Source organism: Bacillus sp. GC_Bacil_1 (genome assembly GCF_026540675.1).
GTDB lineage: Bacteria > Bacillota > Bacilli > Bacillales > Bacillaceae_G > Bacillus_A > Bacillus_A cereus.
Genome location: NZ_JALNUG010000011.1, coordinates 115,344 through 173,014 on the forward strand (window position 1 = coordinate 115,344; position 57,671 = coordinate 173,014).

Sequence of the window (57,671 nt, forward strand, 5' to 3'; positions counted from 1 at the left end):
GTGCGTCACTCGTTAGCGCCATTAAAAGATTTACGAGAAGGGTTACGTAAAATTGGTGAAGGTGACTTGAGTATTAAATTAAAAGAAAGACCAGATGATATTGGAATTATTAATGTTTATTTCAATAACACGATTGAAAAGTTTAAAGGGATTATAGATAAAGTAAGGCAAACTGCTGAGCAAGTTTCTTCTTCTTCACAAGAATTGTCTGCGAGTACAGAGGAAAACAGCATGGCAGTTCAAGAGATTGCAAGTTCTATTGAAGGTTTAAGAGTAGGGGCACAGTCTCAAAAAACTTCAGTACAACAATGTTTAGGGATTGTACATGGAATGGAAGATAAGGTAGAAGAGATAACTGGGGCTGCGAAACAAGTTGCGGTTGCTTCTGAAGGTATGGAGCAACATTCAATTGAAGGTAATGAAGTGATTGGACAAATTATTAATCAAATGAGTTTAATTCAAAATGCAGTACAAGATTTATCTTCCATCATTTATTCGTTAGAAACAAGGTCAAAAGAAATTAGTGATATCGTAACTGTAATTACAGGTATTTCAAATCAAACAAATTTATTAGCTTTAAATGCTTCTATTGAGGCTTCACGTGCTGGAGCAGCTGGGAGAGGGTTTGCAGTTGTTGCTGATGAAGTACGAAAATTAGCAGAACAAACGGAAGCGTCTGCTAAAGATATAGCGAAATTAATTGGTGAAACACAAGCTGAGACAGAAGATGCTGTAGTTTCAATGCAAAAAGGTTCAAAAGAAGTAGAAACTGGAATTTCACTTGTTCAAAGTAGTGGAGATTTCTTCGAAAAAATCTCCAAATCAGCGCAATCTGTTACAGATCAAGTAAAAGCTGTTTCGGGTAATTCGAGTGACATTTTACAAAATAGCCAGAATATCGTTCAAGTCGTAAATGAATTATCACATATTGCAAATACTTATGCCAACAGCAGTAGTAATGTTGAAGAAAGCATGAAAGAGCAAGAAATATCAGTACAAGATATTGCAGAATTAGCGACTTCTTTAAGTTGGCTTTCTCAGGAATTACAAGAGCTTATCGGTGAGTTTAAAAGCGAATAAGGAGAAAGTTCAATTCTAATCAAAGGGGATATCTCCGCTACTGATTATGAATTGAACGAATCTGCCCGTTAATAAGGGATGAAAAAGGTGTGAATTTTCACACCTTTATTATATTTAAGAGAGGAATTTACATAAATATGAAATTAGCAATTTCTTATAATGAGATGGTAAAAGAATTTTTAGGGAAAGTAGAAGGAAGTATTAAAATACCTAAAGATGTGCAAGGAACGGAACTTAGGATAAAAAGGAAAACTGAACTATTTCCAAATTTGACTCACATTGTAGATTTAATAGGAGCGACTGCAACGTGGTTATATCATATTTCTAAAGAAAAACATATTGTCGTGCTTTATCATGTAAGAGGAAGTTTATTTCCGATTACTATTGAAGTTTCTAATTTTCTCTCCTATGAAAGTTTGGATTTACAGATTGAAGAGCAACTGGAACAAATTAAAGAAATGAATGAGGAAGAAATAGAAGAGTTTCAAAACGGTAATACATTATATGAAATGTCACCTATTATTATTGGTGAAACATATTATGAGCTACAAGACACGAATACATTACAATTTGTATTTAGTAAAAATATGCAAAGTGTAGAAATAATATTTAATAGTGTTAATTGGAAGGAAACAACGATTACTCGTTATGCACAACAAATACAAGGTGTTTTAATTGGTACATCACAAAATAAGAATAATTATATAAAAAATTTTAATATTATTACAGAGGCCGAGATGGCACTTTATAGTCAAGTGAATGATACGACAGCAGTATATCCTGAGAAAAGTATCGTCGATATGTTCTATAATACTGTTACTCAATTTCCAAATCGTATAGCTTTATCTTCAAGGGAAGGTACTTTAACTTATGAGGAGCTAAATAAAAAAAGTAATCAAATAGCTCATATATTAATTAAAAATGGCGTCCAATTAGGAGACTATGTTGGAATATTTATGAAACGTAGCATAGACACAGTAGTAAGTATGGTAGCTATATTAAAAGCTGGTGCAGCGTATGTTCCGATTGATCCAGATTATCCAGAAAGTAGAATACAGTACATTATTCAAGATAGCCAAGCGAAAGTTATATTGATGAAAGAGACGCCTATAACATGTGATGGGGTTCAAACAGTTTCAATGTATGATAGTGAAACTTGTGAAGATATAGATGTAAAGTTGTCTATTCATTGTGATGATGTAGCTTATATGATTTATACATCTGGTTCAACAGGGAATCCAAAGGGAACGATGTTAGCACATAGAGGCGTTGTTAATCTGTACACTTGGATGCAAAAGCAATATGAATTGACAGAAGAGGATGTATTTGCCCAATTTCCTTCCTTTAGTTTCGATGCTTCTGTATGGGAGTCATTTGCTTCTTTATTCTGCGGAGGAAATTTGTATGTATTATTAGAGGAAGAGCGATTGTCTGTAGAAGCATTTGCAAATGCAATCTATAAAGTGAAAGCAACTTCGATCTTGGCATTAGCAACAATTTTTGTTCGACAAGTAGCAACTTATTTAGCAGAAGAAGATATATATAAGCTAGCTTCCCTAAAAAGAATTGCGATTGGCGGTGAAATGTTGCCTGTAGAGGTTATTAAATTGTGGAGAGAAAGAATAGGTACAAATGTTGAAATTCATAATGTATACGGACCGACAGAATGTACTGTAGTGACGACAACCTATAAAATACCTAGTCAGTTAAATGAGGATGTTGCGAGTATTCCCATTGGTAAACCATGTGCTAATTATCAAGTTATGATTTTGGATGAGAATATGAATCTTTGTCCAATTGGTGTACCTGGTGAATTATATATAGATTCAGTAGGATTAGCAAAAGGGTATTTTAATAAGCCTAATAAAACAATTGAAGCTTTTATTCAGAACCCTTTCAATCCTATAGTTAATATATATAAAACAGGTGATATTGTTAAGTTGTTAGAGGATGGAAATATAGAATTTTTACATCGGAAAGATGATCAAGTAAAGATTAGAGGACATCGTATTGAACTAGGAGAAATCCAAAGTAAAATTTCTCAAAATCATAATATAAAAGAAAATGCTGTGTTTGCTAAGAAGAGTAAGGAAGGTAGCCAATATTTAATCGCGTTCTATACAACTTTAAATAAAAAAGAAATACCAGAATTAGTTTATCAGTTACAAGAGCAATTACCAGATTATATGGTGCCATCTAAACTAATTTATATTAATGAATTACCACTTACACCTAATAAAAAGATTGATGTTAAGAAGTTAGCTCAGTTAGAAGAAAAGTATGAACCGGTTCGTCTACAAGAATATGTTGCACCTTCTAATAAAGCAGAGAAACAAATAGCGCGCGCTTGGGCGGAAGTATTAGGAATTTCAAAAGTTGGAGTGCATGATGATTTCTTTACAATTGGTGGACATTCATTAAAAGTATTACGAGTCTTAACATTGTTAAAAGAAGATTTTTCACATTTAACAATTCAAGATTTCTTTAAAGAAAGAACGATATATGGATTAGCTCGAATTGAGCGAGAAGTAAAAGTAGAGAAAGAAGAAGTATTTCGTGAATATAAAGTGATTCACGAACCAGATACTATTACGTATGCAAACGTTTTGGAAGAAACCCAGATTTCAAATGTCTTTTTAACAGGAGCTACTGGTTATTTAGGATCACACATATTATATGAATTGTTGAGAGATACATCTGCTACTATTTATTGTTTAGTAAGACCAACCAAAGATGTGCAACAAAGAATTATAGATACATTAACAGGCTACTTTAGTGATATATGTGAAGAATGGTTACAGCGTATACAGGCCGTAGCTGGTGATCTGGGGGAAGAGTATCTTGGGATGAGCGAAGAAGAATTTATGTTCATCAGTTCTAAGATGGATACGATAATTCATTGCGGTGCAGATGTAAGACATTTTGGAGATGTAAAACAATTTGAAAATATAAATGTCCAAGGAACTAGCCGTATGCTAGCATTAGCGGAGAAAGGTGCTACATTCCATTTTATTTCTACAATTGGTATCCCGTTAGAATTAGCGGTAGATCAATGGGATACATACATGAAAACTGGTGATTTTAATTACAGTGTAGACTTAGAGAATGTATATTCAAATAGTAAACTACAAGCGGAAAACATTGTTCGTGAAGCAATGAAAAATGGTTTGCGCGGAAATATTTATCGTGCAGGTAATTTAGCATGTCATTCAGAAACAGGTTCGTTCCAACAAAATATTGAAGGAAACGCATTTTATCGTCTTATTAAAACAATGCTATTAATTGGGAAAGCACCAAATGTGAAGTGGAAAGTTGATTTCACACCAATTGATTTTGCTAGTAAATCAATTGTATTGTATTTAAAAGATTCGCAAATTGTAGGAGAGACGTTACATATTTGTCATCCACATCAAATTGAGTTTGAACAATTTATACAGTTAATTGGAGAGTGTGGATACAATCTTGAAATGGTTCCACTTTCAGAATATGTAAATACCGGACTTGAATTAGCGAAGGAAAATGAAGTAATAGCAGAGTTAATTGCTTCTCAAGTTGCAGGAGATGGAGCGCAGCAATCTGAAATTGTAATGGGTACGCGTAGAACGAATGAATGGATTAAGAAAAAAGAATTGATAGTACCAGCAATCAATAAAGAATTTATACAGCAGTTATTAGCTCATGGTGAAAAAGTTGGATATTTTCCAAAAATAATGAAATGATTATGCATGCTTTTGTTTGTTCAATAAAATAAATCATGCTACAATGAAAACGAATTAAGGACCGGGGAGCCAATTGGCTGAGAGGATGTAAGTAAACATCGACCCTCAACCTGATCTGGATAATGCCAGCGTAGGGAGTTACTTAAAGTGATGTAGCATATGTTATTCTATAATAACTTGCATACAAGGCTTTCCTACGCAGTAGGAAAGCCTTTTCTTATTTTTGAAATCTAATTTTATAAGGGGGATTTTATTATGTCACAACAAGTTACAATGTCATTTTCAGTAGTACCACAAGCGAAAACGAAAGATGTATATTCTGTTGTCGATAAAGCAATTGAAGTTGTGCAACAATCGGGAGTTCGTTATGAAGTAGGGGCAATGGAAACAACTTTGGAAGGAGAATTAGATGTACTTCTTGATGTCGTTAAACGTGCGCAACAAGCTTGCGTCGATGCTGGAGCAGAAGAAGTGATTACTTCTATTAAAATCCATTATCGTCCAAGCACTGGTGTAACGATAGATGAAAAGGTTTGGAAGTACCGTGATGAATATGCAAAACCAGAAGCAATCTAAACTTATTACAACTATTTGGCTTATCCTTCTCATTGCGATATGGGAAGGATCTGTTTCATTATTTAAAATCGAACCGTGGATTTTACCAAAGCCTTCTGCCATTGTTCAAGAATTAATTGGGATGAAAGATTTACTATTACCAAATACGATGCAAACACTGCAGGAAGTTATAATTGGACTATTCTTTGCAATTTTATTGGGGACGAGCATCGCAATTATTATGGACGTTATACCGTTATTTCGTATTTTAATAAATCCATTGCTCGTTATTTCGCAAACAATTCCAATTGTTGTACTTGCACCGCTATTTATTATTTGGTTTGGATATGGGATGTTGCCGAAAGTAATGGTCGTAATACTCGTTTGTTTCTTCCCAATTGCGCTTAGTATTTTAGAAGGTTTTCAAACAGTAGATAAAAACATGTTGAAGCTTTTACAAACAATGAAGGCGACAAAATGGCAAGTTTACCAGAAAGTAAAATTTCCAGCAGTGCTTCCATACTTTTTCTCCGGTTTAAAAATTGCAGTTACATATAGCGTAATGGGGGCAATTATCGGAGAATGGCTCGGTGCAAGTGAAGGATTAGGCGTTATGCTTACGAGGGCTACAAAATCCTTTTTGACTGCCCGAGTATTTGGTGTTGCAGCAATCATCGTTATAGTGACATTATGCCTGTATTTTATCGTAGAGTTTATGGCAAGAATAACAGCACCATGGATATATAGAAAGGACGGCAGAAAATGAAAAAAGGTTTGAAAGTTATGTTAGCTGCCTTAGTAGCGGTAGGTGTGGCTGGATGTAATCCGGCGAAGAAAGAAGAAAGTGCAAGTAAAGATCAAAAAGTAAAAGTAGTATTAGATTGGTTTCCAAATACGAATCATACTGGCTTGTATGTAGCGCAAACGAAAGATTATTACAAAAAGCAAGGATTAGATGTAGAAATTATTCAACCAGGTGACAATGTAACAGTAGAGCAAATGATAGCATCAGGAAAAGCAGACTTCGCAATAAGCGCACAAGAAAATGTAACATTAGCTCGTGTGGAAGGAATTCCTGTTGTATCTGTAGGAGCGATTATTCAGCATAACACTTCAGCGTTTGCATCGCTTAAGAAAGATAATATGACGTCACCGAAAGATTTTGAAGGTAAACGTTATGGCGGCTGGGGAGGACCAGCGGAAGAAGCGACATTAAAGACGATTATGGATAAGCATCAAGCTGATTTTAATAAAGTTGAAAAAATCAGCTTAGGACAAACAGATTTCTTTAAATCAATCGGCCGTGATGCAGATTTCGAATGGATTTATTACGGTTGGGATGGTATTGAAGCGAAGCGCCAAGGAAAAGAGTTAAATACGATTATGGTGAAAGACTTAGATCCAGCGCTTGATTTCTATAGTCCTGTTATTATTACGAGTGAAAAACATACGAAGCAAGATAAAGACTTTGTGAAAAAGTTTATGAGTGCAACAACAGAAGGTTATAATTTTGCAATTAAGGAACGGAAAGAAGCTGCTGATATTCTAATTAAAGCTGTTCCAGATGTAAATAAAGATTTAGTTCAAGAAAGCCAGAAATGGTTAAGTACGAAGTATCAAGATGATGCGAAAGCATGGGGAGTACAGAAGGAAGAAATTTGGACGAATTACATGAATTTCTTATATGACAACAAAGTTATTAAAAAGAAAATCGATGTAAAAGATGCTTTTACAAATGAATTCCTTCCAAGTGAAAAATGAGCGGATTACAAATAAAAAATATAGTGAAATCTTTCGACGGAAAGAATGTATTAGAGAATATTAGTGCCTCTATACAAGAGGGAGAGTTTGTTTCTTTTGTAGGACCGAGTGGTTGCGGGAAAAGCACATTATTAAACATGATTGCAAATGTTGAAAAACCAACAAGCGGGAACGTAATGTATAAAGATAAGCAAGTACAAGAGCAAGATGTTGTTAGTTATATGCCACAACAAGATTTATTACTACCGTGGCGATCAGCTTTGCAAAATATCGTTCTTCCGTTAGAAATTGAAGGAAAGCCGAAAAAACAAAGGCTGACAGAAGGAATGGAAGCATTAAAGCAGTTCGAACTAGATGAATATGCAGACCATTATCCAGATGAATTGTCTGGTGGTATGCGTCAAAGAATTAGTTTTCTGCGCACATATTTATGTGAAAAGCCAATTATGCTGCTTGATGAGCCTTTTGGAAAGTTAGATGCATTTACAAAAATGGAAGTACATAGCTGGCTTTTAAACTCTTGGCATCAAGAGAAGCAAACAATCGTTATGGTTACACATGACTTAGATGAGGCAATCTTGCTTTCAGATCGCGTATTTATTTTATCTCAAAGACCAGCGTCAATTGTTGGCGAGGTACAAGTGAAATTACCTAGACCGAGAACGATGGATATGTTAACATCACTCGAATTAAAAAAGGATAAAGAAGAGATTTTAAGTGTGTTAGCTCCTTATATGAAAAAATAGAAAAAGCCTTTTAACAGTTGTTAGTATAATTACTGTTAAGAGGCTTTTTTTAGAATATGAAAAGATGGAGAAGGAACAAAAGGGAAAATAGAGAATAGAATATAACAGAGTAGTTTATACTCTTAATATAACAAATGTTAAAGGAGTGAAAGGATAAAATGACTTTATCAACTGTTCTTCAAATGGTTTTAGCTTGATATGGGAGAAGTCTGCCCATTTTTTAAGATTAAGCTAAATTGAAGACAGCAGGTAAAGAACCTTAATCCTTTTTTACGATAATATGTAATGGGTAAGGTGTATTCACCTTACCCATTTTTATATGCATAATTAAATAAGGATTCATACTGTTGGTCTCTCTATTTAGCTTATGGACGATAAGTAAAGGAGAGAAAAAAATGAGTATATTAACAGTAGAAAATTTAAGTCATTCGTATGGTGAGAAAACCATCTTATATAATGCATGCTTTCGATTATTAAAGGGGGAGCATGTTGGGTTAGTAGGGAAAAATGGGATTGGAAAATCAACACTGCTAAGAATTTTAACAGGAGAACTTATACATGATGATGGGAACATTGAATGGTTTCCACATGTGAAGGTTGGATTTTTGCAGCAGCATATAGATTTACAAGAAGGAATAACAATTGCAGGATACTTGCAAAGTGCATTTTCTAACTTGTATGCGATTGAATACGAAATGTTAAAAATTGCAGAAGAGATGGCTGAAGCAGTAGAAGTAGAAAAATTGTTAGTAAGGTATGGAGAGTTACAAACTATATTGGAAAACTCTAATTTCTATCAAATTCATACAGAAATTGAAGAAGTGGCAATTGGTTTAGGGCTGTTTGAAATAGGATTGGAAAAGGATGTTTCAAAGTTAAGTGGAGGACAGCGGACAAAGTTATTACTAGGAAAGCTTCTTCTAGAAAAAGCTGATGTTTTATTGCTAGATGAACCAACGAACTATTTAGATACAGCACATATAGAATGGTTGCAATCGTACTTGAAACTGTACGAAAAAGCTTATATTATCATTTCGCATGATGAAGTATTTTTGAACAATATTACGAATGTCATTTACCATCTAGAAGAACGAAAAGTTAAGCGATATGTAGGGGATTATGAAAAGTTTTTACAAAGTTACCAAGTACAAAGGAAACAATTACAATCGGCGTATGTGAAACAACAAAAAGAAATTGCTCAGTTAGAAACATTTATTCAAAAAAATAAGATTCGAAAAGCAAAACAGGCAAAAAGTCGAGAGAAAGTATTGGAGAAAATGCAAAGGGTTGAAAAGGTTAATAATATACCTCGGTCCCGTTTTGCTTTTACTGTTTATAATGAACCAGTAAGTCGTATATTACAGGCTGAGAAACTAAGAGTGGGTTATAGTGAGCCGTTATTTCCAGACTTGAATTTACAAGTGAAAAAAGGAGAAAAGATAGCTGTTGTTGGTCATAATGGTATTGGAAAAACGACAATGTTAAAGACGTTATTAGGTCAAATAAAGCCGCTAAGCGGTTCAATTTTTGTTGGGGAACGAGTAAATCCTGCTTATTTTGCACAGGAAGAGTTTGCTTCAGAAATAACACCGTTAGAGAAAGTTTGGACAGAACGACCAGATATGACAAAGAAAGAAGTGCGCCAAGCATTAGCGAAGTGTGGATTGAAAGAAGAACACGTATTAAAACCTATTCGTTTATTAAGCGGTGGAGAGCAAACGAAAGTGCGTTTATGTGAACTTATCGTAACAAAAAGCAATGTTTTAATTTTAGACGAACCGACTAATCATTTGGATGTAGAAACTAAGATGGCTTTACAGGAAGCGTTACAACAATACAAAGGAACAGTTTTAATTGTCTCGCATGAACCTTCTTTCTATGAATCGTGGATAACAAAAGTATGGAATATAGAAGATTGGAATGCTGAACAATATGAATAAAGAAAAGGCATTAGCTTTTATGAGCTAATGCCTTTTCTTTGTGATTAACATGATTTTCGAGAACTCTTACATGAGAATTGTATGAAGAAGCACTCTTATGGTGCGCTTATAAGCGTGCTTTTTCTTTTGTTATATTTATAATAATACGAAAGCCTTTCCCTAACAGGTGACTATCTTTCTTTATATATATAGATAGTTCAAAATGGAATGAAAATAATTCCTATATGTAAAGGATAATGTGGATATTATAGGAAGACAATAGAAATTAAAGGAAATTCATGTAAAATTCAAATGAACTTCATATAAACTTCATATTAGAAACTAAATATAATTATAATAAGTTATTGTAATGTTTTTTATTTTTCGTAAAATTAAAAGTTTGAATTTAGGAGGTATTGCTCGAACCTAAATTCAAACTTTAGTGAAATAATTAATGGATATTACGTCTAGTTTTCGCTAATGACGGCATTTAAAAGTTCGGCAGGATTACCTGTTCCTGCACCACCAATTGTAATAGATCCGCCAGGAGGAATTTCGCCATTCCATCCTGCGTTCGTAATTACATAATGATTATTTGTTTTACTATTAATTTTAGAATCCCAAACTTGTGTTAAATTGCCGCTATAATCAAATTCTAATTTCCAATTTTTAATAGGGGTCGTTCCATTATTTTTGATTATAATCGAGAAGTTATAACCGCTGCCCCAATTCGAAGTGACTGAAAATGTAGCAGTGCCATTTCCATCAGGAGGTGTCGTATTAGCTTCATCTGTTTTGAAAGTAAGAGCGGTAGGTTGTGATTTATTTCCAGCAGCATCTTTGGCAATTACTGAAAATGTGTATTCCGTATTAGGTTTTAAGTTTTTAATTGTAATGCTATTTGTTGTTGCACTCCATTTTTCTTCTCCGGCAGTAATTTCGTATTCAGTAACGCCTACGTTATCAGTGGATGCAGTCCAACTTAATTGAACTGAGCTTGAATTTTTATTCGTAACTACAATATTTTTAACATTTGTTGGTGGCTCAGTATCTTTTTGACTAATAGGTCCACCAAGTAATTCTTTTACTAGCGTATCAAGTAATTTTGGACCACTACAACTATATTTTGGACTTGTACGGCAATCCCCGCTTAGTTCCCAAAACATTGCTCCACTTAAACCCTTCGTCTTTATATAGTCTGTTTTATATTTCATAGATTCATTGTCATCGTAGCTAATAAATGTGCCTGTAGTCGCATTATATAAGTAAGGTACTTTAGCTGTGTCATTCCAGTAGCGTACAAAACCATTTTTATTAACGTAATTGGCTGCTAAATCACCGTAATCATACACACCTGTGTCACCGGTAGAATAATCATCCCAAGTACCTTTAGAAGCAAGTTTCCCATCACTACCTGGTTTGCAAGGTTGATATTGTCCGTTATTTTCTTTTCCACAACTTTTCCAGCCACGTCCATAAAAAGGTACGCCTAATACTAGTTTATCCACTGGAACACCTTCATTGGTATAAACGTCTATAGCACCATCTACGTAAAAATTCGTATTTGCTGCTGGGTCATTTGGATCCTTGTATAGAGCTGCATTATGATTAGAAGTAGCTTCCCATCCACCGTGGAAATCATATGTCATAATATTAATCCAATCGAGTATTTGAGAAATTTTCTTTAGCTCTGTATGATCAGCGTAGCGTTGACTTGCACCTGACGCGATTGTTAGTAAATATTGTTTGCCATCTTCAGCACCTGCTTTATTCAAAGCATTTCGGACGTCTTGAAGAAGAAGAGTGAAATTTTGTTTATCTTCAGGACGATAACTACCACCAGGAATCGTTTCAACGCCCGGATATTCCCAGTCTAAATCTACGCCATCAAATCCATATGCGCGAAGAAAAGCTACTGTAGATTCGGCAAATACTTTTCTTGTCTTTTCATCAGCGGCCATATCAGAAAAGCGGTTAGACCAAGTCCAGCCACCAACGGAAATTATTGTTTTTAAATGAGGATATTTAGCTTTTAATCGTTTTAGTTCTCCGAAATTTCCGCAACGGGCATATTTATCGCAATCTTCCCAAGTTGTACCTGAGCCAGGATACGATTTGGTAACATCAGCCCATGGTTCACCGAGTACGAGAGTACCATTAGGAACCTCTTTATTTTGCAATGGTACACCAGATTCTTTACAGTTCCACGTTTGTTTATTTGGATTATCCGGATGGGTAGAAGGATTTCCATGTTTTCCATTCCAACAAATATCCGCGAAAGCATAGTTAAGGTGAGTAAGTTTTGATGCATCAATGTCAGCAACTTGATAATTACGTCCGTAAACGCCCCACGAAGGAAAGTACCCAACAATTTTTTGACTTTGCTTTGGTGAATCTGCTAATGCGAGATTAGGAGTAATAAAATTTGTGAGAAAAAGAGGTAAGAAAAGTAGTAGAGATAGTAATAGCAGTGTGAATTTTTGAGACCTCATAGCCATTTCTCCTTTCAAAATAAAAGATATATTTAAAGGCATACGCCAATAAATCAAAATGAATCTAGACGTATGAAACGTCTAGATAAAATGATCAGACATCACGAAGTCTATACAAGGGAGCTGGGGGTGATTAAATCGTAACAAATGTAAGATTTAGTGTAAACGCTTTATTAAGTTGAAAAAGACTTTCTCAATACAAAAAGGCTTGAATACAAACTATATATGAAAACGAAAGGTCGGTATGGGAGGAAATAGCTCATTATAAATAAATTTGAGAAAAAATTGTATGGAGCCAATTATTAAAGACGTAGAAAGATAAGGAAATATCATGTAAAATAATAGTAAAAATATGTAAAGGAGGGAATAGTGTGGATGTGTTTTTGAACATTGCTGAAGAAAAAATTCGACAAGCAATACGGAATGGTGATCTTGATTATCTTCCGGGAAAAGGAAAACCACTACAATTAGAAGATTTTTCAATGGTACCTCCAGAACTTAGAATGAGTTATAAAATTTTAAAAAATGCGGGAATGATTCCACCAGAGATGGAACTACAAAAAGATATATTAAAAATAGAGGATCTAATTGCCTGCTGTTATGATGAAGAAGAGAGAAAGAAATTACGAGAAGAGTTAACAATAAAAACGTTACGTTTTCAGCAGGTAATGGAAAAGAGAAAGATTAAAGATAGTTCAGCTTTTCGTATGTATCAAGACAAAGTATTTCGTAAATTACGCTAAGAGGGATAAGATGACTACATTTAAAACGATAGAAGAAATAGCGACCTATATCGAAGAACAACAATTGGTACTTCTGTTTATTAAAACGGAAAATTGTGGTGTTTGTGATGTTATGCTAAGAAAAGTAAATTGCGTATTAGAGAATTATGATTACGTAGAGAAAATAGAGATATTACTACAAGACATGCAAGAGATTGCGGGGCGATATGCCGTATTTACAGGACCGACAATTTTATTATTTTATAATGGAAAAGAGATCCTTCGAGAATCGCGCTTCATTTCACTTGAAAATCTAGAGAGAACCATTCAATTATTCGAGGAATAAGGGAGGCTTTTATATGGAATTTATTATTGTCATACTATTATTTGTTGTAGTTGGAATAATCGTAACAGCAGTTCGATCGAACAAAAAGAAGGTAAATCTTACAAAACAAAATAACATTCATAATTCATCTAACAGCTCATCACCATTATTTTTCTTTGCTGGATCTGATAATGATAGCTCGCATGATGGCGGCTCACATGATTGTGGAGGGTCTTTTGGGGGAGATAGCGGTGGAAGCTGCGGTGGTGGCGGTGATTGATGAAAATGCGCCTTATATAGGCGTATTTCTTTTTAAACAAACGTTTGATTAGTTGGCTTACATATTGCATAAACACAGTTAAACAAACGTTTGATTAATATTTTTAATATACTAAGGGGAATGGAAATGAAAAGGGAACCGAAAGTGAAAAATAAGGAGAAAGTAGTGTTATTTTTATTAGCTGCGGGAGGCGTATTTCTTGTTAAATTAGCATTTAAATTTGGAACGATACATATGATTCGAACTTGGTTTGAAAGTACGTTTTCTTAAATAAGGAATATATCCTCTTGCGATAGAGGTTTTTGATTTGTTATCATTAGACTGAACGGTCGGTTTAAAGAGGTGTGAATATGAGAAGAAGCGCAGAAGAGATAAAGAAAGAAATTGCATATAAAGCAGAAAGTCTATTTTCACAGAAGGGCTATGCAGCTACATCTATGGAAGAGATTTGTGAAATTACAGAGCGAAGTAAAGGAAGTATTTATTATCACTTTAAAAGTAAAGAAGAATTATTTTTATTTGTAGTGAAACAGCATACGTATGATTGGGTTGAAAAATGGAATGAAAAAGAGAAGTTGTATAGTACTAGTACTGAAAAACTATATGGTCTCGCGGAATATCATGTAGAGGACATACAGCAACCAATTTCAAATGCAATAGAGGAATTCTCTATGAGCCAAGTTGTAAGTAAAGAGATTCTGGATGAATTGTTAGCTTTAACTAGAGAATCATATGTTATGTTTGAGAAATTAATTGAAGCAGGTATACAGTCTGGAGAGTTCCGTGAAGATAATGCTCGTGATCTTATGTATATTGTGAACGGATTATTATCAGGGCTTGGAGTACTTTACTACGAGTTAGATTATAAAGAGCTGAAACGTATTTATAAAAAGGCAATAGATGTATTGTTAAAAGGAATGGCAGCTGAATAATAAGTCAGTTGCTTTTCTTACAAAACAAATTAGACCGAACGGTCGGTTTATGGAAGGGGAATGAAAGTGAAAGCTTTATTTAAAAACCGAGCATTTATGCTCGTTATGGCATCTGATATTTTACAACAATTTGCAATTTGGATCAGAAATATGGCTCTTTTATATTTCATAATGGAGCGGACAAATAATGATCCAGTTTCAGTGTCTCTATTATCTGTCATGGAGTATGCACCTATCTTTATTTTCTCGTTCATTGGTGGTGCATTAGCAGATCGTTGGAATCCGAAAAGAACAATGGTCGCTGGAGATGTGTTAAGTGTACTGTCTATTATAGGAATTGTCTTATTATTAAAATTTGATTATTGGCAGGCTATATTTTTTGCAACACTCATTTCCGCGATTGTAGGTCAGTTTTCTCAGCCCTCATCGTCGCGTATATTTAAGCGCTATGTAAAAGAAGAAGAGGTAGCAAATGCGATTGCATTTAACCAAACATTACAGTCATTATTTATGATTTTTGGACCAGTTGTAGGATCAATTGTGTATACACAACTTGGCTTATTTACATCACTATATAGTTTAATCATTTTATTTTTGTTATCTGCTATCGCCCTTTCATTTTTACCAAAATGGGTTGAAAAAGAGCAAGTGGCAAGAGATTCATTAAAAAATGATATAAAAGAAGGATGGAAATACGTTCTTCACACGAAAAATTTACGTATGATTACGATCACTTTTACAATTATGGGTTTAGCTGTTGGATTAACGAATCCATTAGAAGTATTCCTTGTAATTGAACGTTTAGGCATGGAAAAAGAAGCTGTTCAATATTTAGCAGCAGCTGATGGAATAGGTATGTTAATCGGTGGTATTGTTGCTGCAATTTTCGCTTCAAAAGTGAATCCGAAAAAGATGTTTGTATTCGGTATGGGCATATTAGCGATATCATTTTTAGTAGAAGGGCTATCTACATCATTTTGGATTACTAGTTTCATGAGATTTGGAACAGGTATTTGTTTAGCTTGTGTTAATATCGTTGTCGGTACGCTTATGATTCAACTTGTACCAGAAAATATGGTTGGAAGAGTAAATGGGACGATTTTACCACTGTTTATGGGAGCAATGTTAATTGGAACTTCACTAGCTGGAGGATTAAAGGAACTAACTTCACTAGTTACTGTGTTTTGTATAGCGATGGCACTTATTTTATTAGCGATAGGGCCAGTTCTACGTATGCAAATAAAGAAAGAAGCTGTCGCTAATAAAGAGGAACTAACAAATTCTTTAGCTTCGAAATAACTATTGTAAGGGAGCAAAATTGCTCCCTTTTTCTTTGAGGAACTTTTGACAACTATATGAGCCAATTATATACTGATGTTGTAAAAACGATTTTACAGGTTAGGAGCAATGGTGTGAAAAATCAAATCTATGAATTACGCACTGAAAATAATATTTCACAAGGCGCATTAGCTGATAAATGCAAGGTTTCTAGACAGACGATAAATGCAATTGAGAATAATAAATATGATCCAAGCTTAGCGTTAGCATTCCGTTTAGCTGAAGTATTAGGAACAACTGTTGATAAATTATTTTTGTACAAGCAGTAGAGTCGTTCATTATAAGGCGCACCTTTAAAAATAAAAAAGATCCTCTTCTTATGAGAAGAGGATCTTTTCTTATAGCGTTTTAGTCTTTGGACTAGGTGGTGTAACGGATGTATTATTTTCTGGAACTCTAGTTAGTAAGAATCCTCCGATAATAAACAGAACAATAATACTAAGAACACCAGCGTTTGTTTTTCCTGTTAATTGCGTTGTAACACCGACTAATACCGGACCCATAATTGCGGCAAACTTCCCAAATATATTATAAAATCCGAAGAATTCATTAGCAGATTCTTTTGGTACTAGTTTTGCAAAGTATGAACGACTTAGTGCTTGAATACCACCTTGAGATGTAGCAACTAACATTGCTAAAATCCAAAAATCAAGTGTCGTTTTTAAGAAATAAGCATATGTGCAAATGATGATATAAATAATGATACCGACATATAACATTTTTTTACCAGTAAATGTTTCAGATAGTTTTCCGTATAGTAACGCAAATGGACAAGCGACAATTTGTGTTACAAATAATATGATTAATAGATTCGTTGCACTGATACCGAGGTCGGTTCCGTAAGCTGTAGACATAGTAATAATTGTATCGACTCCGTCAATATAGAAAAAGTAAGCAATTAGAAACATAAATACAGTTTTATATTCTTTAATATTTTTAAAAGTATCAGCAAGACGTTTGAAGCTCATTTTAATAGGTCTTGGATGACGCTCAATATAGTGTGTTTGCTCTACGTTTTTAAGCATTGGAATTGTAAATAACCCCCACCAAAGAGCAGTTATCGCAAATGAAATTTGACTAGCAATGCCAACTGATAAAGGGATAGTTCCTTTTTGAGCAAGAATAATAAGAGCGATACAACCGATAAAAGGAATAGTACTCCCAATATAGCCTAAAGCGAAACCTCTTGTAGAAATTCGATCCATTCTATCTTCAGAAGTGACATCTACTAAAAATGCATCATAGAAAATATTGGCTCCAGCAAAACCAACTAAGGCGAGCATATAGCATCCTAATAATAAGTACCACTGAGATGTTGGAACGACTGCTAACATACTTGTAAATACGATACCAAGTCCAAAGAAGAATGTGAAAAATCGTTTTTTAAATCCTTTATAATCAGCAACTGTGCCGAGAATAGGAGCAAGTATAGAAATTAAAAGTGTAGCGAACGAGTTTGCATATCCCCAATATGCTGTTGAAGTTGCACCAGATAGCCCGGCTTCTTTTGCAGCTGCTTTAAAGTAAATTGGAAATAATGCAGTTGTAATGACGAGCGAATATACCGAGTTCGCCCAATCGTATAATATCCAGCTTTTTTCTTGTCTGGACATTTTTTTCATATAGTGTTCCCCCTTAAATTTGTTCTACTAACAGTGTACAAAAATAAAAATTATAAAAAGAGAAACAGTGATGATTTTTACAGAACTTTTACATATATACACAGTTCTTTACAATTGGAGTAAATCCTCTACAATTGATCCGTCTGTTTCGCCTAAGTGTAAACCGAGTAGTCTAGCGATAGTTGGACCTTCATCAATAAGTCTCATATACGGGACGGTAACGCCGGTTTTTATTGCTTTTCCAGCAGCGATAAAAATTGTTTCATAGTTAGGTTTTGTTGGAGAGTATCCATGCGTACCAAATGTATATTTTTTACTAGGCGTAACATCTTTTTCAGTAATGTCTTTTATAAAATCTCCTGTATAGTTTTCAGTGAAATAATACCCCTCTTGCGCTTCTAACATAAATAAACAATTACCATCTGCACCGCAGTCTTTCGCAGCTTCATCATGAAGTATAAATTCAATTCCATTCTGTTTATTTTGCAGCAGTTCTTCAAGGAGTAGTTGTACTTCTCGAATTGTATCCGTATCATTTTTGTCTTTCACATATACATAGGCAGACCCGTCGCAACTTTGACAATAGGCCTTCCAATCTACTAATAGCCCTTTTTTATTTATAGATACGAGGCCTTTTTGTTGGAATAGCACATTTAATTGAATCGCTTTGTTTTCACTTAAAGCGCTATGGTCACCAAGAGCGATAATTGTACTCTCTTCGTATAGGTCACTGTCTTTTAAAGTTTGAATAATTTTCCCGAGCCGCTCATCATGTCTATGAATTGCAGCTATTGTTTCGTTAGATTCAAAGCCATGATAATGTCTTTGCGTGTCTAAATCAGTGAAATGTACGAACATAACATTAGGCTTTTTCGTCTGAATGGTGTGTACAGCAGAGGCGAGGACGAAATCATCCAGCTCTGGTTGTGATAAACCATTTCTTATATGGCCGAAACGAAGATTTAAATCTAATTGGTATAGTGGGCTACCGCTAAATAAGGAAACTAACACTTGATTTTGCCAAGGTCTATTGGGGAAAATTTCTGGTAAATTGTAATCAATGTTTGCTCTCCCAGTAACAGGCCATAGAAGGGCAGCTGTCGTTAAATTTGCTTTACGCGCTTCATCATACAATGTTGTTCCTTTTATCGATTTTCGGTACCAATGCCAATCAGGTGATTCACGTCCTGGTTGAAGTAACGTATTACTAACAACACCGTGCTTGTTAGGGTAATTACCGGTTACGATTGTTGAGTGGCTTGGATATGTTACAGAAGGATAAATTGGTTCTACTTTTTCGACAACCGTGCCCTTTTTTATTAGAGATTGGAAATGAGGTAGTTTTTGTAGTATAGGAAAATCTAAAGCTGATAAACAGTCGAATGATAAAATAATGACACGATTCGTTAATGCTTTATCCATAAAGTAATCCTCCTAATTATATAAAACCTATTCTTATATATTACTATTAATACCTAGTAATAAAAATATGTTTCTGAATAAAATTTATTGTTTATTTTCAGAAAAATTAAACATATAATAAGTATAAGGGAATCTATGGACGGAGGGAATAGTATGGACTGGTTAGATGGATTCGGTATATTTTACATCATTGGTGGCATCACAATTCTCCTTGTATTTGCTATTTCATATTTACTAAAGAAACGTTTTCCAGACAAACAGTTTGATATTATATTTGCACTGATTGTAATACTTCTTTGCTTAGCATCATTTCCTGTTACCATGATGGTTATTGGTGGGTGGGAAGGAATGGGATATGGATTTATTGGTTTCTTCGTTCTACTAGGTACACTTATTGGTATGATTGCACATCAACTTGTAAAAATCTCTCGAAAAAGCTACGTATAAAACTGTAAAAAATGAAAAGAATATATAATAATAAGAAAATTAGCTATTGTTTTAAAAAAGAATTTGTATTATGATAATCAACAAATTTATTTCGTTATAACGATGAAAAAGGACTAGTACATATTCAACCTTTTTAGCAGAGAGAGAATCCGCCAGGCTGAAAGATTCTTAAAAAGGCAATATGGAACCTGCCTTTGAGTTCTGCATATGCAGCGGGAATTTCCCGTTATCAAAAAGAGAGCATGCGCAATTTTTGTGCATGAATCAGGGTGGTAACGCCGGCAAAGCTCGGTCCCTATTTAGGGACGCGGGCTTTTTTGTATTTTCTAGAAGGAGGAAGACTGACTATGGCAAAAGAACAAGTGCAAGCCATTACGAAGATGGAAGAGGACTTTGCGCAGTGGTATACCGATATTGTAAAAAAAGCCGAACTTGTTGATTATTCAAGTGTAAAAGGGTGCATGATTTTACGTCCGTATGGTTATGCCTTATGGGAGAATATGCAGAAGGTGATGGATGAGAAGTTAAAAGAAACTGGCCATGAAAATGTATATATGCCAATGTTTATCCCAGAGAGTTTATTGCAAAAAGAGAAGGATCATGTTGAAGGATTTGCTCCTGAAGTAGCATGGGTTACACATGGCGGGGATGAAAAGTTAGCGGAAAGACTTTGTGTACGTCCTACATCTGAAACTTTATTCTGTGAGCACTTTTCAAAAATTGTGCAATCCTATAATGATTTGCCAAAGTTATATAATCAGTGGTGTTCAGTAGTTCGTTGGGAGAAGACAACTAGACCATTCCTTCGTACGACTGAATTTTTATGGCAAGAGGGTCATACAATCCATGAAACGGCAGAAGAATCGCAGGCTGAAACATTAAATATTTTAAACTTATATGCTTCTTTCTGTGAGGATTATTTAGCGATACCAGTTATTAAAGGACAAAAAACAGAAAAAGAGAAGTTTGCTGGAGCAAAGGCAACTTATACAATTGAAAGTTTAATGCATGATGGAAAAGCGCTTCAAACAGGAACCTCTCATAACTTTGGGACGAATTTCTCAGAAGCATTTGATATTAAGTTTTTAGATCGTAACGGTAAATGGCAATATGTGCACCAAACATCTTGGGGTGTATCAACAAGAATGATAGGCGGGCTAATAATGGTTCATAGCGATAATAATGGACTTGTAATGCCACCAAAAGTCGCTCCAGTGCAAGTTGTTATTGTACCAATTGCTCAGCATAAAGAAGGAGTTTTAGCAAAAGCAACAGAGTTACAAGGACATATTCAAAAGGTTGCACGAGTAAAAATAGATGCTAGTAATAAAACGCCTGGTTGGAAATTTAATGAGTATGAAATGAAGGGTATTCCAATTCGATTAGAAGTTGGCCCTAAAGATATTGAAAAGAATCAAGTTGTACTTGTAAGAAGAGATACGAAGGAAAAAGAGTTTGTACCAATGGATCAATTAGAAGAACGTATTCCAGCATTACTTGAAGAAATTCATATTGCTTTATTTAATAAAGCAAAAGCATTTCGCGATGAGAATACGTATGCTGTGACAAATTTCGAAGAGATGAAAAAAGTAGCTGACGAAAAGCAAGGCTTTATTAAAGCGATGTGGTGCGGGGAATTGGCTTGTGAAGAGAAACTAAAAGAAGAGGTGGGAGTATCTTCACGTTGTATGCCTTTTGAGCAAGAGCATTTAGCTGAAGAATGTATTTGTTGTGGTAAAGAAGCTAAACAAATGGTGTATTGGGGAAAAGCATATTAATACTCTTTTGATAGGGGATAAAAAGGACTTTGGGCTGCATAATAAAATGCAATCCAAAGCCCTTTTTGGTTTTATACAGTATTTCATGTATTCTTTAGATGGAAGGATGTTGTTCTTATTTTACGTTTTTAAGACGAATAAACAGTAACATACCAATTAGGAATGTTGAAAGACCCATTAAAATAGATATAGGGTAATGCGTTGCAGTATTAGGTAATTTATCACCTTGTTTTTTTGTATTATCTTTTACATTACCACCTTGAGAACCGTTGCCCTTCTGAGAATTGCTATCGCCTTTAACACGATTGCCGCCGTGAGAGCCATTACCGCCTTGAGAACTGCTATCACCTTTAACACGATTGCCACCTTGAGAGCCACTGCCACCAGAACCGTTACCGCCAGAACCATTGTCACCAGAGCCATTGCCACCAGAGCCATTGCCACCAGAGCCATTGCCACCAGAACCGTTACCGCCGGAACCATTACCACCGGAACCATTGCCGCCAGAGCCGCTACCACCAGAACCATTATCGCCGGAACCGTTGTCACCAGAGCCATTGTCACCAGAGCCATTGCCACCAGAACCGTTACCGCCGGAACCATTGCCGCCAGAGCCACTGCCACCAGAACCGTTACCGCCGGAACCGTTGCCGCCAGAGCCACTGCCACTAGAACCGTTACCACTGGAACCATTGCCGCCAGAGCCACTGCCACCAGAACCGTTACCGCCGGAACCGTTGTCACCAGAGCCACTGCCACCAGAACCGTTACCGCCGGAACCATTGCCACCAGAGCCACTGCCACCAGAACCGTTACCGCCGGAACCATTACCGCCGGAACCATTGCCGCCAGAGCCGCTGCCGCCAGAACCACTATCGTCCTGAGAACCGTTATTTCCTGGAGGTTTATTATTATCCTTTAAATTTCCTTCGGCAAAATGATCGCTATTTTGTACAATAGCGTTTGTTAATGGTTGGAAGTTCTCAGTTGCAGCATTACCGATATTTAAACCGCTAAAAAAAGATAAAGAGAGTGTTGATGCTAAAATGAAGATTTTCGTCATGGTTTTCCTCCTAAGAAATTAATATTCCATCTAAAATACATCCCTTTGTAATATTTCTTAGGAAAAAGAGTTTTATGCAAAAAAAACTATATATAGAAAAAGGTGGTGTATTTGTCAAAGCAGAAAAGAGTTAATGTAGATTTCCTACAAATAGTAGAGGCGGGGAATTTACATTCATAACGGTAGAGGAAGTGGCAGTAGATGAAAGAGTACATAGCGTTTGATATTGGCGGTACGCAAATTAAGTATGGCATTGTTTCAGAAGTAGGGAGAGTATTAAAGCGTAAAACAGTTGCAACAGAAATTCATTTAGGCGGAGAACAAATTATTCAAAAACTTATATATGTATCCAAAAAAATAATGAATGAACATACTATTACAGGAATTGGTATTAGCACTACGGGAATTGTTGATATTAATAAAGGAATTGTGACGGGAGGTGCGGATCATATTCCGGGATATAGTACTATTCCTATTATTGATAGATTGCAAGAGATATTAAAAGTTCCAGTATCGATTGACAATGATGTGAATTGTGCAGCGTTTGGAGAAAAGTGGAATGGTAGTGGAAGAGAGAAAGAGAACTTTATTATGCTCACCCTTGGAACAGGAATTGGAGGAGCAATTTTTATAGATGGAGAATTGTACCGAGGACATTCATTTAGTGCTGGTGAATGGGGGAATATGTTAATAGAAGGAAAAACGTTTGAAGAGGTTGCTTCGATTTCAGGATTAATTCGGCTTGTAAGAAAATATAAAGGCAAAGGCGAGTGGAATGGGAAAAAAATTTTCGAGTTGTATGATAAAGGAGATTGGGAAGTTGCTCAAGCAGTTGGGATCTTCTTTAAACATTTGGCGATCGGAATTAGTAATCTTGCTTATATTTTTAATCCAGAAACGATTATTATTGGTGGAGGAATTACCGATAGAGGAAATGAGTTTTTAAAAGAAGTAAAAGAGGAGGTCAGTAAATACTTAAATCAAGAGATTTATAATAATTGTGAGATTGAACTTGCACAAAACGGTAATTGTGCAGGAATGATTGGTGCTATTTACCACTTCTTACATCATCATAAGTAAATTATATGAATGTTTTCATATAACTGAGAATTTATCCTTTTTATCGCTAGGTAAATAATGCTACAATATAAGAGAAGAATACAATATTTTCCGATTTGGAAAATGCTTTGTAGAAAGGGAGAAACTTCATGCCTATTATTTTAGAAAAAGGTCAAAAGATCGATTTAACGAAAGGACAACCAAAAGTAGCAAAACTACAGGTTGGCTTAGGCTGGGATCCAATTGGGCAATCAGGTGGATTTCTGTCTTCATTATTTGGAAGTAAACCAAATGTAGATTGTGATGCATCTGTTGTTATGTTAGAAGGAGATCGTTTTTTAAACAAAAATGATTTAGTTTACTTCGGAAATAAACTTTCTACTTGTGGTAGTATTATTCATTCAGGAGATAATTTAACAGGCGAAGGCGCTGGTGATGACGAAACAATTTTCGTAGAATTACATAAAGTTCCGAGCCGTATTAATCGTTTAGTATTCGTTGTAAATATTTATGACTGTGTAAATCGTCGTCAAGATTTCGGGATGATTCGTAATGCATATATTCGTATTCAAAACCCGCAAACTGGTGAAGAATTAGCACGCTATAATTTATCGGATAATTATGCTGGCAAAACGACTCTAATTGCAGGTGAAATGTATCGTCACGGAAGTGAATGGAAGTTTTCAGCAGTTGGAGAAGGAACACAAGATAAAAACTTAAGTGAGATTGTATCACGTTATCAATAAAATAACCGAGGAGGAATTGTATATGGCATCAATTTCATTGAAAAAAGGACAAAAGGTAGACTTAACAAAAACGAATCCAGGTCTTTCAAAAGTTCTTGTAGGACTTGGTTGGGATACGAATCGTTATGATGGACAAAACGATTTCGATTTAGATGTTAGTATTTTCTTAGTAGGTGCTAACGGTAAAGTTTCAGGTGCAGAGGATTTCGTCTTCTATAATAACCCAAAAGGTGCGAATGGTGCTGTAGAGCATTTAGGAGATAACCGAACTGGCGAAGGTGAAGGCGATGACGAATCGATTAAAGTAGATTTGAAAAATGTACCTGCACATATCGAACGTATTTGCTTCACAATCACGATTTACGATGGAGAAGGACGCAGCCAAAACTTTGGACAAGTTTCTAACTCTTTCGTACGTATTTTAGATGAAGAAAAGAATGCAGAATTAATTCGTTACGATTTAGGAGAAGATTTCTCTATTGAAACAGCCGTAGTAGTAGGTGAATTATATCGTCATGCAGGTGACTGGAAATTCAATGCAATCGGAAGTGGATTCCAAGGTGGGTTAGCGTCTCTATGTAATAATTTTGGTTTAGATGTAGAGTAATAGATTTGATTTATATATCCATCGGTGAAATGCGTGTATACCGATGGATATATTTTTAAAGATAAAAATATAGAGGTGAATATAGATGGTTATTCAATTACAAAAAGGACAGAAAATCGATTTAGGTAAGACAAGCCCTGGTTTAACAAAAGCAGTAATTGGTCTTGGATGGGATATTAAATCTTATGACGGTGGATCAGATTTCGATTTAGATGCATCTGCCTTTTTATTAGATGCAAACGGAAAATGTACGAAGGAAACTGATTTTATTTTCTATAATAATTTACAGTCTCCTTGTGGATCTGTTTTACATACAGGAGATAACCGTACAGGCGAAGGCGAAGGCGACGATGAGCAACTTGTTGTAGATTTGAAGAAGGTTCCAGCAGATGTTCATAAAATTGCTATTACAGTTACGATTTATGATGCAGAAGGCCGTAGTCAAAACTTTGGGCAAGTTGGAAATGCGTTTGTTCGTTTAGCGAATGAAGAGACGAATGAAGAAGTTCTTCGTTTTGATTTAGGGGAAGATTTCTCCATCGAAACAGCAGTTGTCTTTTGTGAATTATACCGTCATAATGGACAGTGGAAGTTTAATGCAGTAGGAAGTGGATTCCAAGGTGGTTTAGGTGCGCTTGTAAGAGCGTATGGCTTGGATGCATAGAAAGGAAACGATATTCGTTTCCTTTTTTTGACCTTTCTATAAATCTAGCAAAGAATAGGGGATAAAGGTAAGATGAGTATTTTGCAAGGAATCCTTGATACGTATGCTCAGTTTTTCGACTTGGACATGTGGATTAAAGTGTTGCAAGATCCAGTATCTTGGGGATTAATAGGTACACTTGTTGTACTTGAAGGGTTGTTATCTGCTGATAACGCACTTGTGTTAGCGGTAATGGTAAAACACCTTCCGGAAGAAAAACGTAAAAAAGCGTTATTCTATGGACTTATTGGAGCTTATGTGTTCCGCTTTATTGCGATTGGAATCGGGATGTTCTTAATTAAATTAGCATGGGTAAAAGTGTTAGGTGCACTTTACTTAGCGTGGCTTTCAGTTAAATACTTCATTGATAAAAGAAAAGGTAATGCAGAAGAAGAGGAATCTCATGGTATGAACCAAAATAGTATTCTCTTCAGAATGTTCGGTGTCTTCTGGGGAACAGTTGCGATGGTTGAATTAATGGATATCGCATTCTCTGTAGATAGTGTACTTGCTGCATTTGGTGTATCTAATGAAGTTTGGATTTTACTATTAGGCGGAATGCTAGGTATTTTAATGATGCGTGGTATCGCTGGTGTATTCTTAAAATTGTTAGAGCGTATTCCAGAACTTGAAACGACAGCATATATTTTAATTTTAATTATTGCAGCAAAAATGTTATTGTCTGTTATTCATATTGAAATAAGCCATACAGTGTTCTTCATTATTTTAGTTGTAGCATTTGGAGCAACATTTATACTTCACTACATGAAGAATTCTGGACAAGCTAAAGAAGAAGTAGCAGCTACTAAAGAAAACAATAAATAATTGAAATGGGTTTGCTCGTTTTGCGAGCGCCCATTTTTTATAACCAAAAATAGTTTATAATAGAAGAAGGACTTAGAAAAAACGTAAATGTTTTTGGAGGTGAACTGTTGTGTTTTCACGTTTTACACTTCAACCATATGCATTAAAAGATGAATCAGATTTAAAGCAATTTGAAGCGCTTTTAGAAAAACGCCCACAATATGAGCTGACAGAGAATGAGATGAAATTTAGTTATATAGCATGTCGAATCCTAGGCGTTCCTAATGATGTAGATGAATATTTTAATGAACTGTTTGATTATAGTGAAGCGAAAGGAATCGAAGTTTTACACGAACAAAATTTAAACAAAGTGATTGATTCAGAAAAGCTTCGTCATATTCAAGAAGTGTTCGGATTACATCAAGAAGCACCAAATGGTCTGACAGTAAATAGGTTAGTTGCACACTTATCTGGGAAACAACTTTTACCGAAAGTAGACAACCCTGATTTACAGCATTACATACATACGACGTTTATTGCAGTATTGAAATTATATGAGAAACAACATAATCAGTCGTTAAAGACAGAAGGCTTCCGTCGTTTCTTAATCGACATAATTAAACTAAGCGAAAATTACGTAGCGAAGTGGTTCTCTACGATTAATTATAAGAAACAGATGCCACGTATCGTTTGGTATGGTGATGCACAGGAAAGCCGTATATATTTCTTATATTTTCTTATTATGCTCGGTTGTGATGTGCTTTATTATCACCCCGAAGGAAAAGATGGATTTGAAAATATTGATGAAGAGGGAAGAACTTTTATTGTGTCCCATCCGGGTCGCATTTCTCTTGAACCATTCCCTGATCGCCGCCGCGAGCGTGTTGCAACAGTAGCGTATCAAGCTTCGAAAGAAATTGAACAAGTACTTCACCACGATAATTCACTATTATATAAACCGTGGCAATTCCGTTCGTATACACCTGTAGCACGTACGTTAAAAACGACATATGATGAACTCTTTTTAATTACGAAAGAAAAGGCATTTGTACGTCCAACATTCTTTGTTGAAAATAAACATATTTATATTCCTTCTTTATTTGCGAAAATATCAGGCGTTTCAAAGAATGATAAAGAATATTTTCAACGATTAAAGGCTGTTACATCATTTGATAACAGTTTATTAATTAATACATTCCCGTTTACGAAAGAGCAAAAAGCAAACTTCCAATATCATTATCGAGATGCATTGGACCGAGCTGGAAAATTACATCCTGATCTAATTATGAATAGCCATTGGTGGCCGCATAAGCGTTTACCGGAAGGTTTACAACATGGGATTGCAGAGGCGATTATCCATACGTGCGAAAGTGAAATGTGCAAACCAATTGCGAAAGAGACGAAACAAGATGTAGCGCTATATGTTTTCGCACAACTTTCTCAAATACCACCCAATATTTTAGAACAGCTTGAGAAATTTGATTATTCACAAGATGTACCGAAAATTGTTATATTTAATAATGAGAAGAGCGGAGAATTAACTCGTTCTGACGCTGTTTTATTACTATTTTTAAATCAAATTGGAGTAGATGTATTCCATTTCAATCCCACGGGCAGAAACGATATTGAACCATATGTTGAAGCGGGAGCATTTGATTCCCATTGGCTTGAAGAAGTTAATTTCGATCTTGAGTTTCATGGTTCATCAGCCTATAAAAATTTATCACAAACAATAAAAGGACTATTTCGTCCATTTTTATAAGGAAAGGGAGAATACCATATGAATAACCCAGTCGTACTAGATTCGAAAACTGAATTGAATGAGCAAACCGCACAAGATGTTCGCTTGCAACTTAGACAAGATGCAGATGTGCAACGTATTTATAACGCAGTAGATATTAAAGATCAATTGGAATTAATTGAACTTGGAAAAGAACCTTCTATGGAAATTTCACGTTTTGCTGATCAAATTTTACATACAATGTCATTATCAAAGATAGAAGATTCTGGTGAATTGTTAAAGCAACTTGGTAAAATTATGGACAGATTTGATAGTAAAGACTTTGCAGAAGAAAAAAGTGGTTTCTTCTCGCGCATGTTCAAAAAAGCGGATAAAATGATAGAACAAATCTTTAGTAAATATCAAACGATGGGCCGCGAAATTGATAAGGTTTATGTGGAAATTACGAAGTACCAAGATGAGATGAAAAAATCAATTGGAACGTTAGATGGCTTGTATGAGCAAAACTTAAAATATTATTTAGACTTAGAGAAGTACGTAGTAGCAGGAGAAATGCTATTAGAGCGTTTAAATACAGAATTAGTTCCGATGTATGAAGAGCGCGTGCGTAATAATGATCAATTAGCAGGTATTGAATTAGAGTCGCTTAAAAACTCGGTTGAAATTTTAGAGCAACGTATTGATGATTTAGAAAAAGCGCGTATGGTTGCGCTACTTACAGCGCCGCAAATTCGCATGATTCAACGTGGTAATAATAAATTAATTGGTAAAATCAATACAGCATTTATTACAACGATTCCTATCTTTAAAAATGGTATTATTCAAGCAGTAAATGCGAAACGTCAAAAGCTTGTTGCAGATTCTATGGCTGAACTTGATCGCCGTACAAATGAATTACTTAAGAAAAATGCACAAAATATCGCAACGCAAAGTGTAGAAGTAGCGAGAATATCAGGTTCTTCTAGTATTAAGATGGAAACGCTTGAGGAAACTTGGAACATTATTTCAAGAGGTATGCAAGAAACACAACAAATTGAAGAACAAAATAAACGTGAGCGTGAAGAAAGCCGCAAGCGTATGGCTACATTAACGGAGAATATCAAAAAAGAATTACAAGGATAAATGAAAAGGCAATGAGGAATATTCCTCATTGCCTTTTAGTTTCTCTTCACTAATTTAATAATCTCATTCACAATAAGTGGAATGATACTCAATAAGAGAACAAATCCCCAATCTCGCATCGTTAATGCATGTACACCGAATATATTTGCAAGGGGCGGGATGGAGATGATACAAACTTGCATAAGAACACCGATAAGAAGGGAGAAAACTAAATATTTATTTGTAAAGATCCCAATTGAAAAAATTGATTTCGTTCTTGAACGCAAGTTAAATGAATGAACGAGCTGAGAAAAACTAAGGACGACAAATGCCATCGTTTGAGCGTGTAATAGAGCATCGTCATCAATTCGCTCTGGGAAAAGAGGGAATAAATTTGTATCTCCAGTATAGAATTTTGCTCCGGCGATAAAAGCTATTAGCGTTAAAAGTCCAATGATAACTCCATTGAAAATTAGGAAAGGAACGCTGCCACTAAATAAGCTTTCTTTTGCATGTCGTGGTTTTTCCTTCATCACATCTGGATCTTCAGGATCAACCCCAAGTGATAATGCAGGCAGTGTATCTGTAATTAAATTCACCCATAAAATATGAATAGGTCGTAGTGGTGTTGCCCAGCCGAGTAAAATTGCTAAAAATAAAGCGATAATTTCTCCGAAGTTACAAGAGAGTAGGAAGAGAATTGATTTTTTTATGTTGCGATAAATATTTCTACCTTCTTCAACAGCTTTCACGATAGATGAAAAATTATCATCTGTTAACACAACATCCGCTGCCCCTTTTGCAACGTCTGTTCCTGTAATGCCCATCGCTACGCCGACATCGGCTTGCTTTAAAGATGGTGCATCATTGACGCCATCACCAGTCATAGAAACGATATTTCCTTTCGCGCGTAATGCCTTTACAATTTTCACTTTATGCTCTGGAGAGACTCTAGCGAATACATTTAAATGATTAATTTTGCTAGCTAGTTCTGTATCAGAAATGTTATCTAATTCAGTTCCAATCATAATTTCCGATATTTCTTCAGCAATGCCAAGTTCTTTGGCAATTGCAAAGGCGGTATCTTTATGGTCACCAGTAATCATAACTGTGCGAATACCGGCTTTTTTACATTCTGTAATTGAATCTTTCACTTCAGTTCGTGGTGGATCAATCATACCGACAAGACCAATAAAGATAAGATTTTCTTCAAGATGATTTATATCCACATCGTTTGAATTGTATTGTTTAAATGCGAATGAAAGTACTCTTAAAGCTTCTTGAGACATTGCTCCGGCAGCTTCTAATATTTGATTTTTATCAGAATCAGTTAAAATCTCGATTTTGCCGTTTTTAAAAATATGGGTACATCGAGGTAAGAGCTTATCAATAGCGCCTTTCGTCATGCTATAGTAGCCTTCATCGTATGTATGTACGGTTGACATCATTTTACGATCTGAATCGAAAGGTACTTCGTTAACACGTTCATGTATTTTTTCTAAATGATCTTTTTGCATGTTAAAAGTGGTTCCAGCAACGAGAAGTGCAATTTCAGTCGGGTCTCCCGTTTGTGATTCGTTAGTGTAAGAAGCATCATTACATAGCACCATATTTTCTAACAATAGACGTTGCGTATCATTATTTACATTTAAACTTTCTAAGCGATCGTATGTGTTATCACTATAAAAGTGAGTAACGGTCATTTTATTTTGCGTTAACGTACCTGTTTTATCTGAACAAATAATTGTGACAGAACCGAGGGCTTCAACAGCTGGTAGTTTCCGAATGATAACGTTTTGTTTAATCATACGTTGCACACCAATTGCAAGAACGATGGAAACGATAGCTGGCAAGCCTTCTGGAATAGCTGCAACGGCTAAACTAATAGCAGTCATAAACATTTCTAACGTATCCCGGCCTTGTAAAAAACCGATGAGGAACATAGCGATACAAATAGCTACAGCGACAAAGCCTAAATATTTTCCGACTTGTGCTAAGCTTTTTTGAAGTGGTGTCATATCATCGTCTGCTTCATGTAAAAGGGTAGCAATCTTACCAATTTGTGAGTTCATTCCAGTTTCAACAGCAACACCGACGCCTCTTCCGTATGTTACAAGAGTGGACATAAATGCCATGTTTTTTTGATCGCCGAGTGGTACTTGCTCATCACTTTGCATGGAAGGGTGGTAGATTGCATCTTTATCAACAGGGACAGATTCACCAGTTAGAGCAGATTCTTCAACTTTTAAATTTGCGGTTTCAATAAGGCGTAAATCGCATGGGATATATCGTCCGGCGTCGAGCATAACGATATCCCCTGGAACGACGTGCTCAGATGGAATTTCTTTTAGTTCACCATTTCTCTTGACGATAGCTTTAGGTGTTGCCATCTTTTTCAATGCCTCTAAAGCTTGTTCTGCTTTCGATTCTTGGACAACACCGATAACAGCATTTAAAACTACAACAAGCGCGATAATACTGGCATCCGCCCATTCACCTACAAAGGCAGAAATAAGGGCAGCAATAATAAGAACATATACGAGGACGTCATTAATTTGGGCGAAAATACGCTGCCATAAAGTGCGTTTTTGTTTTGTAGCTAATTCATTAGAACCGTATTGCTTTAAACGTTCACTTACAATCTCATCTGTTAAACCGTGTTGTTCGTTTGTTTCTAGGTCAATCAATGTTTGATCTTTCGTCTTACTGTACCAATTGCTCATAAGTAAGCACCTCCAGTAAAAACAGTTAGCAATGGTAGTGTTGCTATTATTTGTGAGTAGTATGTATGGAGAAAAAATCTAAGGTGAGGTTCTACTTCTATTGTACAATATTTTACAGTTGGTTGAGGGAAAGAGAAGAGTTGTCATGAATTTGTTGGAAATAAAAAAGAGCCTCATATAAGAGAGGCTTTTTTACTTTTTAATTAATGTACCTAATTCTTCTGTAATAGCTTGCATTTCACTAATGCTGAATGTTTCACGTTTCATAACATGATCATAAATGTCACGTAAATCTTCGTACATTTCTTCGTTAAAACTAGCAGCTCTCATCGCTCCAGCATTAACCATACGTAATTTTTCTTTAATAGCTTCGACCATGTATTCAACGTTTTCTTCTGACTTTACGGATAAATCCACCGAAGTGTCCCCCTTTAAAATAACATAAGGCTATCTTAACATTTTTTATCATTTTCGTTAATGGATCTTTTCAATCCTATTAAATTAGTAGGGATTTCCTTTATATTTCATAATTGGTTGTTTATACTATAAGTATATATGAAGAAATGCACCAAGAAGGGAAGAAACAAAAACATGGTTCAAGTATTGTTTGTTTGTCTTGGGAACATTTGCCGTTCTCCGATGGCAGAAGCGATTTTTCGAAATCTTGTCGTAAAAGAGGGACTTGAAGAGAAAATTGTCATTGATTCTGCAGGAACTGGAGATTGGCATGTTGGCCATCCGCCACATAAAGGAACACAAAAAATTTTAAAAGAAAATGCAGTCACTTTTGAAGGAATTAAAGCAAGGCAAGTAGAAAAAGAAGACTTAACAAAGTTTGATTATATTATTGCCATGGACAACAAGAATATAGCAGATTTAAAAAGTTTAGGTAAAACTGGAGGCTATATTGGTAGGCTGTCCGATTTTGTTCCAGACGGTGGCTGGACAGACGTTCCTGACCCTTACTATACAGGGAATTTCCAAGAAGTATATGACCTTGTAACAGAAGGGTGTGCAAAGCTATTAGCTTTCATTCGAAATGAACAAGGAATATGAGGAAGCTTAGAAAGAAATACTTTCTAACATAAGAAATGAAAGGGTGAAGGAATATGGCAAAGAAAAATAATATTGCTCGAAACATTGCGATTGGTGTAGCGGCAGGTGTAGCTGTATCCATGTTAAAGAAAGAAAACCGTGAAAAAGTAAAAAATACAGCAGAAAAAGCAAAAACAAAGATGATTGAAATTGGTGAAAATGCAAAGATCAAAGAAAAAGTGCAAACTGTTACAGATAAAGGACGCGAACTTGCTGATTTCAATGTGGTAAAAGCGAAAGTAGCAGAAATTAAAAAATTAACGCCATCTGTTGTAGAGACGTTAAAAGAAACGAAAGAAATTTTTAGTAAGAAAAAAGTTGAGCCAGAAGAAAAGCCAGAAACGATTGAAATTCAAGCTGTATCTCCAAAGGTAGATGAGCTGAAAGCAGAAGAAGAGCCAGTAGTTGCTGAAGATGGTGGTATGAAAGAAGCGCGTGAATTATTTATAAAAGACTCAAATGCAGTGGAAAAAAAAACTGAAGCGTACATTGAGTTAAAGCAAGATAAAGAAGAGAAGAAAAGCGTTTAAACATATATGAGAAAAATTTTAGAAAAGGTGAGAAGAAATCGTACTTATTCGTTTGGTAAAGATTTATATGACCGGACGATGCGCGATGATGTAGCGGGCTTGGCAGCACAGCTCGCTTATTTCTTCTTGCTTGCAATTTTTCCTGGGCTCGTTTTCTTAATTACGCTTCTTGGATTTATTCCCATTCAAACAGAGGATGTGCTTAGTTTATTAGAGGTTTATGTACCAGATGATGCAATGAACTTAATTGAGGTAAATGTAGATAAAGTTGTAAACCAGCAAAATGGTGGTTTATTATCATTTGGTTTATTATCCATGTTATGGTTTGCCTCAAATGGTGTTAATGCGGTTATGAATGCTTTTAACCGCGCTTATGACGTAAAGGAAACACGTTCTTTTATTACAACAAGAGCGTTATCAATTGTGTTTACATTAGCTATTATTTTTATGATTGTCTTTGCGTTAATTGTTCCGGTATTCGGACAAGTTATTGGAGCAGCAGTGTTTAAAGCACTCGGTTTATCAGATAGTTTTTCTTTCGTATGGAGCATTACACGATTAGTAGCGAGTTTCTTCGTACTATTTGCTTTGTTTAGTTTCTTATATACATTTGCACCAGATCGAAAGTTAAAAAGAAGAGAAGTTATTTCAGGGGCGTTATTTGCTACTGTAGGATGGATTGTGGTGTCTTACTCATTTGCTTATTATGTAGATAAGTTTGCGAATTACGCCAATACATATGGTGGTCTCGGTGGTATCATTATTTTAATGTTATGGTTTTATTTAACTGGATGGGTAATTTTACTTGGCGGTGAAATTAATGGTTTACTCCACCATTATAGAACCGGTGACAATAATTCCCGTAATGAATAATGAGTTCTTGTTCCATAATAAAAAGGAACAGGGGGGATATTTCATGAGTAATAATAAAAAGAACCATAATAATAAAAGTAATAATAAACAAAAGAGCAGTTCGCATCCAAAGCATAAAACGAGTAGCAGTGCGAACGGTCATAATAGCTATCACTAAAAAAAACGGGTCCTCTATGAGGGACCCGTTTTATTTGCTTCCTTTTAGTAATCGTAAGCCATTCAAAATGACAAGAATCGTACTTCCTTCATGGCCAATAACACCGAATGGAAGAGCTAAAAATTGCAAGAAGTTTGAACAAATTAGCATGGCAATAACGGCTAGCGAAAAGATTACGTTTTGCTTCACAATACGGTTCATTCGTTTTGATAAACGAATTGCTTGGGAAAGGCGAGATAGTTCGTTCTTCATCAGTACAACATCTGCAGTTTCTAAAGCTACATCTGTTCCTTCGCCCATTGCGACACCAATGCTAGCAGTAGCTAGTGCAGGTGCATCATTTATACCGTCTCCGACCATTGCTACTGTACTGTATTTTTCTTTTAACTTTTTAATCGTTTCAACTTTTGTTTCTGGTAAGCATGATGCGTAATATTCCTTTATATTACTTTCAGAGGCAATTGCTTTTGCCGTTTCTTCATTATCTCCAGTAATCATAATTGCTTCGACACCAATGCTTTGTAAATCACGAATAGCAGCTATTGTTTCTTGGCGAAGCGTATCTTTTAAAGCGATAAGTCCAAGAATGCCTCCCTCATCACTAATATAAACGACAGTTTTACCTTCTTTTTCAAGTGAGGCAGAAATACCATTATGAAATGTCTTTGTTTCTTCACCGATAAAATCAGCTTTACCTATTTTATAAGCGTTGTTTTCCAATATTCCTTTTAGACCAAAACCAGTTACATCTTCAACCTTTTCTGGTTTTTTTAAAGTAATGTCGTACGCATGTTGTGCATATTTAACAATGGATTCAGCTAAAGGATGTGTAGAGTGACTTTCAATTGATGCTGTAATATAAAGTACTTCTTTTTCTGTTATATTTTCTCGAACATATACATCTGTTACGGTAGGTTTACCTTCTGTTAATGTTCCTGTTTTATCAAACGCGATTGCTTTCACAGAAGCAAGGCGTTCTAAATGTATACCGCCTTTAAAGAGAATACCGTTTCTCGCTCCGTTAGAAATGGCTGATAACGTAGCTGGTGTAATGGCAGCTACGAGCGCACAAGGAGATGCGACTACAAGTAAGATCATAGCGCGATAAAACGTTTCATTCCAGCTCCAGTCAAGTAAGAAATGAGGAACGAACATCATAAGCGCAACAACGAGTAGTACACCTTTTACGTATGTTCCTTCAAACTTTTCAATGAATAGTTGTGATGGTGATTTTTCACTTTGTGCACTTTGGACGAGACGGATAATCTTTTGGAATAATGTTTGATCGCTCGGCTTCGTAATTTTAACTTCGATAGCACCACGTAAATTTACAGTACCGGCAAATACTTCATCGCCATGTCTTTTCTCATTTGGAATAGGTTCTCCTGTGATTGCTGCCTCATCGATATTTGTTTCACCGTTATGAATCGTACCGTCAGCAGGAACACGTTCACCGGGTTTAATTAAAATAATGTCGTTAATTTGTAACTCTCCAACAGGAACACGTTCCTCAGTTCCAGTGGAAATACGTAATGCTTCTTCAGGCTGTAAGTCAAGAAGAGCGGAAATTTCTTTTTGGCTCTTACTTAACGTATAAGATTCCATAGCACCGCTGAGTGCAAAGATGAAGATTAAAATAGCCCCTTCTGCCCAGTAGCCAATAATTGCAGCACCGATAGCTGCAAAGAGCATTAGCATTTCAACATTTAGCTCTTTTTCTTCAATCGTATCTTCAATGCCTTCTTTAGCTTTTGCATATCCACCAACTATATAAGCAAGGATATAGCAAGTAATACCTACATTTATTGCATCGTTCTTTGTGAATAGCCAGCCAGCTAAAATAAAAATACCAGATGCTACTGCAAATACAAGTTCATAATGTTTTTTTAATGTGTCCCATAAAGAGGGATGAGAAATTGTTTCTTTTGCGTGTAACGTTTTTACTTCTGAGTTCATTACTACTCGCTCCTTCCGAATTCTTATTGAGAAAAATAATCAAAATCGAAACCCCTATAAAACGACGAAAGCTGCCATCCATAATGGATAGCAGCATTTCTGTTGAATCTGTTTTTAATCGTTCTTATGTTGTAATTATTCTATAGTATATCATATGTTTTTATGAGATGGTATGGTTTTGTTTCAAGTATAAACGGAAAACTTGTGTTTTCGCAATTCCTTTGGTATATATGAATATTGTTCATAAAAAGGTCGGAAAGGAAGACAACAAGTGAAGACAGAGAAATTTTTTACCCATCCGATTGGCGTATTTATTGCTGCAATAGTAGCAACTTTTTTATGGGGAAGCGCATTTCCTTTTATTAAATTAAGTTATGTTGAACTTGGAATTCAACCACAAGAAGTTGGAGAGCAAATATTATTTGCCGGTTATCGTTTCTTTTTATCTGGAGTCATGCTCTTATTATTCTTTAAAGTGTTAGGAAAAGATATGAGCTTCAAAAAAGGAACGGGGAAACAGTTAATACAAATTGGTTTATTCCAAACGTTTCTTCAATATATCTGTTTTTATATTGGAATGAGTTATAGTTCGGGAATTGAAGGAGCTATCATTTCAGGGACATCATCATTCTTTCAAATTTTACTCGCCCATTTTTTATATAAAGATGATGCCCTCAATATGAGAAAAATAATTGGCGTATCGATTGGCTTTTGTGGCGTCGTTTTAGTAAATGTGCCGAGTGATGGTAGCTTATCATTTCATTTTGGAATCGGAAGCTTATTACTTCTTAGTGCAGCAATGCTGTATTCATATGGAAACATATTAGCGAAAGAAGGTAGTAAAACGTTAGATGTTGGCTATATGACAGCATACCAAATGATGTTTGGTTCTATAGGATTATTATGTATAGGGGCTTTACAAGTTGGAGTAATGCCATTTACATTTAGTCTACATGCACTACTTATGCTGATTTATTTATCTTTCTTATCTGCAGCTGGTTTTTGTATTTGGAATACAATTATGAAGTACAACAAGGTTGGAAAAGTATCTATGTATATGTTCTTTATACCCGTATTTGGTGTGTTATTATCGAGCATGATTTTAGGTGAAGCAATTCATTCATTTGTGTTACTCGGTTTAGCATGTGTAGCCGCGGGAATTATTGTGGTAAATCGGACGCCAGCTAAGCAAAAAATAGAGCAAGAAAAACAAGTAGCATAGAAAGCAGAAAAGCGATTACAATGGAAGAACAGTACTGTTCTTCTTTTTTTATAGAAAAAGGATAATAGACTAAGTGTAACGAAAAAAGATACAAAAAGCATTTATTGAGGAGAACATATTATGAATCTACTTTACGTGGTGTTAATTGGGCAAATACTTCTTTTTTTAATTGGTGCAATTTATGCAATGCAGCAGACAAAAAGAACGAAAGATAATATGCCGTTACCTTTAGCAATTCGTCTTATTCTTAGTTTTTCTTTAACAGGTAGTGCAATTTGGATATGGTTACAAGATCCATCTGTAGAGTATAGTACGTGGGTTGCACTTGGTATGACTTTATCGACTGTGGGAGATTTGTTTATGGCTGGGCTGATTCCAATTGGTCATCGATTAATTGGTGGGATGGTTACTTTCGCTCTTGCTCATTGTTTTTATGTAAAAGCATTTTTGCAAACAGGAATTTCGTGGAATGGTTTTTGGATTGGCTTACTCGTATATGGGCTCTTTCTAATTGTAGGATGGTTCTTCTTTATCCGAAATGATAAACAGGATAAATTGTTTACGATAGGAGCTCTAATTTACGGATTGTGGGTTGGAGGAATGGCTTGCTTTGCATTCGCCTTATATTATGAAAATACAGGAATATGGTGGATACCAGCGTTTGGTGGTTTACTGTTTGTGATTTCTGATTTTATTATTGGCGTGACAGATATCGGAGGGCGTAAATTGAAGTATGAGCCACTTTGGATTTGGTTTACATATGTAGCTGCTCAAATGTGTATTGTATATGTGGGATTATAAAAAGATACTCTCAAAATAGTGAATAGACTATTTTGAGAGTATCTTTTTTGCTTGTTTAATTTGATCAGTATTACCATTTGGAATTTCTAATATTATAATTTTATAATTCAGAATTTTGTAGAAAAATATCGGTTGTATTATTTATAATAAAAATAAAAAGATGATGAGATGGTGAAATGATGCAAAAGAAAAAACGTTGGCGTGAATTCTTTGGAACTATTGCAATTGCATGTTTATTGGTGTTTTTGGCGAAAATTTTTGTGTTTTTCCCTACGACTGTAAAAGGAGCATCTATGAGGCCAACGTTGCAAGATGGAGATAAGGTAATTGTTAATAAGTTAGCAAAACAATTTGAAAGCTATGGGAGAGAAGATATTATTGTTGTGAAAACAGATAATTTTTATGTCAAAAGAGTGATTGGATTATCTGGAGATATAATTGAGATGAGAAATGATCAATTATATGTAAATTCTGAAGTGAAAGATGAAGAGTATTTGGATAGTAATAAAAAACAAGCAGAAAAAAAACTTATGAATTTAACAGAGGACTTTGGACCGATTACAGTTCCTAAAAATAAGATTTTTGTTATGGGAGATAATCGCTTAATAAGTAAAGATAGTAGAAATGGTTTAGGTTTTATTGATAGAGAAGATGTGTTAGGAAAGTTAGCAGGCATTTATTATCCGTTTGAACATATGAAAATAATAAAGTAAAAAACCAAGCAAATTTTAGTTTGCTTGGTTTTTTTGTTAAACAGTAGGAGATTCGTTAGATACAAACATATCTTCATGTTTCTTTGTAGTACTTAAAACGAATTTATGTTGTAGCAATTGTAGTTTAAATAACGCCAAAGGATCATGATATGTTTCTGGATTGCTTCTTAGCGTTGCTAATGTTTGCTCGTCTTCCTGTATCTCAAGTTGAGCTGCATCTACATTTTGTTTCAATATGTTAAGTGGATCTTTGAAGAACATCATGATATCACGTTCTAATGCACCTTCAAATACTTCAAATTGAAGGAAGAATTGTTTTGAAATTGTGTGAGCAATTTCTGTATAGTCTTCTGTTTCAATATATTGTTTATATTTGTTGGCGAGCATAGATTGGTTTTTTTGCATATTACCAAATAATTTTCCGGCACTTTTTAAGAAAAACTGTGTCGGTGTAAAGCGTAATAAAATATTGATGTTCGTTACTGTAATTCGATTTGTCATTCGTGCAACATCTCGATTCCAATCATCTAATAATTTGAAATCGCAAGGAAGTTTCATACGTTCTTCTTTATATAATTTATTAAACGTTTCACTCATTTCATCTAAATAAGCTTGAGCTTGAATAAATTCATTATGTGCCGTTTCAATCCATTCTTGAATAGACCCAGTAAATTTAGGAAGAAGTACCTGTTGCACATGCTTTTGAACTCGTTCATTCATTGCAGCATTTAATTCTTCATGAACTAGTTTGAAATCACTATCTTCTTGAACAAGATCAGAGCAGCTCTGTAATAATTCAGGAATTTGAGAATGTATATCTCGTGTAATTTCTTCTTTCGTTAAAAGATAGGATTCGGTAATAGAGCGAATTTTATCTTTTTCAAGAGCAGTAAGGTTATTAATAAATCCAGTAAGTTTCACTGAGATGTGTTTATTCCAGCGTACGGATTTTACTAATGTATTTTCTAATTCCACACGTTCATTTATGAGATAAGCAATTGTCTTTTGCGTAAACCATATTAGCTTTTCTATACGTTCTTTTTCTATATCGCGTTTTGCAAGATTAGAGAGAATAGATTCTGTTACATCTCCAAGTTGCTGACTACTCTCTTGCGAAGGAGAGTATGGGAAGAATTGTGCATCTGGAAAATGTACTTTAAGTTTACTAATTAGTTTTTCATTAGTAGTCGTATTATTTGTGTATAATACGAAGTGAATTTGTAAGTTTGGTACTTGTTCACGTAAATAAATTAACGTATCAATTTCTTCACTATGCAATGGTGAAGAAGAATTTAATACGTAAACAAGGCTATCTGCTGCTTGTAAGTATTCAAAGTATGCATTGTTTTTATCCAATTGTCCTTGAATGGATGGTGTAATAAGAAATGTAAACTTATTTTTTCTTAAAAATCTACTTGGTAGCTTAATTTCTATACATTTTTTCTCAAGTTCTGACTGAGCAGATGTAGCCGCTATTTGATGGAATTCATCAAGGTTAGAGATATTTCTGATATCTAACTCGGTAAATTCTGTTATTTCAGTTTGACTAGCGTCTTTAAATAGAATAGGAGTTGTTAAAGTTTCAGTTAAGATGTTCTCTCCTAATATTGAATTAACAAATGATGTTTTATCATGGTCACTAGTTCCAGCTATTAGTAGTGGTGTGACATTTAAATCACATAGTTCATGGACGAGTAGCGTAAATTGATGACTTAAATCTACATCATTTTTCTCAGCCCATACAGCGATTGTTTCGAATAAATGAGAAACTATTTCCATATTTACATCTGCTTCAGCTGATGTATTAGAAAGTAAGGATCCAGCACTTTTTACGAGTAATGATTCTAAGGTTGTAGGTGAGACTTCATTCCATGCTAATACTGCTGCAGAGACAACTAGAGAATCTTTTGCTTTCGTTAAACTGAACCAATTTGTTAATAGATTTGGTACAAGTCCGTTTAATTCATGCATAAAATGATTTCCGGTAATTAATGCAAAGTATGTTTCTTGATAGCGAGTAGAAATTTCATTCCAATCGTCATTATTGTCTGTTTCAATATGCAAGAATAAATGATTAATACTTTGAATCCAAGGAAGGTATAAGGATTCATGTTGGTAGCTATTCCAAAGAGCAATAACAAGTTCTTTAAATTGAGCTTGATCAACAGCATATAGAGCTTTTAAAGACTCATAGAAATATTCAGGCTTAATATTTTTAGTAAATCCTTTGTTTATGTAATTTATTAATGTATCAAACCAGTGTAAAGATTGTGTTCGAATACCTTCTTGAACAGCTAGTTCGATAGCGTTGTTCCAATCTTCTTGTTTTTCATAGAAAGAACGTGCAATTGCAGTAATATTTGGGTAATCCGGTTGGAATGCAACAGCTTCACTAATCGTCTTAAAAGCAAGTCCTAAACGATCTTGTTCGATATAAAGAGAAAGAAGTTGTAATGAAACTTCCATCGTAAGAGTTGTATCTTCTGTTTGAATAGATTGATAAATTTCTTCTGCCTTTGGTAGGAATCCTAGTTCAAAATAAGCATCTGCAATATTTTTTGTTGCCCAAAGTGCAAGAGTATTATTAACTTTTTCCCATTTAAATATAGCTGCTTCAAAATCTTTATTTTGATAATAAAATTCACCTTGAGCAAATCGAATATTAGAAATGTTGGAGAATTCATTTTTAGATTCATTTATATATGCTTCACCGAGTACTTCCGATGCAGGAGTAGAAGTTTCTTCTGTTAAAAATGTTTTATAGTAAACTTTTTGAATAAATTGATTTTCAATGGTCATGTTCGTTCCCCCCTGTATAATTTAGAAAAATGATGTTGTATGTAAAAGGGTTCATGTTCTTTTAATAGGTAGAAGTTGGATTATATAGACCAAACTATGTTTTTGCTAGATATATCATTTTTCTTGAGAATTAAACCGTTGCGAAAAGTAACTTTCCTTTATTGTAACAAAAAAACACGCATATGAATTTTTATTTTTTATCAGGACATTTGCAGGCAGTAAGAATCTAATCTCAAAATTAGTGAATGTAAGTGAGTTATGTGGGAGTCGGGATGTCTGTAGAAGCAAGATTGGCATAGGTTAATAATTACAAAACTCCCACTGATTAAAGTTTCACTTTATCTCTGTTAAAGGAAAGAATAGAAGTAGAGTTCATTATAAAAACAATGTATAGTGAATATGTATACCATGTTTGCCTTAAAGATAGAAAGGGTACAATGTGGAATAACGATCGTGCATAGGATGTGTCTTCCGAATGGAACAACATATTGGCGAGTTAATCGCGCATTATGGCTATTTTGGAATTGTTATAGCTTTGGCTGGTGGGATTGTCGGATTACCGATACCAGACGAGTTTTTATTGACCTTTGTTGGTTATAATGTTTCAAAAGGAGTTATGTCAGGAACTGCTGCTTTTTTAAGTGGGATGGCTGGTGCGATGTTAGGGATCACGTTAAGCTACATATTAGGTTTAAAACTTGGGCTCCCTGTTTTAAAGAAATATGGGCCGAAAATTAGAATTAAAGAACATCACATTGAAAAAACCCATATTTTATTTGAAAAATATGGGCCATTTCTTTTAATGATTGGTTATTTTATACCGGGAGTACGTCATTTAACAGCATATTTTGCTGGAGTATCAAATTTGACACTTTGGCGTTTTTGTTTGTACGCTTACGGTGGTGCGCTCATTTGGATAAGTGTTTTTATTGGGCTTGGCTGGAAGTTAGGCGAGAAGTGGCGCTTCGTTGAGTATAGTTTACATCATTATGGAATATGGATTTTATTAATTTCAGCAGTTGTTACATGTGTTGTATGGTTTTATATAAAGAAAAAGAAAAACCGCTAATAGCGGTTTTTTTAGCTGAAAGCAATAAATAATACACCAGCTGTAATAAAGACTACACCAACGCCGGTCATAAAGTTTAACTTTTCACCGAGTATAATCATAGCGAGAATGATAGAAAATACGACGCTTAATTTATCGACAGGAGCTACTTGTGAAACCTTTCCTGTTTTGAGGGCAAGAAAATAAAATAGCCATGACGAAGCACCTGCAATCCCACTTAATGTGATAAATAGCAGTGCTTTTTTATTTAGCAGTACGTCGCCGATATTTTGAAATTTACCTTGTATGATAATAACGCCTATCATAAATAATGCCATAATAATAGATCGAATTGTTGTTGCAACGTTTGCATCGATTCCGTCTAAACCAAACTTTCCAAAAATCGATACAAGGGCAGCAGCAATTGCTGATAATAGTGCAAATAAGAGCCACGAACTCATAGTAAAATTCCTCCAATCTTACAGTATTATACATGAAAATGATTCTCATGTATAAAGTTGAAGCAATTGAGGTTTATAGGAAGCACGACTTCAACTTAACTTCTTGTTCCACCTGAATTTTAAGGTGGGAGTTTGACTGCCCGCAAATAGTGGGCTAAATAACGAAATAATCCCCACCTTATATTTTTAATAAGGTGGGGATTATTATACTACTCTGCAATTTCCTCATATAAAAAGTACGTTACATTATAAATATGTTCTACTTCATCGTCTGTCATAAACAGTAATTCATCACGCTCAATCCCTTTTTTCTTTTCAATAAACTCAATCATGTTTTTGCGTTCTTCTCTCTTCATCAATTTTATTTCTCCTCTCAATCTGTTTTAATACAGTTTATTTAAGTTACTGCTATTATATAACAGAATCTTTAGAAAGTTCCACCTATTTTATTGTTTTTTTCAAAAGAACTTTTCGACAAAACAAGCCCACCTAAGGGGGGGGGCTTGTTTTATTTTATAGTCGTAAAAACTCAGGCTCCGTCGTACCGGCACCATCGATGTAATAAATTGTGTCGGGATTGATTTTTATCAATACGTAATTAGGGTCTTCAGGACCGAGTAACCAACGTTTTAAGCTATTATTCCAAAACTTGTTTTTTAATGTCGAGTCTTCCTCGATTGAAGCGAACCCTTCAACTTCAATATAATCTTCATCTAATTTTTTTCCTTCTCGTCCGAGTAATACATGGACATTAGGATTGTTTTCAATATCTGTTATTTTTTTTGATTTCCGATCTGTTGCAATATATAACACAAAATCTTCGTGGAAAAACATCATAAAGGCACTATGAGGTTTATTTTCACGTACAGTAGATAATACACCAGTTCGTTGACCGCATATAATAGTTTCAATTTTTTCTTTTAAATGCATGCTTTTAGCCTCTTTTCATACTTTGTAGTTTTCTTCGTCAAAATAAGAATGAAGTATCTTTCATACTCTTTTCATCAAGATGATTTTTTAAACGTAATTGTGATGAAATCGGACAAGTTAGGAGAAGAATAATAATAATATTGTGGAGAAATACATACGATGGAAGGGTGAAAAGCATGTTTAATAAAATATTTCTTATAGTAGCACTTATAGGTGTACCACTATCTGTACTTGGAAAAACACTTCATTGGCCAGAAACAATTATGTTCGCTGTGTATTGTATTACGATTATCGCGTTAGCTGGTTTTATGGGGAGAGCAACAGAGAGTTTAGCAATTGTATCTGGTCCTAGAATAGGCGGATTATTAAATGCTACTTTCGGTAATGCTGTTGAACTTATCATTTCAATTTTTGCACTTCAAGCAGGGTTAATTGAAGTGGTGTTAGCTTCTTTAACGGGTTCTGTACTTGGAAATTTATTATTAGTAGGAGGACTATCCTTCTTTGTAGGTGGACTTAAATATAAAAGGCAAAGCTTTAATGTTTACGATGCAAGGCATAATTCAGCTTTATTAATATTTGCTGTTGTCGTGGCCTTTGTTATTCCAGAGATCTTTTCAATGAAGATGGACGTTGGCAAGACGTATCAATTAAGTATAGGTGTTTCTATTATTATGATTATCATGTACATTGCTGCATTACTATTTAAGTTAGTTACGCACCGTGGTGTATATCAACATAAAAGTGACGAAGTAGCGCATGAAGAAGAGCCAGAGTGGTCGAAAGGGAAGGCACTCCTTATTTTAGCGATAGCAACACTGGCGGTAGCTTATGTATCAGAGGCGCTCGTGCATACTTTTGAAACTGTTGCAAAATCATTTGGTTGGTCAGAATTATTTATAGGGGTTATTATCGTTGCAATTGTTGGAAATGCAGCGGAACATGCATCTGCAATTATTATGGCTTATAAAAATAAAGTAAATATTGCAGTCGAAATTGCAATAGGTTCTACATTACAAATCGCCATGTTTGTTGCTCCTGTACTAGTATTGCTATCTATGTTCTTCGCGCAGAGGATGCCTTTAGTATTTACCATACCAGAACTTGTATCTATGATTACAGCCGTTTTCTTAACGATTGCGATTTCAAATGATGGAGATACAAACTGGTTTGAAGGCGGCACTTTACTAGCGGCGTATGTCATTATGGGAATTGGTTTTTATTTATTATGAAAAATAGGCATAACAATTGTGCTCAGAGAAAACAATAAACAAAGTAGTATATATACCTTTACATAGGAAGGAGCCAGACAGGTGAAACGAGTATACAGCATATGTCTTTCAACTATGGTCTCGTTTATTTTATTATTTCCTAACATGAGTTTTGCAAAGACAACAGTAGGAACAAAAATGCCTTCATCTGTTTTAAATATTTCAAAAGACAATACATTTCCAAATGATGCGCAAGATTTGCCACGTTTACAGCCAAGTAAGTTTGCTCAAGAACTATTGAAAACAGCTAATATTAAAATTGAAAATCCAGACTTAATTCGGATGTTTAATGAAACGACAATTTCAAATGCGCCGCTTGCAGTAGGGTACCGGGCAAAAATTTATTTAGGTCAATGGGCTTTACATTATGAATCAGTAGACACATCGATTAATTGGGAATATAAACAAGTGAATCGAAATGTGTATGATAATCGCGGAGGAGACCGTTTATATCCACTTCGCTATAAGCAAGAAACACAAAAGACGGTTGAAGGCGATTTAACAGCAGATATGAAAGATGCTACAGATGTGAAAAAAATGATGCTTCTCAAAGCGCTTGAAAAAGTACAATTGCCCCTTTCGTTTAAAACAACTATTGGTTATGGTACTGGACATGAGCGTGTGTATAATATTAGTCCGAGTCAACTCGGATATTTATACGCTTATACACCAGCAGTAAATGAAAAGGGAAAAGTAACATTTGGAGAAGTGTATCTTGTATTAAAGGGAAATCAAAAAAGACTTGTTGTGAAAAATATTACTTCTCAAGGAATTGGAGCGGCGATTCCAATTCATGATTATTTATTTTTTAAATTCATTTCTTCCTCCCACTCGCAATAACATAAAAAAACGTCAGCTTATAAGCTGACGTTTTTTATAATGTAATGTTTGCTGTTTTTGATAAGAAATCTTCTGTCGGATAGTAGCTGTTTTTTACAAGAACATTTGGTCCAAGACATTTTACTGCAGGACAGTGACAGCTTAATGATTTTGCTGTTTTTGAAGCACTCCATTTGTCATATGCTTCTTGTAATGTGTTTGTTTGTATGTTTCCTAGAAGTGGAACATCACCAAAGTCCGTCACAATAATATTTCCATCGAAAATATTTACATTTAAACGAGAACGGCCATCTGGATCATTACGAACAGTGACATTTTTGCTCTCTTGTAATTTTTTAAATGTGGCAATGTCTCGCTCGTCATCGCTACAAGCATAGAAAGGTAACGTTCCAAATAACATCCATACATTTTCATCGCGAATTTCTAGTAAATGCTCAATAGCATCACGAATTTCAGCTTTTGTTAAAATCTCTAGATTACTCGCGAAGTCACTTGGATACATTGGGTGAACTTCATGACGTTTACAGCCCATCTCTTCGACGATTTGACGGTGAATATGTTCAATATGTGGTAGAGTTCTTTTGTTTAACATTGTTTCGGCCGATACAAGTACACCTGCATCTGATAGAGCCTTACTATTTGTAATCATTCTTTCGAATAATTTTGCACGTTGTTCGTAAGTAGGTTTACGCTCCATCATTGCAAATCCGCCTTCAACGAAGTCATCAATTGTTCCCCAGTTATGAGAGATATGCAACACGTCTAAATAAGGAATAATTTGTTCGTAACGTGCTAAATCTATAGTTAAGTTAGAGTTGATTTGAGTGCGAACGCCTCGTTCATGGGCGTATTTTAAGAGTGGTGTTACATAGTTGTCGACGGATTTTTTTGAAAGCATAGGTTCTCCGCCAGTAATACTTAAAGAACGTAAATGAGGAATCTCATCTAATCGTTTTAATAAAAGATCCATCGGAAGCGGATTTGGGTCTTTCGGCTGTAACGTGTAACCAACAGCGCAATGCTCACAGCGCATATTGCATAACGTCGTCGTTGTAAATTCAACATTTGTTAATAGTAGTTTGCCGTACTCTTCAAGGTCCATATACGCTTCCCATGGATCGTAAGAAGGAGTAATCGGCTTCATTTTTTGTGATATCGTCATATGAAATACTCCTTTGACTATTGAAATAACAATTTGTCCATTCTCTATAATAGAAGAATATGTGCTTTTTATAAAGTGAAACTTTTTAGCGTGAAAAGAGAGAGGGCTTACATTATAGTGGATGACTGTGACAAAATTGATGAAATTTCATGCCCATAGCAATCATTTTTGCGGTATAATAAAAGCAACTCGAATTAAAAGGAGAGTGCCTTCATGGGAAAAGCAATTCAAGATAAAGATACACAATTAGTATATTTAAAAGAGCGTTTAAATATGTTCATTGAAGTAATTGATACAATTGAACCTGAAGAAGTAGAATTAGAAGATGTAGATCGTCTTCTTGCAATGTTAGATGAATTAGAATTAAAATGTGAGCAATTTAAAAAAGACGAATAATATATTAAAAAGGCTGCCAATTCCAATTTGGTAGCCTTTTTCTGTGCGGATAATAGAAGGACGATAGAAAAAGAGGTATAATCAAGTTGTGAAAAATTTCATTTATGCTTTAATAGCGTGAAACAAATAAAAAGCTAAAGAGCATAACAATGGAATTTTCAGCTCATAACGTTTTGGTAGCGTTCACAATTGAGGGGGAAGTAACAATGGAAAAGCTTCAAGAAAGCATGTATCAACTAATTGTTGAAACGTCAACGAACTTACCGAAAGATGTTCGTCGTGCGATTCAACAAGCGAAAGAGCGAGAAAATGCAGGGACTCGTTCTGCGATGGCACTTGGCACAATTACAAATAATATTAAAATGGCTGATGATAACATCTCACCGATTTGCCAAGATACAGGGATGCCAACGTTTAAAATTTATACACCAGTTGGTGTGAACCAATTAAAGTTGAAGGAAGCTATCTATAATGCGCTTGAGCGGGCGACAAAAGATGGTAAACTTCGTCCAAATTCTGTTGACTCTCTTTTTGGAGACAATAGTGGAAATAATTTAGGACCAGGTACACCGGTTATTAAGTTTGAACAATGGGAAAAAGATTATATTGATGCACGTTTAATCCTAAAAGGTGGTGGCTGTGAGAATAAAAATATTCAATATAGCTTACCGTGTGAACTAGAAGGACTTGGACGAGCTGGCCGTGATTTAGAAGGAATTCGTAAATGCCTTCTTCATGCAGTATACCAAGCACAAGGTCAAGGATGTAGTGCTGGTGTAATTGGTGTTGGTATCGGGGGAGACCGCACATCAGGTTATGAATTAGCAAAAAATCAATTATTCCGTACATTAGATGACGTCAATCCAGTACCAGAGTTACAACAACTTGAAGAGTACGTATTAGAAAATGCGAATAAGCTTGGCATTGGTACAATGGGATTTGGTGGAGAAACAACTTTACTGGGCTGTAAAATTGGCGTGTATAACCGCCTGCCGGCTAGCTTCTACGTATCTGTGGCGTATAATTGCTGGGCATATCGCCGCCTAGGTGTAACAATCCATCCTGAAACAGGTGAAATTATGGATTGGTTATATCAAGAAGGTGAAGATACACTTCAGCATGAAGCACAAGAAAAAACAGAGCAACGTGAGATTGTATTACAAGCACCAATTACAGAAGAGCAAATTCGTGGACTTCGCGTTGGTGATGTTGTAACAATTAATGGCATGATGTATACAGGTCGTGACGCAATCCATAAGCATTTAATGGATAATGATTGTCCAGTAGATTTAAATGGACAAATTATTTACCACTGTGGTCCAGTTGTTGTGAAAGATGACAATGACAATTGGCAAATTAAAGCGGCAGGTCCAACGACAAGTATTCGTGAAGAACCGTACCAAGGCGATATTATGAAGAAATTTGGTATTCGCGCTGTTATTGGAAAAGGCGGTATGGGTGCGAAAACATTAGCGGCTTTAGAAGAACACGGCGGCGTGTACTTAAACGCAATTGGCGGTGCGGCGCAATATTATGCTGAATGTATTAAAGAAGTGAAAGATGTTGATTTCTTACAATTTGGTATTCCAGAAGCAATGTGGCATTTACGCATTGAAGGTTTTAAAGCAGTTGTAACAATGGACTCTCATGGTAATAGTTTACATGCAGATGTTGATAAAACATCACTTGAAAAATTAGCGAGCTTTAAAGAGCCGGTATTTAAATAAACAAAAATGCATCTCGAATCTTTCGAGATGCATTTTTTGGTATATATAGAAAAACATGCACAGCATGAAAGTAAGTAAGTAAACAGAAACTACAGGTACGATTATATATGGAAAGGAGACTATTTATGAAATATAAATGGTTATATATCGGTCTCATTTTTTCAATTATGATGGCACTTGTTCCAGTTTCGGCATTGGCTTATACAAATACTCCACATAACTGGGGAATCCCGCGTCCTAAAAATGAAACAGTACCAGATGCAGGAAAGTTATATACGGATTTACTGCAAAAAAATGGCGGGTTTTATTTAGGAGATACGAAGAAAAAAGATATTTATTTAACATTTGATAATGGATATGAGAATGGATACACAGGGAAAATCTTAGATGTATTAAAAGAGAAAAAAGTACCAGCAACTTTCTTTGTAACGGGGCATTACATTAAAACACAAAAAGATTTATTGTTAAGAATGAAGGATGAAGGACACATTATTGGAAATCATTCTTGGAGTCATCCTGATTTTACAGCGGTAAATGATGAGAAGCTTCGTGAAGAATTAACGAGTGTAACGGAAGAAATTAAAAAAGTAACTGGGCAAAAAGAAGTGAAATATGTACGTCCTCCGCGTGGCGTATTTAGTGAAAGAACGTTAGCTCTTACGAAAGAAATGGGCTACTATAATGTATTTTGGTCACTTGCATTTTTGGATTGGAAAGTGGATCAGCAAAGAGGATGGCAATATGCGCATAATAATGTTATGACGATGATTCACCCAGGATCTATTTTATTACTTCATGCAATATCAAAAGATAATGCAGAAGCACTTGCGAAAATCATTGATGATTTGCGCGAGAAAGGGTATCATTTTAAAAGTCTAGATGACTTAGTAAAAAGCAATCAACCGTAAGCATGTATGCTTACGGTTTTCTCATGCTATAATGATGTGTAAAAAGGATGGGGAAACGTATGTGGAGCGAACATGTTACGTTAGAGTATCCGTATCATTTTGAAGAAGTATTAAAACGTTTATCTTTTGATCCTCTTAACGTCATTCAATTAGATGAGAAAGTCATTTATATCCCGCTTTGTATAGACGAGGAACAGGTTATTGTTCGCTTGCAAGGGATTGGTACTGTTCAAAATCCACAGTTTTGGATTTCTAGTCAGACAGGAAATCCGGAGAAAGTTATGAAACGAATGAGGGCCATTTTTCATTGGAATGAACCGTTTCAAGATATACAAAATCATTTTTTAAACACATCATTACGTCCACTATTTGAAACATATGCTTATACTCCAATTATTTTAGAATTTGATTATTTTGCTTGTCTTCTTCGCTGTATCATTCACCAACAAATAAATTTGAAATTTGCTACTGTGTTAACAGAACAATTTGTGAAACGGTATGGAATAGAGAAGAACGGTGTATTCTTTTTCCCCACTCCGGAAATAGTAGCAAATATTTCAATAGAAGAATTGAGAGAGCAGAAGTTTAGTCAGCGAAAGGCTGAATATATAGTAGGATTAGGTCGAAGTATTGTCAGTGGTACATTAAATTTAGCGAGTATAGAAAATGGGACGGAAGAAGAAGTTTCAGCACAATTGTTGCCAATTAGGGGAATTGGTGCATGGACAGTGCAAAACTTTTTAATGTTTGGGCTTGGACGGAAAAATATGTTCCCGAAAGCGGACATTGGGATTCAGCGTGCAGTGCAAGGTATATTTCAATTAGATGATAAACCTGATGATGCATTTTTAGAAAAAGTGAAACAAGAGTGTGAACCATACTGCAGTTATGCAGCGTTATATTTATGGAAAAGTATAGAGTAGAGGTGTAATAATGATACAAAAGCAACATGAGAGTAAGTTGGAAGTTGGTCAAACGTTTCCTGTGACAATTAAACGTCTTGGGATTAACGGAGAAGGCGTTGGTTATTTTAAGAGACAAGTTGTTTTCATTCCAGGGGCATTACCAGGAGAAGAAGTTGTTGCAGAAACAACGAAAATTCAGCGTGGCTTCGCTGAAGCGAAAGTGAAAAAAGTTCGTAAAGCTTCACCGCATCGTGTGAAAGCACCGTGTCCAGTATATGAGGAGTGTGGCGGTTGTCAGCTGCAACATTTAGATTATAAAGAACAATTGAATCAAAAGCGTGATATCGTTGTACAAGCATTTGAGAAGTACATGAAAAACAGTATGGAAGAGAAAATTCGTCCAACGCTTGGCATGGAAAATCCATGGCATTACCGTAATAAGAGTCAATTACAAGTGGGGCGTAAAGACGAAAAGGTTATTACAGGGCTATATAAACAAAACTCACATCAGTTAATTGATATTGCTCACTGTATGATTCAACATAAAGCAACGAATGAAGCGACAAAAGTTGTAAGACGTATTTTAGAAAAATTAAATGTTTCTATTTACAATGAGAAAAAACAAAAAGGTTTAGTACGCACAATTGTAACACGTACTGCAGTTCAAACAGGGGAAGTACAAGTTACACTTATTACAACAAAAGAAGAATTACCAAATAAAGAACAATTTGTTGCAGAAGTACAAAAACAGATGCCAGCGGTTAAATCAATTATGCAAAATGTAAACTGGCGTAAAACATCTGTTATTTTTGGAGACAAAACATTTAAATTAGCTGGAAAAGAAGTAATTCAAGAAACACTTGGCGATTTATCATTTGAATTATCAGCACGTGCATTCTTCCAGTTGAATCCAGAACAAACAATTGTTTTATATGATGAAGCGAAAAAAGCAGCTGCGTTAACAGGCGATGAGAAAATTGTAGATGCGTATTGTGGTGTTGGTACAATCGGACTTTGGCTTGCAAATGATGCAGCGGAAGTACGTGGTATGGATGTAATTCCAGAAGCGATTGCAGATGCAAGAAAAAATGCGAAGCGTCACGGATTTACAAATACGAAATATGAAGCAGGTAAAGCTGAACAATGGTTACCGAAATGGGTAAAAGAAGGATGGCGTCCAGATGTAATTGTTGTCGATCCACCACGTACAGGTTGCGATGATAAATTACTGGAAACAATTTTAAAAGTGAAGCCGAAACAAGTTGTGTATGTGTCTTGTAATCCTTCTTCATTAGCACGTGATGTACAAGCATTAATGAAGAGCTATGAAGTGGAGTATGTGCAACCAGTTGATATGTTCCCGCATACAGCTCACGTAGAAAATGTAGTGAAGCTTGTTAGAAAGTAAAGTTTATTAATATTCCCTCATGGTATGAGGGAATATTTTCTATGAAGGAGAATATTATGCATAATTATAAATTAACGATTCAGTACGATGGTGCACGTTTTAAAGGATGGCAACGTCTCGGTAATAACGATAATACGATTCAAGGAAAAATCGAAAGTGTCATATCTGAAATGATCGGAAAAGAAATTGAAATTATCGGTTGTAGTAGAACAGACGCTGGTGTACATGCTTTGAATCAAGTTGCTAACTTTCAAAGTGATGAGAAGTTAGTGGAACATAAAGTGAAAAAATATTTAAATCAATATTTACCTAATGATATTAGCATTACGAATGTGGAAGAAGTACATGATCGTTTCCATGCTCGTTACAATTCTAAAGCAAAAACATATCTGTATAAAATTTGGAATGAAGAGCATACAAATCCATTTATGCGTAAATACAGCATGCATGTGAATAAAAAATTAAATGTGAAAAGCATGAAAGCAGCTGCAAAACATTTAGTTGGTTCACATGACTTTACTGCTTTTTCAAATGCGAAATCAAAGAAAAAATCTATGGTTCGAGAAGTATATACACTTGATGTGATGGAAGAGGCAGGGTTTGTACAAATTAGAGTAAGTGGCAACGGCTTCCTTCATAATATGGTAAGAAAAATTGTTGGGGCATTAATTGAAGTTGGATTAGGACAATTAGATGCTGAAGCAATTCCAAACATTTTAGAAGAAAAGCAGCGCAATCAAATTAATTGTCTTGCTGAGGCAAGTGGGTTGTATTTAGAGAATGTTGAGTTTTAATGGCAAATAAAAAAATCGGGCTAAGTAGCTCGATTTTTTTAGTATTACGAAGATTTTTCATTTTTTATACGTAGCTTTAAATTCCAAAAAGCAGCAAGCATAATAGCTGCAAAGGAGCCAAAAATTGTTCCTAATAGCTTTGCATAAGGAGAGCTGCTTACATCGGCATTAATGAATAACATCATACAGAGCATGGCAGGGAAAAAGTATAAGTATTGTAATAACTTTAATTTTTTATCATTACTCATATATAGCCCCTTTCTAGCATGTTATACGTTTATTATAACATATTTTACCAAGTTGTTTTTGCACTTGGAGACATGTTCATTTCATATGTGTAAATGCAGTTTTTTAATTCGATATTGTAAGTTTTGCCTACTTAATCCTAAAAATTTTGCAGCTTGTGAAATGTTGCCATGATTCTCTTTAAGAATTTGATTAATGTAGTTCTTTTCCATTTTTTCTATTGTGTGTTTTAAAGTTTTAGGTGCATCAGTATTGTGATTAGTTAGTGCATGCTGCATATTGAATTCGGTTTTTATTCGTTCACGAAAGCGAGTAGGCATATGAAACGCTGTAATGATGGTTTCATCTTCTATCAAGTTCATGGAACCTTCAATTATATGTTCCAACTCCCGTACGTTTCCAGGCCAATCGTATGCATAGAAAAATTCTCTTACATTTACATCTACATCGGTTACGTTGAGCCCAAATTGAGTATTATATTTTTCAATAAAGTGCTGAACAAGAGCTAGAATATCTTCTTTTCTTTCACGTAAAGGCGGAAGACATAAAGTAACGACGCTTAATCGGTAATATAAGTCTTCTCTTAATCGATTATGTGCGATGGCTTCGAAAGGATCTTCATTGATAGTTGCTATAATACGAACATCAATTTCTTTTTCGTGTGTGCCTCCGATTCTTCGTATTGTTTTTTCTTGTATAGCTCGTAGTAACTTCGCTTGAAGTGCTGGACTTAATGAGTTGATTTCATCTAATAACAAAGTTCCTCCGTTCGCTTCTTCAAATAAACCAGCTTTATCGATAGCTCCTGTAAATGCACCTCGGTTTGTACCGAATAATAAGCTTTCCATGAGTGTATCAGGTATAGCGGCACAGTTCTGTGAAATAAAGGGTTTTGTTGAACGCTGACTTTCATTATGGATGCTTTGTGCAAATAGTTCTTTCCCAGTGCCTGTTTCTCCTACTAGAAGTATGGAGGAAGATGTACGAATTACTCTTTTTCCTTCAGTAATGATTGATTGAATAGCTTCAGAATCACCAATTATGTGATCAAAGGTAAATTTAGTACTTTGTTTTCGAGAAGGGCCCATTCTTATTGTTTGCTTTAAGTTACTAATTTCTTTTGATATTTCAATAGCGCCTTTAATTTTTCCATTTTCTATTATAGGGAAAGTATCGTTAATCGTTGTAATTTCTTGTCCTTTATTGTTAAAATACGTTTGTTTTATATTTTTGTTTGTTTTTCCTAATTTTAATGCCTCTATAAGAGTACTATTTTTATTTTCTTCAAATGCAAATATTTCTAAAGGACTTTTATATAATACATCTGAGCGTTCCATTGATTCAATTTCCATCATTTTGCGGTTATAGATAATCGTTTTACTTTCCTCATTAATAATATGAATCCCGATATCGAGTTCATTGAGTAAAGTTTCATATAGCATGTTCATTTCAATGATCTGTTTAAAATTAATGTCTTCTGTACGCATAGATTATCTTCTCCTCATTTCACCCTATGAAGACTGACTTTTTATAATTTTATTAAAATTCTTATAAAATCGCAAAATTTTTTTGCTATTTTCCTTTTAAAACTTTTCAAATGATAGAAAAATTTTGCGGTTGTGCACGCTTTTTTGTGTAAAACTCTCATTTAATATATGAATTAGAGACTTGGTACGCATTTTGCATAAATAATATTTGAAATCTCTAGAGGGGAGAATATGAATTTTTACAGGATATACAACGTTTCGGTGTCAATTAATAAGAGGGAGGGGTTTATAAAGTGAAGACAGTTATAGAAGGTGTGTATAGTCCTTGTTATGGAAAAGTAGAGAAGTTATTTGTTACGGAAAGTTCTTACGTATACGAGTGGGAGAAATTAGCGTTAATTGAAACAATAGATAAACAGAAAGTAGAAATTAAGATAGGAATCAGTGGTTATATTGAATCATTAGAAGTAGTAGAAGGACAAGCTATTGCTGATCAAAAGTTATTAATAACAGTAAGGGATGACCTTTTAGTAACAGGCAGTGATTAATGTAAGTGATATGTATTTTTGCTATTTTAAATCATTATTTTTACGGTGAAGAATTTTAAAAACGCTTACATTAAATGGATTGGCAAAGTGAAAAGGGGGGATTTATATGATGGATCAAAACCAAGGATTAAAAAGAGAATTGAAAAGCAGGCACATATTTATGATTGCACTCGGTGGAGTTATTGGTACAGGACTTTTTTTAGGATCAGGTTATACGATTCATGAAGCTGGGCCTGGAGGAGCAATTGTAGCCTATCTTGTCGGTGGATTTGTAATGTATTTAACGATGCTCTGTCTTGGAGAATTAGCGGTTGCGATGCCTGACGCAGGGTCTTATCAAACGTATGCGACAAAGCATATTTCCCCTGCAGCGGGTTATGTAGTGGGATGGATGTCGTGGTTAAACTGGTCTGCTACGATAGGCATTGAATTAATTGCAGTTAGTATTTTGATGAAACGTTGGTTTCCTGATGTACCGTCATGGATTTGGTGTGTAGTGTTCGCGGTACTGCTCTTTGCTATTAATGCGTTATCTTCAAGAAGTTTTGCGGAAGTGGAATTTTGGTTTGCAAGTATTAAAGTAATTACAATTATTGCATTTATTATTTTGGGCGGGGCAGCAATGTTTGGGTTTCTAGATATGAAAGGGAATGAACCAGCGCCAATGTTCTCTAGCTTTACTGATTATGGTGGATTGTTTCCAAATGGATTATCAGCCATTTTAATTACAATGATTGCAGTTAATTTTTCTTTCCAAGGAACAGAATTAGTTGGTATTGCAGCAGGTGAGAGTGAAAATCCAGAGAAAACGATCCCGAAGGCAATTAACAATACAGTTTGGCGTATACTTGTTTTCTTTGTACTATCTATTTTTATTCTTGCTGGACTATTCCCTTGGCAGCAAGCAGGAGTAATAGAAAGTCCATTCGTAGTTGTATTTGATAAAATTGGTATTCCTTATGCAGCAGATATTATAAATTTCGTTATTATTACAGCAGTACTATCCGTTGCGAATTCAGGATTATATGCAACTTCGCGTATGCTATGGTCTATGTCTAATCAAGGAATGATTAGTCCAATTTTTGGCAAGTTATCTAAAAACGGTGTTCCTATTTATGCATTAATCGTAAGCACAATTGTAGGGTGTCTCTCACTACTATCAGGTATTTATGCGGAAGATACAGTTTATTTATGGCTGCTTTCTATCGCTGGATTCGGAGCGATACTAGTTTGGGCATCTATTGCTTTATCAAATTTATTAGCTAGAAGGTCATACATGAAGCGGGGCGGGGATGTTAAGGACTTGAAATTTAAAACACCATTGTATCCATTTGTACCACTTCTTGCGTTAGTATTAAATTTAACAGTAATCGTTGGCATGGCCTTTATTCCAGAACAAAGAATGGCATTGTATTGTGGCATTCCATTTATGATTGTTTGTTTACTGTTTTATCGTGCTACAAGAAATAAGGGAAGTAATGTAGAGCATATTAAAAAGACAAATACAACGGAAGTAGAGAGTTTATAATAGTGATTAATTAGGAGACTGTAAAATTGTAAACAGTCTCTTTTTTTGTGAAAATAAAGCTGGAAACATACTATGTATGCAAAGGGGAATTAGCGATGAATCCAGAAGTTTCGCAGTTGTTAAAACAAATAGATTCAAGGAAAGAGGAATTACTAGAACTTACAAAAACTTTAATTCGTTT

General features: G+C 35.1%; 55 protein-coding genes, 1 riboswitch and 1 other annotated feature (2 of these 57 cut by a window edge). Of the genes, 41 read left to right on the top strand and 14 right to left on the bottom strand.

All coding sequences use genetic code 11. The features are described from left to right. From OXT04_RS17840 to OXT04_RS17870, 7 genes are all read left to right on the top strand, one after another. Window positions 1–1,080, top strand: partial view of a methyl-accepting chemotaxis protein gene (locus tag OXT04_RS17840; protein ID WP_267416410.1) — the 3' portion only. Its footprint begins 663 nt before the window's first position; 1,080 of the gene's 1,743 nt are visible here — the last part of the coding sequence; its start codon lies beyond the left edge, outside the window; the stop codon is at window positions 1,078–1,080. Between the two features lie 137 nt (window positions 1,081–1,217). Then, window positions 1,218–4,799, top strand: a complete 3,582-nt coding sequence (locus OXT04_RS17845; protein ID WP_098211364.1) for a non-ribosomal peptide synthetase family protein — start codon at window positions 1,218–1,220, stop codon at window positions 4,797–4,799. A gap of 52 nt (window positions 4,800–4,851) precedes the next feature. Further along, window positions 4,852–4,953, top strand: a riboswitch (TPP riboswitch). A gap of 101 nt (window positions 4,954–5,054) precedes the next feature. After that, on the top strand, window positions 5,055–5,375 hold the full coding sequence (locus tag OXT04_RS17850) for an MTH1187 family thiamine-binding protein (RefSeq protein ID WP_000082906.1): 321 nt from the start codon (window positions 5,055–5,057) through the stop codon (window positions 5,373–5,375). Then, window positions 5,347–6,120 carry an ABC transporter permease gene (locus tag OXT04_RS17855; RefSeq protein WP_001057164.1) on the top strand — a complete coding sequence of 258 codons (774 nt, stop codon included), beginning with the start codon at window positions 5,347–5,349 and terminating at the stop codon, window positions 6,118–6,120. Before OXT04_RS17850 ends, OXT04_RS17855 begins: the two co-directional genes overlap by 29 nt. Then, the gene (locus OXT04_RS17860; protein ID WP_267416416.1) at window positions 6,117–7,115 is read left to right on the top strand and encodes an ABC transporter substrate-binding protein; all 999 of its coding nucleotides are present in this window, start codon (window positions 6,117–6,119) and stop codon (window positions 7,113–7,115) included. Before OXT04_RS17855 ends, OXT04_RS17860 begins: the two co-directional genes overlap by 4 nt. Continuing rightward, window positions 7,112–7,861 carry an ABC transporter ATP-binding protein gene (locus tag OXT04_RS17865; protein ID WP_000016079.1) on the top strand — a complete coding sequence of 250 codons (750 nt, stop codon included), beginning with the start codon at window positions 7,112–7,114 and terminating at the stop codon, window positions 7,859–7,861. Before OXT04_RS17860 ends, OXT04_RS17865 begins: the two co-directional genes overlap by 4 nt. 395 nt (window positions 7,862–8,256) lie before the next feature. Continuing rightward, complete coding sequence (locus OXT04_RS17870) at window positions 8,257–9,801, top strand: ABC-F family ATP-binding cassette domain-containing protein (protein WP_098236012.1); 1,545 nt, start codon at window positions 8,257–8,259, stop codon at window positions 9,799–9,801. Window positions 9,802–10,247: 446 nt separating this feature from the next. Here OXT04_RS17870 and OXT04_RS17875 read toward each other — a convergent pair whose 3' ends face one another. Beyond that, a complete protein-coding gene (locus OXT04_RS17875; RefSeq protein ID WP_267416421.1) occupies window positions 10,248–12,272 on the bottom strand; it encodes a glycosyl hydrolase family 18 protein in 2,025 nt (674 codons plus the stop codon). 371 nt (window positions 12,273–12,643) lie between these two features. On the opposite strand from OXT04_RS17875, the gene OXT04_RS17880 reads away from it, so the two are divergent. From OXT04_RS17880 to OXT04_RS17910, 7 genes are all read left to right on the top strand, one after another. After that, window positions 12,644–13,015: a DnaJ family domain-containing protein gene (locus OXT04_RS17880; RefSeq protein WP_000382370.1), complete on the top strand. Its 372-nt coding sequence runs from the start codon at window positions 12,644–12,646 to the stop codon at window positions 13,013–13,015. A gap of 10 nt (window positions 13,016–13,025) precedes the next feature. After that, a complete protein-coding gene (locus tag OXT04_RS17885) occupies window positions 13,026–13,340 on the top strand; it encodes a thioredoxin family protein (RefSeq protein ID WP_000206513.1) in 315 nt (104 codons plus the stop codon). A gap of 13 nt (window positions 13,341–13,353) precedes the next feature. Continuing rightward, the gene (locus OXT04_RS17890; RefSeq protein ID WP_000394364.1) at window positions 13,354–13,599 is read left to right on the top strand and encodes a hypothetical protein; all 246 of its coding nucleotides are present in this window, start codon (window positions 13,354–13,356) and stop codon (window positions 13,597–13,599) included. A gap of 126 nt (window positions 13,600–13,725) precedes the next feature. Beyond that, window positions 13,726–13,869: a histidine kinase gene (locus OXT04_RS17895; protein ID WP_069354903.1), complete on the top strand. Its 144-nt coding sequence runs from the start codon at window positions 13,726–13,728 to the stop codon at window positions 13,867–13,869. A gap of 80 nt (window positions 13,870–13,949) precedes the next feature. Beyond that, window positions 13,950–14,531: a TetR/AcrR family transcriptional regulator gene (locus OXT04_RS17900; protein WP_001254447.1), complete on the top strand. Its 582-nt coding sequence runs from the start codon at window positions 13,950–13,952 to the stop codon at window positions 14,529–14,531. A 66-nt stretch (window positions 14,532–14,597) separates the two neighbouring features. Further along, complete coding sequence (locus OXT04_RS17905) at window positions 14,598–15,830, top strand: MFS transporter (protein ID WP_098236009.1); 1,233 nt, start codon at window positions 14,598–14,600, stop codon at window positions 15,828–15,830. A 56-nt stretch (window positions 15,831–15,886) separates the two neighbouring features. Beyond that, window positions 15,887–16,138, top strand: coding sequence for a helix-turn-helix transcriptional regulator (locus tag OXT04_RS17910; protein WP_002023181.1), 252 nt, complete (start codon window positions 15,887–15,889; stop codon window positions 16,136–16,138). A 69-nt stretch (window positions 16,139–16,207) separates the two neighbouring features. Here OXT04_RS17910 and OXT04_RS17915 read toward each other — a convergent pair whose 3' ends face one another. Then, entirely contained in the window at window positions 16,208–17,491 is a 1,284-nt protein-coding gene (locus tag OXT04_RS17915; RefSeq protein WP_000738820.1) for an MFS transporter, read from the bottom strand. Window positions 17,492–17,599: 108 nt separating this feature from the next. Next, window positions 17,600–18,913, bottom strand: coding sequence for an alkaline phosphatase family protein (locus OXT04_RS17920; RefSeq protein ID WP_267416438.1), 1,314 nt, complete (start codon window positions 18,911–18,913; stop codon window positions 17,600–17,602). Window positions 18,914–19,066: 153 nt separating this feature from the next. Between OXT04_RS17920 and OXT04_RS17925 the strand changes: the two genes are divergently transcribed. Both OXT04_RS17925 and proS read left to right on the top strand, forming a co-directional pair. After that, window positions 19,067–19,360 carry a YesK-like family protein gene (locus tag OXT04_RS17925; protein WP_000383860.1) on the top strand — a complete coding sequence of 98 codons (294 nt, stop codon included), beginning with the start codon at window positions 19,067–19,069 and terminating at the stop codon, window positions 19,358–19,360. A 93-nt stretch (window positions 19,361–19,453) separates the two neighbouring features. Continuing rightward, window positions 19,454–19,660, top strand: a binding site (T-box leader). A gap of 47 nt (window positions 19,661–19,707) precedes the next feature. Continuing rightward, the gene (gene proS / locus OXT04_RS17930; RefSeq protein WP_090978240.1) at window positions 19,708–21,138 is read left to right on the top strand and encodes a proline--tRNA ligase; all 1,431 of its coding nucleotides are present in this window, start codon (window positions 19,708–19,710) and stop codon (window positions 21,136–21,138) included. 115 nt (window positions 21,139–21,253) lie between these two features. Here the strand turns inward: proS and OXT04_RS17935 are convergent, their stop codons facing one another. Continuing rightward, on the bottom strand, window positions 21,254–22,201 hold the full coding sequence (locus OXT04_RS17935) for a cell wall anchor protein (protein WP_267416442.1): 948 nt from the start codon (window positions 22,199–22,201) through the stop codon (window positions 21,254–21,256). 201 nt (window positions 22,202–22,402) lie between these two features. Between OXT04_RS17935 and OXT04_RS17940 the strand changes: the two genes are divergently transcribed. The 7 genes from OXT04_RS17940 (at window position 22,403) to OXT04_RS17970 (ending at window position 28,983) form a co-directional block, all read left to right on the top strand. Further along, a complete protein-coding gene (locus tag OXT04_RS17940) occupies window positions 22,403–23,281 on the top strand; it encodes an ROK family protein (RefSeq protein WP_090978242.1) in 879 nt (292 codons plus the stop codon). Between the two features lie 128 nt (window positions 23,282–23,409). Further along, a complete protein-coding gene (locus OXT04_RS17945) occupies window positions 23,410–24,006 on the top strand; it encodes a TerD family protein (protein ID WP_001121586.1) in 597 nt (198 codons plus the stop codon). Window positions 24,007–24,028: 22 nt separating this feature from the next. Continuing rightward, entirely contained in the window at window positions 24,029–24,613 is a 585-nt protein-coding gene (locus OXT04_RS17950) for a TerD family protein (protein WP_000146729.1), read from the top strand. A gap of 85 nt (window positions 24,614–24,698) precedes the next feature. Continuing rightward, complete coding sequence (locus OXT04_RS17955; RefSeq protein WP_000236649.1) at window positions 24,699–25,277, top strand: TerD family protein; 579 nt, start codon at window positions 24,699–24,701, stop codon at window positions 25,275–25,277. A gap of 72 nt (window positions 25,278–25,349) precedes the next feature. Further along, the gene (locus OXT04_RS17960) at window positions 25,350–26,141 is read left to right on the top strand and encodes a TerC family protein (protein ID WP_098236005.1); all 792 of its coding nucleotides are present in this window, start codon (window positions 25,350–25,352) and stop codon (window positions 26,139–26,141) included. A gap of 109 nt (window positions 26,142–26,250) precedes the next feature. Continuing rightward, window positions 26,251–27,882, top strand: coding sequence for a YceG family protein (locus OXT04_RS17965; protein WP_000492846.1), 1,632 nt, complete (start codon window positions 26,251–26,253; stop codon window positions 27,880–27,882). 18 nt (window positions 27,883–27,900) lie between these two features. After that, a complete protein-coding gene (locus OXT04_RS17970; RefSeq protein WP_098236004.1) occupies window positions 27,901–28,983 on the top strand; it encodes a toxic anion resistance protein in 1,083 nt (360 codons plus the stop codon). A 35-nt stretch (window positions 28,984–29,018) separates the two neighbouring features. On the opposite strand, the gene OXT04_RS17975 is transcribed toward OXT04_RS17970, so the two are convergent. Together OXT04_RS17975 and OXT04_RS17980 are read right to left on the bottom strand one after the other, a co-directional pair. Continuing rightward, complete coding sequence (locus OXT04_RS17975; protein ID WP_098236002.1) at window positions 29,019–31,685, bottom strand: cation-translocating P-type ATPase; 2,667 nt, start codon at window positions 31,683–31,685, stop codon at window positions 29,019–29,021. Between the two features lie 192 nt (window positions 31,686–31,877). Continuing rightward, on the bottom strand, window positions 31,878–32,102 hold the full coding sequence (locus OXT04_RS17980) for a DUF1128 domain-containing protein (protein WP_000366196.1): 225 nt from the start codon (window positions 32,100–32,102) through the stop codon (window positions 31,878–31,880). Between the two features lie 174 nt (window positions 32,103–32,276). Between OXT04_RS17980 and OXT04_RS17985 the strand changes: the two genes are divergently transcribed. From OXT04_RS17985 to OXT04_RS17995, 3 genes are read left to right on the top strand one after another with little or no spacing between them, the layout of a single operon-like run. Then, the gene (locus tag OXT04_RS17985) at window positions 32,277–32,741 is read left to right on the top strand and encodes a low molecular weight protein-tyrosine-phosphatase (protein ID WP_000250916.1); all 465 of its coding nucleotides are present in this window, start codon (window positions 32,277–32,279) and stop codon (window positions 32,739–32,741) included. A 53-nt stretch (window positions 32,742–32,794) separates the two neighbouring features. Next, window positions 32,795–33,310, top strand: a complete 516-nt coding sequence (locus OXT04_RS17990) for a DUF4075 domain-containing protein (RefSeq protein ID WP_001085387.1) — start codon at window positions 32,795–32,797, stop codon at window positions 33,308–33,310. A gap of 6 nt (window positions 33,311–33,316) precedes the next feature. Beyond that, window positions 33,317–34,183, top strand: coding sequence for a YihY/virulence factor BrkB family protein (locus OXT04_RS17995; protein ID WP_001226536.1), 867 nt, complete (start codon window positions 33,317–33,319; stop codon window positions 34,181–34,183). A gap of 187 nt (window positions 34,184–34,370) precedes the next feature. Here OXT04_RS17995 and OXT04_RS18000 read toward each other — a convergent pair whose 3' ends face one another. Then, entirely contained in the window at window positions 34,371–36,296 is a 1,926-nt protein-coding gene (locus tag OXT04_RS18000) for a heavy metal translocating P-type ATPase (protein WP_267416462.1), read from the bottom strand. A gap of 271 nt (window positions 36,297–36,567) precedes the next feature. On the opposite strand from OXT04_RS18000, the gene OXT04_RS18005 reads away from it, so the two are divergent. The 3 genes from OXT04_RS18005 to lepB all read left to right on the top strand — a co-directional run bounded on the left by OXT04_RS18005 (window position 36,568) and on the right by lepB (window position 39,032). Next, window positions 36,568–37,518 carry a DMT family transporter gene (locus OXT04_RS18005; protein ID WP_000845707.1) on the top strand — a complete coding sequence of 317 codons (951 nt, stop codon included), beginning with the start codon at window positions 36,568–36,570 and terminating at the stop codon, window positions 37,516–37,518. Between the two features lie 120 nt (window positions 37,519–37,638). Next, window positions 37,639–38,319, top strand: coding sequence for a lysoplasmalogenase (locus OXT04_RS18010; protein ID WP_097821952.1), 681 nt, complete (start codon window positions 37,639–37,641; stop codon window positions 38,317–38,319). A gap of 176 nt (window positions 38,320–38,495) precedes the next feature. After that, on the top strand, window positions 38,496–39,032 hold the full coding sequence (lepB, locus tag OXT04_RS18015; RefSeq protein WP_000983310.1) for a signal peptidase I: 537 nt from the start codon (window positions 38,496–38,498) through the stop codon (window positions 39,030–39,032). A 36-nt stretch (window positions 39,033–39,068) separates the two neighbouring features. Here lepB and OXT04_RS18020 read toward each other — a convergent pair whose 3' ends face one another. Further along, complete coding sequence (locus tag OXT04_RS18020) at window positions 39,069–41,831, bottom strand: tetratricopeptide repeat protein (RefSeq protein ID WP_098570374.1); 2,763 nt, start codon at window positions 41,829–41,831, stop codon at window positions 39,069–39,071. A gap of 475 nt (window positions 41,832–42,306) precedes the next feature. On the opposite strand from OXT04_RS18020, the gene OXT04_RS18025 reads away from it, so the two are divergent. Further along, a complete protein-coding gene (locus tag OXT04_RS18025) occupies window positions 42,307–42,900 on the top strand; it encodes a DedA family protein (RefSeq protein ID WP_000434876.1) in 594 nt (197 codons plus the stop codon). A gap of 11 nt (window positions 42,901–42,911) precedes the next feature. Here OXT04_RS18025 and OXT04_RS18030 read toward each other — a convergent pair whose 3' ends face one another. The 3 genes from OXT04_RS18030 to OXT04_RS18040 all read right to left on the bottom strand — a co-directional run bounded on the left by OXT04_RS18030 (window position 42,912) and on the right by OXT04_RS18040 (window position 44,270). Beyond that, window positions 42,912–43,340 (bottom strand): EamA family transporter, encoded by a 429-nt coding sequence (locus OXT04_RS18030; protein ID WP_000100295.1) that lies wholly within the window; start codon window positions 43,338–43,340, stop codon window positions 42,912–42,914. A 209-nt stretch (window positions 43,341–43,549) separates the two neighbouring features. Next, window positions 43,550–43,696: a BH0509 family protein gene (locus OXT04_RS18035; RefSeq protein ID WP_000817786.1), complete on the bottom strand. Its 147-nt coding sequence runs from the start codon at window positions 43,694–43,696 to the stop codon at window positions 43,550–43,552. A 157-nt stretch (window positions 43,697–43,853) separates the two neighbouring features. Beyond that, entirely contained in the window at window positions 43,854–44,270 is a 417-nt protein-coding gene (locus tag OXT04_RS18040; protein ID WP_267416474.1) for a pyridoxamine 5'-phosphate oxidase family protein, read from the bottom strand. A 176-nt stretch (window positions 44,271–44,446) separates the two neighbouring features. Between OXT04_RS18040 and cax the strand changes: the two genes are divergently transcribed. Next, window positions 44,447–45,502 carry a calcium/proton exchanger gene (gene cax / locus OXT04_RS18045; protein ID WP_000482136.1) on the top strand — a complete coding sequence of 352 codons (1,056 nt, stop codon included), beginning with the start codon at window positions 44,447–44,449 and terminating at the stop codon, window positions 45,500–45,502. A gap of 81 nt (window positions 45,503–45,583) precedes the next feature. Next, window positions 45,584–46,381 carry a YfkD famly protein gene (locus OXT04_RS18050; RefSeq protein ID WP_267416478.1) on the top strand — a complete coding sequence of 266 codons (798 nt, stop codon included), beginning with the start codon at window positions 45,584–45,586 and terminating at the stop codon, window positions 46,379–46,381. Between the two features lie 34 nt (window positions 46,382–46,415). Here the strand turns inward: OXT04_RS18050 and yfkAB are convergent, their stop codons facing one another. Next, window positions 46,416–47,543: a radical SAM/CxCxxxxC motif protein YfkAB gene (yfkAB, locus tag OXT04_RS18055; RefSeq protein WP_000156022.1), complete on the bottom strand. Its 1,128-nt coding sequence runs from the start codon at window positions 47,541–47,543 to the stop codon at window positions 46,416–46,418. Window positions 47,544–47,756: 213 nt separating this feature from the next. On the opposite strand from yfkAB, the gene OXT04_RS18060 reads away from it, so the two are divergent. The 6 genes from OXT04_RS18060 to truA all read left to right on the top strand — a co-directional run bounded on the left by OXT04_RS18060 (window position 47,757) and on the right by truA (window position 53,681). After that, window positions 47,757–47,939: an SE1561 family protein gene (locus OXT04_RS18060; protein WP_000513558.1), complete on the top strand. Its 183-nt coding sequence runs from the start codon at window positions 47,757–47,759 to the stop codon at window positions 47,937–47,939. A 206-nt stretch (window positions 47,940–48,145) separates the two neighbouring features. Continuing rightward, entirely contained in the window at window positions 48,146–49,666 is a 1,521-nt protein-coding gene (fumA, locus tag OXT04_RS18065) for a class I fumarate hydratase (RefSeq protein WP_000413530.1), read from the top strand. A gap of 125 nt (window positions 49,667–49,791) precedes the next feature. Beyond that, a complete protein-coding gene (gene pdaA, locus OXT04_RS18070) occupies window positions 49,792–50,574 on the top strand; it encodes a delta-lactam-biosynthetic de-N-acetylase (RefSeq protein ID WP_000875957.1) in 783 nt (260 codons plus the stop codon). 59 nt (window positions 50,575–50,633) lie between these two features. Next, window positions 50,634–51,497 (top strand): DNA-3-methyladenine glycosylase family protein, encoded by an 864-nt coding sequence (locus OXT04_RS18075; protein ID WP_000269415.1) that lies wholly within the window; start codon window positions 50,634–50,636, stop codon window positions 51,495–51,497. A gap of 10 nt (window positions 51,498–51,507) precedes the next feature. Then, complete coding sequence (gene rlmD, locus OXT04_RS18080) at window positions 51,508–52,887, top strand: 23S rRNA (uracil(1939)-C(5))-methyltransferase RlmD (protein ID WP_000615211.1); 1,380 nt, start codon at window positions 51,508–51,510, stop codon at window positions 52,885–52,887. Between the two features lie 56 nt (window positions 52,888–52,943). Next, on the top strand, window positions 52,944–53,681 hold the full coding sequence (truA, locus tag OXT04_RS18085) for a tRNA pseudouridine(38-40) synthase TruA (RefSeq protein WP_000553114.1): 738 nt from the start codon (window positions 52,944–52,946) through the stop codon (window positions 53,679–53,681). 44 nt (window positions 53,682–53,725) lie between these two features. On the opposite strand, the gene OXT04_RS18090 is transcribed toward truA, so the two are convergent. After that, the gene (locus OXT04_RS18090; RefSeq protein ID WP_000063861.1) at window positions 53,726–53,929 is read right to left on the bottom strand and encodes a hypothetical protein; all 204 of its coding nucleotides are present in this window, start codon (window positions 53,927–53,929) and stop codon (window positions 53,726–53,728) included. 81 nt (window positions 53,930–54,010) lie between these two features. Beyond that, a complete protein-coding gene (locus tag OXT04_RS18095) occupies window positions 54,011–55,414 on the bottom strand; it encodes a sigma-54 interaction domain-containing protein (RefSeq protein ID WP_001258420.1) in 1,404 nt (467 codons plus the stop codon). 293 nt (window positions 55,415–55,707) lie between these two features. Here OXT04_RS18095 and OXT04_RS18100 point away from each other — a divergent pair, with 293 nt between their 5' ends. From OXT04_RS18100 to OXT04_RS18110, 3 genes are all read left to right on the top strand, one after another. Continuing rightward, the gene (locus OXT04_RS18100) at window positions 55,708–55,962 is read left to right on the top strand and encodes a biotin/lipoyl attachment domain-containing protein (RefSeq protein WP_000859489.1); all 255 of its coding nucleotides are present in this window, start codon (window positions 55,708–55,710) and stop codon (window positions 55,960–55,962) included. A gap of 106 nt (window positions 55,963–56,068) precedes the next feature. After that, a complete protein-coding gene (locus tag OXT04_RS18105; RefSeq protein ID WP_097946541.1) occupies window positions 56,069–57,490 on the top strand; it encodes an amino acid permease in 1,422 nt (473 codons plus the stop codon). A gap of 95 nt (window positions 57,491–57,585) precedes the next feature. Beyond that, on the top strand, window positions 57,586–57,671 hold the start of the coding sequence (locus OXT04_RS18110; protein ID WP_267416495.1) for an acetylornithine deacetylase. It continues 1,189 nt past the right edge of the window; the window shows 86 of its 1,275 coding nt (coding positions 1–86); its start codon is at window positions 57,586–57,588; its stop codon lies off the right edge, out of view.

Bases quoted from the DNA above. Each gene is read 5' to 3' on its own strand.
- OXT04_RS17845 (WP_098211364.1), top strand. From the start codon at position 1,218: ATGAAATTAGCAATTTCTTATAATGAGATGGTAAAAGAATTTTTAGGG.
- OXT04_RS17850 (WP_000082906.1), top strand. From the start codon at position 5,055: ATGTCACAACAAGTTACAATGTCATTTTCAGTAGTACCACAAGCGAAA.
- OXT04_RS17855 (WP_001057164.1), top strand. From the start codon at position 5,347: ATGAATATGCAAAACCAGAAGCAATCTAAACTTATTACAACTATTTGG.
- OXT04_RS17860 (WP_267416416.1), top strand. From the start codon at position 6,117: ATGAAAAAAGGTTTGAAAGTTATGTTAGCTGCCTTAGTAGCGGTAGGT.
- OXT04_RS17865 (WP_000016079.1), top strand. From the start codon at position 7,112: ATGAGCGGATTACAAATAAAAAATATAGTGAAATCTTTCGACGGAAAG.
- OXT04_RS17870 (WP_098236012.1), top strand. From the start codon at position 8,257: ATGAGTATATTAACAGTAGAAAATTTAAGTCATTCGTATGGTGAGAAA.
- OXT04_RS17875 (WP_267416421.1), bottom strand. From the start codon at position 12,272: ATGAGGTCTCAAAAATTCACACTGCTATTACTATCTCTACTACTTTTC.
- OXT04_RS17885 (WP_000206513.1), top strand. From the start codon at position 13,026: ATGACTACATTTAAAACGATAGAAGAAATAGCGACCTATATCGAAGAA.
- OXT04_RS17890 (WP_000394364.1), top strand. From the start codon at position 13,354: ATGGAATTTATTATTGTCATACTATTATTTGTTGTAGTTGGAATAATC.
- OXT04_RS17895 (WP_069354903.1), top strand. From the start codon at position 13,726: ATGAAAAGGGAACCGAAAGTGAAAAATAAGGAGAAAGTAGTGTTATTT.
- OXT04_RS17900 (WP_001254447.1), top strand. From the start codon at position 13,950: ATGAGAAGAAGCGCAGAAGAGATAAAGAAAGAAATTGCATATAAAGCA.
- OXT04_RS17910 (WP_002023181.1), top strand. From the start codon at position 15,887: ATGAGCCAATTATATACTGATGTTGTAAAAACGATTTTACAGGTTAGG.
- OXT04_RS17915 (WP_000738820.1), bottom strand. From the start codon at position 17,491: ATGAAAAAAATGTCCAGACAAGAAAAAAGCTGGATATTATACGATTGG.
- OXT04_RS17920 (WP_267416438.1), bottom strand. From the start codon at position 18,913: ATGGATAAAGCATTAACGAATCGTGTCATTATTTTATCATTCGACTGT.
- OXT04_RS17925 (WP_000383860.1), top strand. From the start codon at position 19,067: ATGGACTGGTTAGATGGATTCGGTATATTTTACATCATTGGTGGCATC.
- proS (WP_090978240.1), top strand. From the start codon at position 19,708: ATGGCAAAAGAACAAGTGCAAGCCATTACGAAGATGGAAGAGGACTTT.
- OXT04_RS17935 (WP_267416442.1), bottom strand. From the start codon at position 22,201: ATGACGAAAATCTTCATTTTAGCATCAACACTCTCTTTATCTTTTTTT.
- OXT04_RS17940 (WP_090978242.1), top strand. From the start codon at position 22,403: ATGAAAGAGTACATAGCGTTTGATATTGGCGGTACGCAAATTAAGTAT.
- OXT04_RS17945 (WP_001121586.1), top strand. From the start codon at position 23,410: ATGCCTATTATTTTAGAAAAAGGTCAAAAGATCGATTTAACGAAAGGA.
- OXT04_RS17950 (WP_000146729.1), top strand. From the start codon at position 24,029: ATGGCATCAATTTCATTGAAAAAAGGACAAAAGGTAGACTTAACAAAA.
- OXT04_RS17955 (WP_000236649.1), top strand. From the start codon at position 24,699: ATGGTTATTCAATTACAAAAAGGACAGAAAATCGATTTAGGTAAGACA.
- OXT04_RS17960 (WP_098236005.1), top strand. From the start codon at position 25,350: ATGAGTATTTTGCAAGGAATCCTTGATACGTATGCTCAGTTTTTCGAC.
- OXT04_RS17970 (WP_098236004.1), top strand. From the start codon at position 27,901: ATGAATAACCCAGTCGTACTAGATTCGAAAACTGAATTGAATGAGCAA.
- OXT04_RS17975 (WP_098236002.1), bottom strand. From the start codon at position 31,685: ATGAGCAATTGGTACAGTAAGACGAAAGATCAAACATTGATTGACCTA.
- OXT04_RS17985 (WP_000250916.1), top strand. From the start codon at position 32,277: ATGGTTCAAGTATTGTTTGTTTGTCTTGGGAACATTTGCCGTTCTCCG.
- OXT04_RS17990 (WP_001085387.1), top strand. From the start codon at position 32,795: ATGGCAAAGAAAAATAATATTGCTCGAAACATTGCGATTGGTGTAGCG.
- OXT04_RS17995 (WP_001226536.1), top strand. From the start codon at position 33,317: ATGAGAAAAATTTTAGAAAAGGTGAGAAGAAATCGTACTTATTCGTTT.
- OXT04_RS18000 (WP_267416462.1), bottom strand. From the start codon at position 36,296: ATGAACTCAGAAGTAAAAACGTTACACGCAAAAGAAACAATTTCTCAT.
- OXT04_RS18010 (WP_097821952.1), top strand. From the start codon at position 37,639: ATGAATCTACTTTACGTGGTGTTAATTGGGCAAATACTTCTTTTTTTA.
- lepB (WP_000983310.1), top strand. From the start codon at position 38,496: ATGATGCAAAAGAAAAAACGTTGGCGTGAATTCTTTGGAACTATTGCA.
- OXT04_RS18020 (WP_098570374.1), bottom strand. From the start codon at position 41,831: ATGACCATTGAAAATCAATTTATTCAAAAAGTTTACTATAAAACATTT.
- OXT04_RS18025 (WP_000434876.1), top strand. From the start codon at position 42,307: ATGGAACAACATATTGGCGAGTTAATCGCGCATTATGGCTATTTTGGA.
- OXT04_RS18030 (WP_000100295.1), bottom strand. From the start codon at position 43,340: ATGAGTTCGTGGCTCTTATTTGCACTATTATCAGCAATTGCTGCTGCC.
- OXT04_RS18035 (WP_000817786.1), bottom strand. From the start codon at position 43,696: ATGAAGAGAGAAGAACGCAAAAACATGATTGAGTTTATTGAAAAGAAA.
- OXT04_RS18040 (WP_267416474.1), bottom strand. From the start codon at position 44,270: ATGCATTTAAAAGAAAAAATTGAAACTATTATATGCGGTCAACGAACT.
- cax (WP_000482136.1), top strand. From the start codon at position 44,447: ATGTTTAATAAAATATTTCTTATAGTAGCACTTATAGGTGTACCACTA.
- yfkAB (WP_000156022.1), bottom strand. From the start codon at position 47,543: ATGACGATATCACAAAAAATGAAGCCGATTACTCCTTCTTACGATCCA.
- OXT04_RS18060 (WP_000513558.1), top strand. From the start codon at position 47,757: ATGGGAAAAGCAATTCAAGATAAAGATACACAATTAGTATATTTAAAA.
- fumA (WP_000413530.1), top strand. From the start codon at position 48,146: ATGGAAAAGCTTCAAGAAAGCATGTATCAACTAATTGTTGAAACGTCA.
- pdaA (WP_000875957.1), top strand. From the start codon at position 49,792: ATGAAATATAAATGGTTATATATCGGTCTCATTTTTTCAATTATGATG.
- OXT04_RS18075 (WP_000269415.1), top strand. From the start codon at position 50,634: ATGTGGAGCGAACATGTTACGTTAGAGTATCCGTATCATTTTGAAGAA.
- rlmD (WP_000615211.1), top strand. From the start codon at position 51,508: ATGATACAAAAGCAACATGAGAGTAAGTTGGAAGTTGGTCAAACGTTT.
- truA (WP_000553114.1), top strand. From the start codon at position 52,944: ATGCATAATTATAAATTAACGATTCAGTACGATGGTGCACGTTTTAAA.
- OXT04_RS18090 (WP_000063861.1), bottom strand. From the start codon at position 53,929: ATGAGTAATGATAAAAAATTAAAGTTATTACAATACTTATACTTTTTC.
- OXT04_RS18095 (WP_001258420.1), bottom strand. From the start codon at position 55,414: ATGCGTACAGAAGACATTAATTTTAAACAGATCATTGAAATGAACATG.
- OXT04_RS18105 (WP_097946541.1), top strand. From the start codon at position 56,069: ATGATGGATCAAAACCAAGGATTAAAAAGAGAATTGAAAAGCAGGCAC.